This is a genomic window from Oceanirhabdus seepicola (assembly GCF_023684385.1).
GTDB lineage: Bacteria > Bacillota > Clostridia > Clostridiales > Clostridiaceae > Oceanirhabdus > Oceanirhabdus seepicola.
On the sequence record NZ_JAGSOJ010000004.1, the window covers coordinates 288,358 to 346,028 of the forward strand.

The window sequence follows — 57,671 nt, forward strand, 5'->3', positions numbered from 1 at the left end:
TATTTTACTTTGAGTTTAATTCAAATTTACCATTTAACCTTACTTAAAAAATCTATAGTTTCATCAAGGGGAATGATATTAATAACCTCATCCTGAGGAATCAACTCCCTTCTATCTCCTAAATATTCCACATAGAACATAGTAGTTTCTTGCCCAAAGTATTTGAACTCTTCTGAAAACTCAAAAGAAATATTCTCTTTTCATTCATATTCCAACACTTCCCCAATATATAATCGCACTCCTTCTATTATTTTCTGAATAACACCACTTTTCTCCTTATTTACATAGAATTTTCCTATAAAAAAATTGTTAAAAAATAAATTATTGTATTTTTTTTAAATAATAATAAACTTTAAAATGGTATCTTAAGGCTTCAAATATGCTATATGTTTTAAAATTTTATATTTTTTAAATATATTTTTAACAATTTTAATTTTATATTATCAAGTATTTTTCGTCAATTAAAGCTATATATCGTTATTACTTGCATAATCCACTTTCACACATAATAATACATTGTTAAATTTTCTACAAATTTTACCTCTTTAACACAAACTTTAATATTGTTATTTTTTTGTTTAAGTTACATAATAATAAAATTAGAATTTTCAGAAAAATTCGTTTTTGATGTAGAATAATGTTATGATATATTAAAAGATTATAAATTAATAAAGCTAGACTTTATAATATATTTTTTTATTTACTATTTCTATATCCCTGTTGACAAATTTAAGAGGGATTAGAATTGTTGGTCATTAAATAAAATTTAAAACACTTATGAAAAAGGAGGAGTTCTATGGGACTTTTAACTTTTAAGCGAGGTATTCATCCTCCACATGGTAAAAAGTTAAGTGAGGATAAGAGCATTGAAGTATTGCTTCCAAAGGGTGATTTAATTTTCCCTATGTCGCAACATATTGGTGCTCCTTGTGAACCTTTAGTAAAAAAAGGTGACAGAGTTTTAGTCGGTCAAAAGATAGGTGAATCTAAAGCATTTGTTAGTGCACCTATTCATTCAAGCGTTTCAGGTATTGTTAAAAATGTTATACCAATGCCTCATTCGAATGGAACTAAAGTAATGTCAATCATCATTGAAAATGACAATACTTATGAGGAAGTTGATACAATGCTTCCAAATGGAAATTACGAAAACATGTCTAAAGAAGAATTAGTAAACATTATTAAAGCAGCTGGTATTGTTGGTATGGGTGGTGCTTGTTTCCCTACGCATATCAAGTTAACTCCACCAGAAGATATGAAAATTGACAGCATACTTATTAACGCTGCTGAATGTGAACCTTATCTAACATGTGACTATAGAATGATGCTTGAAAAATCATCTGAAATAATCACAGGATTAAAGATTATTCTTAAAATGTTCCCAGGAGTTAAGGGATACATCGGAATTGAGGATAATAAACCAAAAGCAATACAAGCTATGAAAGATGCTGCTAAGGGTATCGATAATATTGAAATTAAAACAGTAAAAACAAAATACCCTCAAGGCGCTGAGAAACAACTAATATATGCTATAACAGGGCGTGAAGTTCCATCTGGAAAACTTCCTGCTGCTGCTGGATGTGTGGTACAAAATATCGATACAGTTTATGAGATATATAATGCAGTAGTAAACGGACGACCTTTAATGGAAAGAGTAGTTACGGTTACAGGAGAAGCTGTTAAAGATCCTAAAAACTTCAGAGTTAAGTTTGGAACTTCTATGACTGAGCTGATTGAAGCTGCTGGTGGATTCAAAGAAGATCCTGTTAAAGTTATTTCTGGAGGTCCAATGATGGGGACAACCCTGAGTTCATTAGATGTACCAGCTATCAAAGGAACATCTGGGATTTTATGTTTAACAAAGAAACAAGCTGTATTGCCAGAAGAGTCAAATTGTATTAGATGTGGTAAATGCGTTGATGCATGTCCAATGTTCTTAATACCTTCTAAACTTAATTCTTTAGTTCTTAGAAATGAATATGAAGATTTTGAAAAAAATCATGGTATGGATTGTATAGAATGCGGTTGTTGTTCATTTGCTTGTCCAGCAAAACGTCATTTAACACAAACTTGTCGTCAAGGAAAAAGAACTATTATTGATAATAGAAGAAAAAATACGGCTAAGTAAATAGAACTAAATATTTGGTATTGATTTATTAAAAATGTAGAACCGTTCATTATTTTATAAATCAATAATTTCAATGAAAGTTCTATTTACTACTAAGTAGGAGGAAAATGTATGTCAGATAGAATGTTTACAGTATCCTCATCTCCACATATTCGTTCTAATGATACTGTTCAAGGAATAATGAGAGATGTTGTAATAGCTTTACTTCCAGCTACTATAGCGGGAATATATTTCTTTAAAATGCAAGGACTTTTAGTTATACTTGCTTCAGTACTTTCTTGTGTAGGCGCAGAAGCTCTGTGGCAGAAACTTACACATAGAAAAGTAACAATATTTGATTTAAGTGCGGTTATAACAGGACTTCTACTTGCCTTCAACCTTCCAGCACATGTGCCATTATGGCTTCCTGTAGTAGGTGGTTTTATTGCAATTATCGTAGTTAAACAATTTTTTGGTGGACTTGGTCAAAATATTGTTAACCCAGCTTTAGCTGCTAGAGCAGTACTTTTAGCATCATGGCCTGTTCATATGACTAATTGGACTGTTGATGGAGTATCATCTGCAACTCCTTTAGGAGTGTTAAAAGAAGGTGGGACTGCTGTTGCTGGACTAATGGATGTTTTCATAGGAAACACAGGTGGTTGTATAGGTGAAACTTCAGCCATAGCTCTTTTAATAGGTGGAGCTTATCTATTATATAAACGAGTTATTAGCTGGCATATTCCAGTATCATATATAGGAACAGTATTAGTATTAACAACAGTAATCGGTAGAAACGGATTTATGACAGGAGATGGATTATTTGAAATCCTTGCAGGTGGTTTAATGATTGGTGCGTTCTTTATGGCAACTGATTACACAACATCACCAATGTCTAAAAAAGGACATCTTATATTCGGAATAGGTTGTGGTGTTTTAACTAGTCTAATCCGTATATTTGGAGGATATGCTGAAGGGGTTTCCTACTCAATCCTTATAATGAACTTATTTGTTCCATTAATCGATAGATATACAACTCCTAGAGTATTTGGGGAGGTAAAATAGATGAAGAATAATATAAAACTTGGAATGATTTTATTATTAATAGCTGCTCTTGCTGGATTATCTTTAGGTGCAGTTCACAGCATAACAGCTGAACCAATCGCTAAAGCAAATGCAAGTGCAAAGCAGAATGCTATGATTGAAATACTACCTAAAGCAGCTGAATTTAAAGATCAAGAGATTGAACTTAACGATAAGATTCTTGAAGTTAACGCTGGATATAAAGATGGAGAAATTATTGGATATGCAATCAAAGTCTCTCCTAAAGGTTATAGCGGCGCTGTTGAAATAATGGTAGGTGTTTACACTGATGGTACTATTGGTGGAATAAAGATTTTATCTCACTCAGAAACTCCTGGTCTTGGTGCTAATGCTCCTAAGCCAAAGTTTTCAGGACAGTTTGTAAACAAATCTACAAGTGAAGGATTAGAAGTTGTAAAAGGTTCAGCTTCAGCTGATAATCAGGTAGAAGCTATAACTGGAGCAACAATAACTTCTAGAGCAGTAGTTAATGGTGTTAACGACGCTGTAGAGTTCTATAATTCTAATTTGAAAGGAGAATAACACCATGAGCATGATATCCGATAGATTAAAAACTGGTATTATAAATGAAAATCCAATTTTTGTACAAGTTATTGGTATGTGTCCAACACTAGCTGTTACATCAAGTGCAGTAAATGGTGCTGGTATGGGACTTGCTTCTACAGCAGTATTAATAGGTTCTAACGTGGTAATATCATTACTTAGAAAAGTTATACCAAAAGAAATACGTATTCCTGCGTTCATTGTAATCATTGCAACTTTTGTTACAATACTACAATTCTTATTACAGGGTTATGCCCCTGCATTAAACGATCAACTAGGAATATTCATTCCTCTTATAGTTGTTAACTGTTTAATATTAGGAAGAGCCGAAGCTTATGCTTCAAAGAACAATGTTTTCAGTTCAATCTTTGATGCCATTGGAATGGGTCTTGGATTCACACTTTCTCTAACAGTACTTGGTGGTATAAGAGAGATCTTTGGTAACGGTACACTTTTTGATGGAAGTGCTTTAGCATTACGTGTAATGCCTGCTTCATATGACCCAGCTTTAATTATGGTTCTGGCGCCCGGTGCATTCATAACACTTGGTATTTTAATGGCAATTCTTAATCAAAGAACAATCAATAAGAGAAAAAAATCTAAACAATAATACAGACTATAAATTCCTACAGTATAAATTTATTTCTTGAAAGGTGGAGGACTATGAATCTTTTTACTATTTTCATAGCAGCAGCTCTAGTAAACAACGTTGTACTTGCTCAATTCCTAGGCATATGTCCCTTTTTAGGTGTTTCTAAAAAGGTTGATACAGCTAAAGGGATGGGAATGGCAGTAACATTTGTTATGCTGCTTGCATCAACAATATCTTATTTGGTATATAAATTTGTTTTAGTTCCTAGGGAAATTGAATATTTATATACAATCGCATTTATTTTAGTAATTGCATCTCTAGTACAATTAGTAGAGGTTATTATAAAGAAAACAAATCCAGCACTATATAAATCATTAGGAATATTCCTTCCTCTGATCACAACAAACTGTGCGGTGCTTGGTGTAGCTATTAATAATATGAATGAAGGATTTACTTTAATCCAATCACTCGTTAACTCATTAGGTTGTGCTCTAGGTTTCACATTAGCTATCGTTCTTCTTGCAAGTTTAAGAGAGAGAATGGAAGAAAATACAAATATCCCAGAGGCTTTAAAAGGTCTTCCTATTACATTAATAACATCTGGATTAATGGCAATAGCATTCCTTGGCTTCTCTGGATTAGTATAGGGAGGTACAACATATGGATTTAACAAGTTTAGTTTTTCCCGTTATAACACTTGGTATTATGGGACTTGCTTTCGGTCTAATATTAGGCTATGCTTCTAAGAAATTCGAAGTAAAGGTTGACCCAAAAATCCCATTGGTTAGAGATGCATTTCCTGGCGCAAACTGTGGTGGTTGTGGATTTGCAGGATGTGATGCTTATGCTGAAGCAATCGTAACTAATGGTGCAGTTCCAAACTTATGTGGTCCTGGTGGTGCTGCTTGCGCAGAAAAAATCGCTGACATCTTAGGTGTTGCTATTGAAGATTCTAAACCAATGGTGGCATTTGTAAAATGTAATGGAACTTGTGATAATGCTAAAGAAAAATACGAATACTATGGAATAAACGACTGTAATCAAGCAGTTATTGCACCTGGTGGTGGATCAAAAGCTTGTAGTAACGGCTGTCTTGGTCTTGGAAGCTGTGTAAAGGTTTGTAATTTTGATGCACTTAAAGTTGAAGATGGTATTGCAGTTATTGATGAAGAAAAATGTGTTGCTTGTGGTGCTTGTGTGGACGCTTGTCCTAAAGGAGTTATCGGTATACTACCAAAAGACTCCCTAGTACGTATAAATTGTAACACTCATGATAGAGGTAAAGACGTAAAATCTAGCTGTTCAGTTGGATGTATTGGATGCACACTTTGTGTCAAGGCTTGCCCTAAAGAAGCAATGGTTATGGATAACAACCTTCCAGTCATTGATTATGACAAGTGTGTGAACTGTGGAATATGTGCAAAGAAATGTCCAACAAATGCAATACTGAACTTACGTCAAAGCAAAGCTACTCCAAAGGCAGCACCTGCTGCTAAAGAAGAAGCTACTGTAACTAAATAATAAGGAGCTGAGAACTTTGGAAGAAGTGGGATTTGTAAAATCAATTATCGGTGATTTCGCATATGTTGTTTTTCCTAGAAAATCTGGATGTGGGGGTAATTGTGGAAGTTGTACTGGTGGATGTGCTTCTGATTCCATTACAATTGAAATCAAAAATACCTTGAATGTTTCAATTGGTGATAGATTAAAAGTTGGAATCAAAAAGCGTATTTTTTCTAAAATGATATTTTGGGCATATGTTTTCCCTACTATCATGTTTGCAATTGGATTAACTGCTGGATTAACCTTCTTCAAAGGTTCTGGTTATGGTAATTATGAGCTTTTAGGCGCACTCACTGGATTCATTTTATTAGGTATTTCTTACTTCTTATCAGGTAAAATTGATAAGAAAGTTCAAAAAAATAATGAATATGAATTTGAGATGATTAAGATAGTTAGATAAGAAAAGAATATTTTAAAATCCCAGTTACTTTTGATAAGTTCAGCTTATCAATGTAACTGGGATTTTTTTATTACCAAAAGTTTTACTTGATAAAACTTTATTCATGTATCTATATATATTTACAATCTTAGTTCATTTCGTAAAATATATGATATTACTATTTCTTTTTTTTGGTAACTCTTTATCACTACAACATGCTATACAAAATGAACTATAATAAAATCCTTACAAGCAATTATCTAAAAAATATATAAAAAGTAAGAATTGCGAAATTTAATTTACATATTGAATATATTTATAAAAAGTATTATAGTGTAACTGTCAAAGGCAACAACTTCATATTTACCCATAATATTATACATTAATGCGCTAAAATGAATCATTAGTTTAGTTATAGTTGAGTACAGTATATATTAGGCCTAATAATTACTTAATTAACTTTTAAAAAATATATATTTATGCATTTGCAATCTACTAAAAGTACAATGCAAAAGTATAACGTAAAAATTCACGGTATTATTTTTTTTACAAAAGATGCAAATTAAATACTGACTTATATCAATTATTTTGACTAAAATTGAAATTGGTATAATAACCAATTTCAAACGCATGGAGGAGAAAAAATATGAACGAATCAAAAAGACTTACGTTTAATGCATGGATGTTTATAATAATTTATGCTGTAGTAGGATTATTAGGAGGAGTGGCTTTAGACGTACTTCCAACATACCTTAGTGTTTCACCAGAAACAGCTAATTTAGCGAAGAGTATGTCAATATTCTTAGGCCTTGGTTTCCTTGGAGGAGCTGCACTTTTATTATTAATACCTAAAACTGGATATAAATTCATTATCGGTTTAGCTTGTATTGGATCTATGATTGGATTAGGTGCAGTTAAATACGTATCATCAGTTACAATATTGGCAATAATAACAGGGGTAATATTTGTTGGTGTATGTTTATTTGATGCCATATTACCATCCTTTTTAACTTGTTATACAACTGAAAAGAATAAAAACTTTATATTCTCAACAGCTATATGGACAAATATAGCCGGAATGACAATTGCATCTTTCTTTGGTGGTACATTAATAACTTGGCAATTTAGTAAAATACTAGGAGTAGCTTATGAAAAAGCAAAAGAGTTAACAGCGAATACAGATGCTTTTTCAGCAATTCAACATCAGGCTTATTTAGATGCACATACACAAGTTTTATTCATGTTTGTAGCAGTAGCAGTAATTGCATTCATTCCAGTATTATTCATAAAACAAAAACCAGTTGATTACCAAGTAGTTGAGAAAAAAGAAAAGCAAAAATTCGATTGGAGTATATTTGCAAATAAATATATTGTATTATTTGTAGTTTATACATTCTTAATAAGATTTGGAGCTGGATTAATTACACCACACTTCTCAGTGTTCTTAAGTGATATGGGTATTGCTAGATCAACTGTATCACAATTAGTAGCATATCAATATGCTGCAATGGTTTTATTTGTTATGATATCACCAATAGTTATTAAAAAGCTTGGAAAAGTTGTTTGTCTTGGTGGAATGGCATTATTAGCAATTCCGTTCATTATGTTAATAGCTAATGGACAAGCATTTGGATCAGCAATGGTTCCAGCTGTTGGTATAGGTCTATTCTTCAGATCTGGATTTGCAAATTTATCATCTCCAGTTCAGCAGTCATTACCAATGGAATTTGTTTCTAAAGAGTTAAGACCAGCATATAGCTCAGTTATATTTGTAATTATGGGAGCAGCACAAATATTAGCTGGAATCTTCTCAAGAAGTTTCTTACTTCAATTAGAAAATGGATATGGAATATCATATTATGTAACAGGTGGAATATATGTAGTAGCAGCAGTAATGCTACTAGTAGTATTCACTAAGAAATATAATAGATCAAGCTCAGAAGATCAAAATCAAGCTGCAGCTTAATATATAAAAGATAATTGACAATATAGAAAAATGTAGGTTCTGACTTATGTCAGAACCTACATTTTTATTGTTCTTTTGAACAAAGGGCTTTTACTCATTTTATCTACGATAAAATATTGTATTTCAAATACAATGTTTCATTTTAAATGAAACGAGCAAACTTCTATTGTCGGGAACAACAAGATTATAATTTTTCGAAGAGAAATGTCCATCATTATCAATTATCCATTTGTTTTTAGCGCACGCTTTGCTAGATTTTCTTATTTCGTCCCAATAATTATTACTTCCTTTTCATAACCAATACCAGTATTTAAAGCCCTTTTCCTTATGGCTTCACCCTTCTCTTTTAATTCTTCAAATTCTTCATGACATCTTACACTTTCAATTCTTTTATCTATTTTATTTGTAAAATTCTCAAGTCTATTTTCTGACGTATCAATTCCTTCATCAAATAAAAATTCTGATATTTCAACACCATTAAGATTTAATTTATTTGCTATATCAATTATCTCTTGCTTTTTGAATGTCTTGAAATGATTTTTTCCTAAAACGCCATCAATTTCAGCAATCCAGTGATGAAAATCAACTGTAATTTTATATGCTCCCTCATGATTATCTGAGAACATTTCTTTTATTATAAATAATCCTCCAGGTTTTAACACTCGTTTCATTTCTGATAATATCTGATAGATTTCCTCTTTGCTAGGAATATGATGTAATACTTGAGCGATGGATACTGTATCAAAACTGTTATCATCAAACTCTATATTATTTCCATCCATTTGCTCTAATCTTACTCTGAATTGAGATAGGTTATTCTTAGCTTTTTCCAACATCTTACTATTCATGTCTACTCCAAGGATTTCATCATAATCCTTGAAATTTTCTGCCATAATCCATGCAAATTGTCCTCTTCCAACCCCTACGTCTAATACCTTTCCAGCTGATATTGTTTGTAATTTTTCAATTAATTTCTTCATACATATCATCCCCTTTAAAATTATTTCTCCAATCCCCAAATTATTATTTTTTTATACTATTCCAGAATAAATCTATGTAATCTCTTATTTACTTTTCAAGTCCATCAATATCTATATTATTCATGTCCTTTAGCATAAATTCCTCATACATTTTATAAATTGAAAACATATGAATTCCTGTGAAAGCAAATATGGATCTTTCTCCTTTATAAATGTACTTGTATATTGTTTGCTTACATTGTCTATTAATAGGTTCATTACCTAAATAGTACATTCAAATTTATAACATTTCAAACATTTCATTATATTTTTTACATATTTATATATAATTATTACATTTTAGCTTAACCCTTGCACACATTCTATTTATTTGAATAAAATATATAATATAGACAAGCATATAAAACAAAAAGTAAGTCTTGTTTTATTAATGCTATTTACTGTATTTATGATAGGATGATTTTATGTGTAAAATGAATTTTGCAAAAACAGCATTATTAAAGGGATTATCTTTTGCTATGTCTCAGCCTAAAAAATGGCATGAGCCACATGGATTAGTTCTTATTGGTAATTTGAAACCTTTCATTATTAAGAATTTTGGAAAGCGTGTTTATTATTGCTACCTGTCTAAAGTTATAGAATCAATATGCATTAGCACTGATTACTTTGGTGTTGGTGTTGATGCATTATATAATCCCGAGTATCCAGAGAATCCAGTATGTCTTGGATATCCAGAAGGACATGAAACCTCGGTAGCTATAATCGGTATGAAAGAGGCTCACCTTGTTGAATTAAAAGGATATACTATTAATGAATTTACAGACTGGTTAAAATATTATCCAGATAATGATCAGTATAGTATTGGTATAAGAATCCAATCTTTACTTTACGGTGGAGTATCAGTATATGAAAAGTGGAGGACTGCAGATTGTAGATTAGTTTCAATAAAGTCATTAATGGATGATGCTATTGAAAAATGGAGAGAAGAAACACAGATTGAAGACTTATGTCCAGGAGTTGCTCCAAATGATTTATTGTTACACTTGGCGCCTTCCTTAATAGTATTAAAACAAATGTATCCAAGAGAATTTATGAAATACAAATACAAGGATGTTCTTGATCAAGTGTTTGAATTTTACGAATCAATAATGATTGATAATGAGTATTGGGGATTCAAGGGAGAAGCATTTGCTACTGGGCATATATTAGATCAATATGTTATGGATTGTCGTAGACCTAAAAGTTTGAAAAGCCTCCAATATATGATTGAGTGTCAAGCACCAAATGGTAAATTTAATATTTGTAACAATAATCACTACGGCGGACAGGTTCATGCAATGAAAGGGTTATATGCATGTATGGTAGCTTTTGGTTTTGAAGATTAAACATGCCCATATAGTTCTTTAAAAAAACTTGAGACCTATAGTTTACCACTATAGATCCCAAGTAATTACTTAACTTTAACAAAAACATTAAATCCAAATCTTCTTGATTCAATTTTTCCTGTTGAAACCTTCTTATTTCCTGATATATAGGAAAATTGAATTTTAACCTTTAATTTATCATTTTCATCTTCAATGTACATTTCATTTACAGAAAGACTTTTGTTATTCTGATTAGCACCATATTTTTCTACAAGTCCATCTGCAAAATCCCCTAATTCTCTTCTATAAACTTCTTCTCCATTTTCCTTTATACTAAGTATGCTTGATTCATCATTGAAGTTTACACTAAGAGAAATATCATTTAACTTTTGAAACCTTTCATTTCTTAAATCAAATAAATAATCATATCCTCTTATATCTATAGCTTCAGCATTATCTAATACATCAAAGTAAAAATATTCATCAGCATTGTAATAATAATCATCATTATATTTTACGCCTAAAATCATCTTCATATCTTTAAGCCTAAAGCCTTTAGGCAGCGTCTTAACCTCTTCTAAACTGTGATTCCTATCAAAGTAACTAAGGATACTACTTATCTCACTTACATCTGCCTTCGATACATCTGAACTTGCCTTAACAGCTTTATTATCTACCATCATGTTATTTTTCAAAAGTATTTTCTCAAATCTTTTATTTTGACTGTATTTTGAAATTGAAAAACTACTCAAGGGTCCAAAAAGTGATATAAAAATAATTGCTGCAAGTGATATTGGGAGTATTATATTTCTGCTCTTCCTTTTAAATGAGAAATATATCATAGTAAAAAACACCCATATTCCTAGCGCCACAACAAAATATCTATTTTCTGTTACCCCATAGGCATTAATTCTTATACCTATAGACAAGAACATCATTATTATAAGTGGAAGTATTGCCTTAGGAAAAATTTTCATATATTTTTTTATCCATGTGTTTTTGCTAAGTAATGGTGATATTGAAAATAGCACTGCTGCACTTATTGCTGAATACCAAAGCACAAGGTGAGATACAAGTCCCTGTGGCCACTGCCTTGTAATAATTATCTTTCCAAAGTATAGATAAAGAATTATTGTATACACTGAAATAAGTGGTATTATAATATATAACACAAGCACCTTAATTAACTTAGAGTAATCCTTCAAAGATAATTCTTCATTGTTTTGTGGAAGTCCTGCGAGAAAAAATGATTGTGCAAATACTCCTACAACAATAAGCCAACTGTAGTAATATATTTCTCCTTTAATATTAATCCCAAGAAGCTGATCTATTGTAACTAGAATAGCTGCCAATCCAAGGTATAAAACAACTGAATATAAAACCGTTGTAAAAAATCTTGCAAAAATCCTTATAACATAAAGCTCAAAGTTATCTTTTTGGGGAAGATACGGTATAAAAAGAAAGATTAAATAAAGCATAAAACTAATACCTATATATCTTGTTATTGAAACCATTTCAAAATCATTAAGGAATACATGATAATAAATAATTAGTAGTGTTGCTCCCCCCACATATGCTCCATAAAATATAATCTTTTTATAATCTTTTAACCTTTCAAAATAAAGCTTAATACATAATGAAAGTGGAATTCCTAGAGCAAGTACCATTGTTACTCTAGTAAGCGTTTCTGTAAGTTCATTATTAATTCCATATCCCAATTCTGAGATATAAATAAGAAGTATCACACAAGCTGTTGAAATCCCTATGGTTTCTGGAAATCTTCTTATACTATCTTTGATGCCATTTAATATATTTTTTAAAAATTGGGTTATCTTCATTTTCATCACCTCTGCTTATCGATATTATATTTCTTAAATAAAACTTCTATGTGATTGCATTGATAAAATTTCGCTCTTTAAGTCTATCATCAATTGACTTTTAAAAAATGAAAAAAAAATTACAATCTAAAAAAACATAAAAATTAAGAATTAATTAAGAACTTTGTGATAGGATTGTAACAAAAAAAAGCTATTATTTACTCAAGTACAAATTCAATAATTAAAGTTGCTAAAAACTAATATGAAGGAGTGATAAAATGAAGAAGAATTTGCTTACAGTGCTCATACTGTCAAGTGTTGTCTTTCTTTTCGGATGTAGTACGGAAAATAAAGAAACTGATTTGCCTAAAGATAAAAAAAATAGCATAGAAATAACTGATAATAGCTCATCAAATAATGAAAAAAATAATACAGAAACAAAGGATACTGGTTTGTCTATAGATAACAAAGCAGGTATTGAATTTGTTACGCTAGAGGATAGAGGAGAAACTTTTTCAATTTCTACTGCTGAAATCACAAATGACCAATATGTTAATTACTTAAACAGTGCTTATAAGGACAATAAAATCGTTTATAACCGCGAGAAAGGTGAAGTAGAAACTACAGATGGCTACTCTATGATTCAATTAAGTGGAAGCAGAGTAGTAAAAGACCACAATAAAGATGGAGTTTTTGAACTTGATGAGATGGAAAATCCTCTTAACAGATGTTATATAGAATATGATAAAGAATCTGATTCTTTTATACTTGTTGACCCTACAAAAGTTGACTGGAATCAGTATTTTGATTCATCAAAATATCCTAATGTAGTAGACAGTATTACAGACTGGGCTGAACTTAATAATGGAGAAGGACAGTTCTACGGTAATGGCGATACTGACAAGTTACTTCCTACGCTAGAGGAAATTAAGAAGTGGCCAGTAACTTTTATCAGATATTACGGAGCTAGAGAATTCGCTGATTATTATGGATATGATTTACCTACAAGAGAAGAATGGATATTTGCAGCAAAAGGTGGTCAAGACTTTGGTTATGCTACCAATGATGGAAACGCCACAGATTCTTCTGCTTGGTACAATTCACAAGCTCCTCAACAAATTCATAAAGGACATGCTCAGGCTTATGACTCAATAGAACCTAACCCATATGGTATTTACAACTTAGGTGGAAATGTGTGGGAATGGACAAAGGAATGGGCAGAATGGACTCCAAATGAGAGACTTGGTACTGTTGACAGATTTTTTATAGATGATGAGAAACGTAATCCAATTATTGATGAAAGCATTGAATTTAGTACACAAAATCAATACAAGAAATCTTTAATTGGTGGATCTTTTAATTATTTTGATAAAACTATGTCCATTGATTGGACTCATGCAGCATATATACATGCTGGAAATGACCATTTTGGCTTTAGAGTAGTAAAATAATGTTCGAAGAATACCTAACCACACTCTAAAAAAAACCGTACCTATTTATGGTACGGTTCACCTAAATTCATCCTAAATCCTAATATTTATGACCAACATTCTTAAATGAAATAGACTTTCCTTTTATCGTTAGCTTCTCTAGTGCTTTCATTACTATATCGCCTTTACCTTCAAATATTTCAATATAAGTACAAGTTTTTTGAATATCAATAATACCAATATCATCGTTAGTAATTCCATTGATAGAACATAAAGCTCCTATGATATCCACAGCTCTAAGCTTTTTATTTTTACCAGCATTTAATCTTATTCTACTTATCTTCTTATTTAATTTTTCAGCTCTATCTTTCTTTACTTTAGGTTTTGATTTGTACATATTAGGAAATGCTTCTTTGCTTGCTCTCACATCTGACTCTGTTGGAATTTCAGCTTTTTCAATAGATACACCAGCAAATTCTTCTATTTTTTCAAGCATACGCTCCTGTCTCTCAGTTACAAAAGTTATAGCTCTTCCACCTTTTCCTGCTCTACCAGTTCTCCCTATACGATGTACATAACTTTCAATCTCTACTGGAATATCATAATTAATTACAAGTGAAATATCATCTATATGGATACCACGTGCTGCTACATCTGTAGCTACAAGAAAATGAAATCTACCTCTTTTAAAATCATTAATTGTTTGTAATCTAATATCCTGCTCCATCCCACCATGAAGACCTTCTGCAAAGTATTTATTTTTATTTAAGAAACGCTGTACTTTCCTTACTGTTTCTCTTGTGTTACAGAATACAATACAACTTTCAGGTCTTTGTGTAATAATTAATCTATTTAATAAATCAAATTTATTATTTTCTTCGATTTCATAATATACCTGATTAATCTTTTCTAATGTTGATTCTTCAGCTTCTATTTCAATTTTTATTGGATCGCACATATATGACTTGCATATTTCTTGAATTCGCTCTGGCATTGTTGCAGAAAACAATAATGTAACTCGTTCTTTCGGCAATTTATTAATTATATTCACCATCTGATCTATAAATCCCATATTAAGCATCTCATCAGCTTCATCTATTATAAGATATTTAATTTTTTGCGGGTCTATAGTACCATTTTCTATATGTGCATTAACCCTACCAGGAGTTCCTGAAATCATATGAACTCTTTGTCTTAATTCCCCAACTTCAATACGCATAGGATGTTTTCCATATACAGCTGCACATCTAATTTTCATATACCTACCAATATTCCCAATATCGGTTTTCACCTGAACGGCAAGTTCTCTCGTTGGTGTTAAAATAAGCACCTGGGGATCTTTTAAATTTCTATCCACATTTTCACATAATGGTATTCCAAATGCTCCAGTTTTACCACTTCCAGTTTGTGCTCTTACTATCAAATCTTTATCTTTTAGTATATATGGTATTACTTTTTCTTGAACTTCTGTAGCATATTTAAAATCTAAGTCTTTTAATGATCTTAAGATATCATTATGTAGCCCCAAGTCAGTAAATTTCTTTTTATTCATCTAATTACCTCACATTTATATTATATATTAATTTTACATTGTTTTTTTACTATTATTTGCTCTTTATATTTTGGCATACATCAGAGTATATCATACTTTCACTCTCACTACATCTTTACTTACAAATAAAATCTAAATAATATATATAATAAGCAATTAATAGAGAACAAATAATGATATCTTTCCAAATTTATATTTGAGTTATGCAAACATCACTGTGGTATTTTATTACATTAAATACTATAATATGTAATGAGAGGTGATTATAATTATGATGAAATTTATTAAAACTGTGAACTTAGTATTTTATTTTATAATAGCATTATTCTTTATGGAAACCATATTAAGATTATGTACAACAGGAGAATTTTTTTCCTCTGGATTTATATTTTCTTTTTTATTTTCCATTTCATTAGCAATTATTTTTTATATTATCTGTAGCTTTTTTGAAGATAAAATCTGTTACATCTTGGGATCTATTTTCCTTGGATTATCAGCATTGATTTTTTCTTCCCAACTGATTTACTTCAAATTTTTTAGGACATTCTACAGCTTATATTCTGCTGGAAACTCCTCTCAGGTTTTTGAATTTTGGAAAGATATCATAACACTCCTAGCTAAAAATTTCATATGGATTATATTGATTTTTTTACCTTTCATACTGATTCTCATTTTTGGAAAGAAAATATTATCCTTTAAAAAAATAAAATGGTCTTATAGAGTAGTACTAGTTAGCTGCATTTTTTTATCACATGTTATAGGTCTTGCTAATGTTTATATTGGTGAAAGAACATTAAATTCACCCTATGACCTATATTTTAAAACCGATAATCCCATCCTTTCCGTTGAGAAGCTAGGATTAATTACAACTATGAGAATTGATTTACAAAGAATAATTTCAGGCTGGTCACCTGTCTTCGACTCATCATCCCTAGATTTACTTTCCTCTCCTCCAGTAAAAACTAAAGTAAACACTCATGTAAAGGTAATGGAACCATTAGACTCAAGTAACTTAGCGTGTGTTTCTAGTAATACTATTAAAAAAGAAAAACTAGAGTATAATACATTGAATATAGATTTTGAAAATCTCATTTCCAATGAAAAAGATGAAGTTATAAAAGACATGCATAAATATTTCAACATAGTACAACCCACAACAAAAAACGAGTACACTGGAAAATATAAGGGGTATAATCTTATACTCATTACCGCTGAAAGCTTTTCTCCTTATGCTGTACGTGAGGATCTTACTCCAACACTATACAAAATGATTCATGACGGTTATAATTTTACAGACTTTTATAACCCTATATGGGGCGTAAGCACCTCTGATGGCGAATATGTAGCATGTACAAGCCTTGTTCCTAAGAGTGGCGTTTGGAGCTTTTATAAATCTGGAAACAACTATATGCCTTTTGTAATGGGAAATCAGTTTAAAAATATAGGCTATAAGACAATGGCTTATCATAATCATAGCTATACCTATTACAAACGTAATATTTCTCATCCTAATATGGGATATGAATATAAAGGCCTTGGAAATGGTCTTAATGTAAAAAAGACTTGGCCTGAATCAGACCTTGAGATGATGGAAAAAACAGTGTCAGACTATATTAATAATCAACCTTTTCACGCATATTACATGACTGTAAGTGGTCATATGCAATACTCCTTTAATGGAAACTCAATGTCATTGAAAAATAGAGATACAGTTAAGGATCTACCATATTCAGAGCAAGCCAAGGCATATATATCCTGCAATTTAGAACTTGAAAAAGCTATGTCATATTTATTAAATGCCCTTGAAGAAGCGGGAATTGCAGATAAAACACTTATAGCTCTTAGTGCAGATCATTACCCTTATGGCCTTGAAGATAAAACATTCGAAGAACTTGCTGGTCACCCTGTAGAAAAGAACTTTGAACTCTTCAAGAGTCCCTTTATATTGTATACAAAGGGAATGGAGCCTACTACTATAGATAAACCTTGTTCAAGCCTTGATATCATTCCAACGCTTTCCAACATCCTTGGTCTAGAATATGATTCAAGGCTCCTTATGGGACGAGATATATTTTCGGATTCCGAACCATTAGTTCTATTTCTAAACAAAAGTTTCATAACTGATAAAGGCCGCTATAATTCGAAAACAGGAGAATTTATTTCAAAAGAAGGCGCCACATTTGATGAAGACTATATTAAGAGAATTTCTACAATAGTAAACAGTAAATTTCATTATTCTGCTAAGATACTTGAAACCGACTACTATAATAAAATATTAAAAGAAATGGAGAATTGAAAATGGATAATGGAGAACAATTCTACATTATCCATTATCCATTATTTTTTATTTCACTACTCTATCATCAAAATATCTGATTAGTGAATAACATACAGGTTCAAAATGCTTTAGCCAAAATCTACGAGCACTCATATTCATGGACTCAAAATCAACAGATATTCTCTCATATCCATTAGTAATAGTCCACTCATTAACCTTATTAAGCAAATGTTTTCCTATACCTAACCCTCTAGCTTTATCAGTAATATGGGCTATGTGAATACTCACAGTCATCATATCTTGTACGATGGTACATGCATTATCTCCATTAATGACAGTTTTCATAATACCCACTATTTCTCCATGATATTCTGCTACCCAGAGAGTGATTTCATCATCAACTAACCAATCCTTAATGTTACCTGAAGTTTCACCACCATTAATATTCAAACAAATTGGAGCTTTAGCCATGTATTCTTTGTGTTCTTTAATTAAATACTCAATTTCTTTTATGTCTTTATGAGTGGCTTGCCTAATTATTGCATTTACTGAACAGTTTTCAATACACCTAGGCTCTCTAACAGCATCTATAACTAACATTCCATAACCATTCATGAACAAGCCATCTATAACTTCTCTATCATGCTCAAGGCATGTTATGCAGCTAGAAACACATCCCTCTTCCTGCCATTTTAAAGAAATACTTTCGTACATCATTTGATAGATTTCCTGTCTATTTTCTTTAATAGCTGCGTGTCCCCATTCAGGTATGAATGTTCCCTTATTAGAACTTTTAAATTTAGAAAACTCAAAACATGATATAAAACCTACAATTGATTCTTCTATAATTGCAACAATACCATAACCCTTTTCAATTATATGTTTTAATAACCCAATTACATTTTCCTTTTCAGTATATTTCGCCGGTACAATAGAACTCTTTATACGCATTTCCTTATAGTTTTCAATAAATAAATCCGTAATATTATCTAAATGTCTTTCCTCAAGTGCTTCTATTCTAATATTTTTAGCATTATATTTCATATTAAGTAACCTCCATATTATCTTTTTATATGATAAATATTATTTTCTAAAAATTTATAGTGATTACTTAATTCTTAAATGCGGTTTTCTTAATTGTTGTTCTTGTTAAATTTAGAGTTTTTTTAATTACAACAACACTCCTTTCTTATATATAATTCATTATCTTTATATTGAAATTATACCACATTTAAACTATTATTCATCCTTCAATGCTTAATACTATACAATAACATCTTCATTTTCAATATTTCTAAATGTCATATAAACTACAAAAATACCAATGAACATCATTATTATAGGTATTATGATAATTGATGATAATGTAAATCCACCATTGTTAGAATATAAGAAACATGCTATTAAAAATGCTGATACAATTGTTGCTACAGTTGATTTTTTTCTCATACCAAAGTATATAGGTATCATAGATATACATGAATTTGTTAATGCCGAAATCAAGATGACTATTATTTGTTTAGTTATTATACTAGATGTAACTTTAAAAGTAATCGTTTTAGTGATTACTAAGATTATATACATGCTAGTACATAAAAAGATTGATGAAAGTATAATACTTATAAATGTAAAAACACCTATAATAATTAATTTTGAAATTAATAATTTCTTCCTATTTATTGGATAAGTAAATAATAAAGTTATTGTTTTATTCTTATATTCTGATATTATAAGTTTAGCTATAAGAACACTTGCGTAAATCAAAAAAGTAACGTTTATAATAGACATAATAATAGTGACTATCAGATTATAATTTTCAAATGCTGTTTTCCCTTCCGCTTTCTCTGCGAAAAATATCAAACATAATAATGCGAATATACATAAATTACAGATTGCCGCTACCATTATTTTATTTTTCATATTAAATCTTTTAAGTTCCAGTCTTATCAAATTAAACATTCACCAAACCTCCTTCTTTTGTTAACTTTAAGAAATATTCCTCTAAAGAACTTTCTTTTTTTGTAATAGATTCTATTGATACCCCATTTAAAATTAATGTTTCCGAAATTTTATTTGGTGTAATATTTGAATTATAAATTCTTATTAAATTATCATTCATTACTTTAAAGTTAGATATATTAAGTTTATTATTCAATATATAAGTTGCCCTTGATGTATCCTCAACTGCCATCTCAATAAATTCAAAATTGCTTTTTCGGATATTTTCCATAGAAACCTCTTTTACTAGTTTTCCATCATTAATAACCCCTATTGTGTCAGCAATTTGTTCTATCTCACTTAATATATGGCTTGAGATTAATATGGTTATACCATATTCAGTACTAAGCATTTTAAATAAATCTCTTAATTCTTTTATTCCCATTGGATCAAGTCCATTAATAGGCTCGTCTAATATTAACAATTCAGGTTTTGTAATTATTGCTCTAGCTATCCCCAGTCTCTGCTTCATACCAAGAGAGAAAGCTTTAACAGGTTTTTGATCAACGCCTCTCAAATTCACCATTTTTAATACTTCATCAATAGTTTTTTTATTATGATATCCCATATAATCACAATGCATCTCCAAATTTTCTCTTCCAGTTAATTTTTCATAAAAAACTGGTGTTTCAATGATTGTACCCATTCTTTTCAATGCTTCATAGGAGGTATTAGTTAGTCTTTCATCAAAGATCTCTATCTCTCCTACAGTTGGCTTAAGAAGATTAGTTATAAGTTTCATTACTGTTGTCTTCCCCGCTCCATTAGGTCCTAAAAAACCATATATTTCACCTTTTTTAATATTCATATTTACATTTGAAACTACTTCTTTCCCATCAAAAACTTTAGTTAAGTTATATGTTTTTAATATATATTCCATTTAAATTCTCCTTTCAACTACCCTATGTATTTATTGTACATTTTGAATTTATCTTATTTATTAAGCAAATCTAACAAATTTCTAAAGTTATAACTTTATATAGGGTTATTAGCTTTACAATTAATATAAAATCCTCTTTACGATTTCATTTTCTTTGTTAAGAATATGACTTAATTTTTCAAAAGGAATTGTAATATACATATGCCAGTCGCCACAGCTTTTGCCATATGCTTCTTTGGTGATAGTAATCCCTTCCTCAGAAAACTCAAAACATAGTCTTTCAACGTTAATCTCACGTTTATCACTATTGGAATTTCCACTCTCCTTTAATTCATTCCTTATTATTTTTTCTAATTCTTCTTCAGATACTTCTGGCTCTTTCTTAATTTCTTCAATTATATTTTTCTCAATAAATTCATTCAATTTTTTATCCTGATCAGATAACAATTCTTGCCTAACTATTGTCTTTAAAGAATTAACTCTATTTATACTTTTATAATAAGGTTCTTTAATATCCTCATACTCTCTCTCATCTTCCTTTATCTTTTTAATGTTGTCTTCCCAAAGGATATTTCCATCCAAATTAAGATATATATTCGTTGTAATATCCCAACAACTGGTTTTATTTTCTCCAATTAATATATCTCCTTTTTTATAGTATTTTTCGTAGAAACTCATCTTTTTCTCTTCTTGTATGTTCAGGTTGTTGTCCATAATATGAATACCATCACTTAGCACTCCAAGAATTCTATTTTCATCAATTCTGAGAACATTATGATATATTTCTTCTGTTTTTTTACCAGTTTTTAAATCATGAATAACATAAAATTTCACTCTAGCCTGTCCCTGCCACAAGTAATCTTCAATATACCAAACAATTCCTTTCCCAAGGTATGTAACTTCATTATCCTTATGATTATTACGAACTTTGTTTTCAGCTCCATCCTTTTTCACATTAACGATAATTTCATTATTCTCATATTTATATCCATCTTTTTCAACTTCAAGTTTCATCTGGTAATCCTCTGCCCTCCAAACAAAACCATAGTACCAACTATCCACTTCACCCACAAAAGTACCATCAACCATATATACTTCACTTTTGTTTATTTGTGCTCCACTATGCCTCTCTACAAAAACTCCATCTCCAATTAGCTCATATACAGTATCTTCTTCCTTACCTCTACATATTTCATTTCCCCACTTATTTATAACAATCTTTTCTTTATTTTTTAAGCATGCAATTAGAATTTTATCTTTTACATCAACATATTCAATATTATTAATTTTCTTATTGTGACCACTCTTTACATCTACAACACTTAAAACTTTATTTCCATTTTTATCCTCACTTAAACCAATCTCAACATCCTCATCTGCAAAATAAAGTTCTTTGTAACCAGTGTTTCCTACAACTTTATTTCTTAAATCAAAAGAATAATATAAATCATTCATTAACACCTTTGAAAAAAAATTATTCTTAACTTGAAAAGTCTCATCATATTGTGCTGGAACCACTATCTCTCCTATATGATTTTTATATCCAAATTTAATTTCTACTCCTATTATTTCAGAGAAAGGATATATATTTACACCTTCTGTCTCCATTTGCTCTTTTGATTTTTTATCTTTAATAACTTTTTTCCACACTTCTATAAAGGAATCATCATCGTAAACTTTTGCTTGTCTAGTTTTTGATTTTACATCCTCTTTTGCGTTTTCTTCTTTTGTTTTTTCTTCTTTAAAATCCTCTTTCGTTACTTTTTTAGCTTTTATTTCTACTTTAGGCTTTTCTATTTCTACTTTCTGTTTTTCCCCACCTTGTAATCCTTTAGTAATAATGATTGCTGTTACACATATAACCATTACCATCACTAATATACTTTTCCCTTTCATATCATCCTCACCTTTCATCAATAGCTAATCCTTTTTAATTTTAAAGAAAAAGTAGTTTTCTCATAGGGAATGCTACTTAAAGTTATTTCTCCATTCATCTTTTCAACAAGTCTTTTGGTTATGGTTAACCCTAAACCACTTCCCTGAAACTCTTTATTTCTAGAATCTTCAAGAGTATATAACCTTTCAAAAATTCTGTCTTTATGTATCTCATCAATTCCTCTTCCTCTATCCCAAATATCAATATATACCGCCTCTTCACCACAACTTAAATCTATTCCTAAGCATTTTCCTTCATATCCATATTTAATAACATTAGATAATAAATTATTTAGTATCCTATCCATAGCTTCTTCATTGGCTAAAGCATAAATATTTTCAGAAGGAATATTGATGTTAACCTCAAATCCTTTATTTGTTAGAATATCGTAAAATGATAGAATATTTTTTCTACAGATTTCATTTATATTAATTCTTGTAATAGGAATATCCTTATCTCCTGATTCTATCTTTGATAGTGTGAAAAATTGATTAATTAACTGCAATAATTCTGAGGCTTTGTTTTGTACATTTGCTAAAAATATATCTTTTTCCTCATCACTTAAATTATCATTTACCCTTAATGTTTCTATATACCCTATAATAACTGTAAGAGGAGTTTTAAGATCGTGAGAAATATTTGAAAGCATTTTTCTCATTGATTCCTGGGTTCTTTTATGATTAACAATAATTTTTTGATTATATTCCAAAATATTATTAATCTGAAATAAAATTGTGGTCAAATACTCATCCTCAGTAACAACCAATAATTTTTCTGAGGTGTTATTTAGTATAATACTCTCAAGCTTCTTTTCAATATAAGATAAATTTTTATTTCGTTCCTTTATAGAAAAATACTGGAGACAAATTACACCTATTAATATAACAATAATCACCAATAGAATAATAATCATTTTAAACCTCTCCTAACTTGTATCCAATTCCCCAAAGGGTTTTTATATATTTAGGGCTAGAAGGATAATCCTCAATTTTTTTTCTTAATCTTTGTATATGCACATTGATAACGCTTTCCTCCCCAAAATAACTTTCATTCCAAGCAAGATTATAAATCTGTTCCTTGGTAAACACCCTCTTTGGATTAGTTATAAATAATTTAAGTATTTCAAACTCTTTAGACGTAAGTTTCAGCACCTCTCCTTTTTTAGTTACCGAAAAATTGTCTAAATCTACTTTCAAATCTCCTACATCAATAATATTTTTTCTCTGATTATTTTCAGGTTTAGAATAAATATTAGCGCGTCTTATTGAGGCTTTTATTCTTGCTAAAAGTTCAATCAATGAAAATGGCTTAGAAATATAGTCGTCTGCACCCATTCCAAGAGCAATAGCTTTATCAACATCGCTATCTTTAGCTGACATGATTATAATAGGAATCAGACTTTTTTCTCTAATTAATCTCATGAATTCCATTCCATTAAGTTTAGGAAGCATTAAATCAAGTACAATTAGATCAAAAGATTCTTTTAAAAATTTATTAACAGCTTCTTGTCCATCAAATGCAACTTGAACCAGAAAGCCTTCTTTTTCTAAGTGATTTTTCACCATCTCACTAATAGATCTATCATCCTCAACAAGAAGTATTTTATTTTCCATAGCATGTCCACCTCTTTTAATTTGTATAAAATCACATCTTTTAACATAGTTCACTTCAATTGTATCTTTTTTCCTTACGAAAATATATATGTAATATAAAAAAGCTGAAGATAAATTATTTATCTTCAGCATAAGAATATTTAATGTAATGATTTTGTATAATCCTCAGATACTTTTTTAGTTTTTTTCTTTGCTCCAGGACAAGTACAAGTTTCTGGAGTACATACACACTCGCCTTCGCCACAATTCACTATAGCATAATTCTCCTGCATAGCAGAAGTCATATCGTCTATAGCTCGTATACTTGAAGTGATTTCTCCTTTTGTAGGATGATATTTATTTCCATTATTATTTGTATTATAATTTTTTTTCATTTGTATCACCTCACATTATTTTAATATAATTAGTTTGTCTCATTATATTAAAACAATGCTACTAAAAAATTTCCTAGTCTGCATTTCAATTCATTATCTACATATTAGTCCATAATAATAGTATCACTTTTTTTGTTTTTAAAACTTTATAAACTCCTTGATATTATTCTAATACCGTATCCTTTTATATCTATTGGCCCCGTTACTTTTTCCTTACTTTCCATATCAACAAATGTCATATCCTTTATATCTACTGTTTCTTTCTCTTTAGTAAAGTTCATTAAAAATACAAACTCATTTTCATCATCTTTACGCACCTGTGCATTAATACCAACTGGTAATTCTATGTTTATTGCTCTATTTAAATTAATTTTTTTAGCTAAATTTTTATAAAAATCTCTTAAAAATTCATCATTATTTCTAAAGGCTATATAATAGGCTCCACCTTTCCCAAATTCATTATATGTTAATGCAGGCATTCCTTTATAGAAATCTGATTTATATGTGGCAAGAACCTCTGCCCCCTCTGAATGTATTAAATCACAGAATATCCTTGCTTCATATTCTCCTTTCATGAAAAGATGGTTGCTTTGCTCTATAATTACATGGTTAACATCATCATCATATAGTGCATCTAACTCCTCTGACCATATACCTGTAACTTTTTTAAGAGGTCCTGGAAAACCACCTAAGAAACATAAATCATTATCATCAACTATACCACTCCAGTAAGTAGTTACAAGCGTTCCTCCATTTTTAACAAATTCCTCAATTCTCTCTCCAACACCCTCTCTTACCATATAGAGCATAGGAGCTACTAAAACCTTGTATTTTGAAAAATCACAGTCCATATTAATAACATCTACTGGAATTGACATGTCCCAAAATGCTTTATAGTGTTTCTGACAAGTTTCAAAATAATCTTTCTTTTCAATTCTTGGACCTTGTGCATCATCTATTGCCCAGTAATTTTCCCAATCGTAAATAACTGCTACCTCTGGTTCAATTGAAGTTCCAACTACATCTTCAAGTTTTGATAAGATTTCTCCGACCTTTGATACTTCTTTAAATACCCTTGTGTTTTCATGTCCACAATGATCCACTACAGCACCATGGAATTTTTCTGATGACCCCCTACTCTTTCTCCATTGAAAATACTGAACAGTATCTGATCCATGTGCTATTGCTTGAATTGATGCTAAAGCATGTACCCCAGGACGTCTTAGTTTAGCTACAGGTTGCCAATTTGTAGCACTTGGTGAACTTTCCATCATCATAAATGGTTTTCCACCCTTTAATGCTCTATTTATATCATGAATAAATGCTCTTCTACTAGCTTCATGAGAATCTGTTCTCTCTCCATGCCAATAAGGATAGTTGTCCCAAGAAACAACATCTAGGTAAGGCGCAAATTTCCAATAATCAATTCCCCTGCTAAGCTCAACATAATCGTGAAAATTAGTTGTTATAGGTATATCAGGAGCTATTTCTTTTAAAGTAATACTTTCATGCTTAAAAAAGTCTAAAGTTTGGTGCGTTATGTACCTATTCCAATCTAAATTTAAACCATGTAATGCTGGTTCTCCATGAGGTGCTGGAGATTCTATTTGACTCCAATCATTATATGTATGACTCCAGAACTTACTCCACCAAGCATTATTTAATTCATCTAAATTATTATTATATTTTTCCTTAAGCCACTGTCTAAACGCTTCTTGACACAACTCACAATGACATTGTCCCTCAAACTCATTTGAAACGTGCCACATAAGAAGAGCTGGATGCTCTTTATATCTTTCTGCTAATAATTTATTTATATGTGAAACCTTTTCTCTATAGATAGGCGAAGTATAACAATGATTATGTCTCTCTCCATATAAGTTTCTAACTCTATTACTTCCAACTCTTAATACCTCAGGATATTTTTGAGCCATCCAAACAGGTTTTGCTCCACTAGGTGTTGCAAGTATTACATAATTCCCATTTTCATGCATGCTGTCCATTAACTCATCAAGCCATTTGAAGTTAAATTCCCCTTCCTCAGATTCTAATGAGCTCCATGAAAACATTCCTACTGCTATTACATTACAATTAGCTAATTTCATTAATCTTATATCTTCCTCTAAAATCCCTGGAACATCTACCCACTGTTCTGGATTATAATCAGCTCCATGTAGAATAGTTTTGCATTTATCACTTATTGGACCATAATTTTGCATACCGCCTCTCCTTTCTAAATTCTATAATGATATAATATTTTCAATACTGAAAACATTATATCATTTATTTTACTATATGATATTCGTAAAAATTATAAAATTTATTATTATAATTTTTATAATTTACAACTTAAGAGAAATGAATAATTTAATATTAGCTACGTTGATATTTTCAAGAAAATATAAATAACTGCTATGAAATGGTATGATATTTATATTACTTATATAGCAATACTTAAATATTATGAGGTGAATAACTGTGAAAATACTAATAGGACAACCAAAAAAGGAACATGAAATTGAACAACTTAAAAATGAAATAAAAATCAATAAGGGAATTGATATTGTTTTATATCCTGAAGGGTACTTAACAAATGAAAAAACTTTAGAATATGCTTGTGACCTAGCAAAAAAGTATAGTAAAACAATTATTACAGGTTATTTAGATACTATTACTCCTAACCCAAATAGTAGTGTTACCAATAGAGCCGTAATAATAAACCAATTCGGCGAAAAGATTTTGGATAGAGCCAAAACGCCTATAAATGAAAATCTATATAGCCCTTCTGTAATTGATTACAACGGAATAAAGATAGGGTATTTACTTTGCAGAGAAATTCTAAAAGGTTTAGATGGGTTTAAAAATCTAAACACTTGTCTTAACTTCATTTCACACCCAATTGGAGTAGGTATGTTTAGTGATGATCAATTTGAACAATGGATAAATGAAGCAAAAACCATTGCAAAAACATATAAAACAATGATAATTGGGACAAGTCATGCAGATGGCTCTTATAGGAATTGTGGAGTATCCCTTCCTATTTCATATTGTATTGATAGTAATGGAGAATCTATATTTATTTCAAAGTCAGATGTAAGAAGTCGAATTGTAGATTTAAACACAAAAGAGGTTGTGTTTGCATAAAGCCTATCAAATTTATATACATGTTATCCATATGATATATAAACAAGAGAAGGAATATATTATTCATATATAACATATTCCTTCTCTTGTTTTAAATCTAACTTTACTTTTCTTAATGTGTTACTTGCTGCTCCTTTTGTTGTTCATTTTCTGGATTTTTACTATTACTATTTGATTATTGATTATGTAAATTTTGTTGTGATGAATTCATTTCATTAGTAAATTCATCTTCTGGTATTTGATACCCTTCATATTCTTGATATTCTTGATGTCCTTCATGTCTATGATGTCCATGATGACATTTATGTCCAAGATGTCTTTTACCCGTCATCTTTAACATCCTTTTACTTTTACCTTTGCCGTTACCATTACTATCATTACAACTCAATTTTTCAAGATATCCATTGTTTTTGCACATACAGTATCCCATACACCCAAGAGCTGTCATAGTTGCACCTAGCATAAAATATAGTCCATTATCACAATTGTTATTTCGCATATACATTTTTTTCACCTCATATTTAAAGCATATTCAAATAAATAACTAGTCATAGGTTTATGGTGTATATCTGTGACTTGTTATTTATTTTCATACGCCTAATTTATTTATCCTTGAATAGTATTTGTAAATCGTCAATACTATACACTGGTAATATTTTATATAAGAGGCTTATTAAACATATAAATTTGTTGTTTACTCTCTATATTCTTTTAATATTTCTTGAAGTGATACTTTATTTATTTTTCTCTTAGCACCTAATGTTCCTATAAAGAATATACACCCTATAATTACACTTCCAACAAATAGTTGCCATAATTCAAACTCAAGTGGCATTACCATATTAAAATTCACTATTAAATATTTTACCATAACATTTACTGAAGCTACTGCTATAGGGACACTTATTAAAAATGATAGTATAGAATATATGAAATAACTATTTAGTATCATAGAATTAACTTCTTTATCGTTATAACCCATTACCTTAAGTAAGGATATATCATAGTATTTGTCTTCAACTGTTAATGTTGTTAGAATATACAATACTATTACAGCTATAGCCATGGAGGATCCCATCATCATATATAAAGCATACTTTATAAATTTCTGCATAAGTTGTGATTGTTCTAATATAACAGATTTACTTATTACAGTTAAATACTTATCTTCATCTAAACTGTTTTTAGAATAAACTCCATTAAAAAGTTCATCAGATTTTTTATCTGTTACCATTTCACTTAGCTCACTTAAATTCATATAAATCTTAAAATCATTAAATTCATTAGAAATGTCAACAACGCTCAGATTATATTCTCTATCACTAATTTTTACCTTTATAGAGTCACCTATTTCTTTATCGTACTTCATATTAAAGCTCTTATTTATGATAACTCCTTCTTTTAGCTTACCTGTAATTTCTTTACCTTTATGATTATACAATTTATGAAGTTTGTTATCATATTCAATACCTTTTAGTGTTATGGAATCATTTTCATACTTCCCATCAGGATATATCAAGAATTTCTCTTTTCCATTTTCTAATGTTGGTAATTGTTTAGTCATATCAATATAAGCTTCATATTTATAGTCTACACCGTTATAATAATCAGTTGTCATCTTGTCAAATAAACCATTACACATAAGTGTAAACATTATAAGTATAGAAACAAAAACTATTCCAACGAAAAACACAAAAAACTTACCTAAATTATTAAATATAAATGAGTATTTAAACTTAGTAGTAGCCTTACGGTTTTTAAGTATTTTTGAAACCAATTTATTTAACTTACTTACCTTTTCTACATCTCCTGCTCTTAATAAATCTAAAGGATTCTTAGATAACATCTTTCTTATAATAACCATTGATAGACTAACAACGAATATTAATGGTACTAATATAGCTGTTATAAGCACTAATATATTACTCTCTATACTTGTAGATGGTAAAAGATAAAATTCTAAATATAGATCTCTCATAAATACTGAAGAAAACTTACCTACTCCATATCCTAATGCAAGCATAGGAAGTGATATAGCTAGTATTAAAATTGTATATGGGATGGCTATTTCAGTATTTGAATAACCTAAAGCTTTTAGAAGACCTATTTGCCCCTTTTCGCTTCTTATGATTTTGTATATGATTATTGCAACTATCATAATTCCTATAGCTGAGATCATAAAGCTAAGGCCAAGACTCATAGCCTTTCCACCTCTTATCTCCTCATATACAGCCCCACTTCTCATTTGATTTTTAGTGCTTGTTATATTTGTTATATAGTTTAATTCTTCTTGTTCTTTAATATTGTTTACTACATTTTTTTGAAAAGTATTTTCCTTAAACTCCCCTTTAGCAACACCTGCAAAGTGGAACCCTTCTTCACCTTTTAAATTTTCATATTCTTCATCTGTAACTAACCCTATTGTCTGCATACTATTATCTATTATTAGATCTTGTCCAAACAGCGGTAAGTTATAATCTGGGAACAATACATTTGCAACTACTTTGTACGATTTTCCATTAATTTTTAATACATCGTTTAATTTTATATTATTCTTTTTTGCATAAATTTTAGTTACAGCTATTTCATCATTTGCAGAAGGCATTTCCCCCGCTTCAATCATCGGTATATTTATATCTTGAGATTTTTTTATAACTTTTATTTTGTGATTACTATCATCAAAACTTATATCTTTGTACTCTCTTAATTCAAGGTTGCACAATTTATATTTTTCTTCAAATGCATTTTCTCTTTTATTTAGTATTTCGTAATATAAATCTTTATTTTCTTTTTTTATATTAGCTAGAGTATACACTCCTGGTGCTAAATCATAATTTGAAATAGCATATTCAAGTTCACTTTGTATTAAGACATTTATCATGTCTATAGAAAAGTCTTCTTGATTATTATCTATAAAAAACTTTTCCGCTGGTTCTTGTATAGAATTTATACCATAAAACATTGAGGTAAATATAAAGGAACTTAGAAAAATTACAATCCCTACGGCAGATAGTTGTACTATTTTCTTTTTAAATGTTCTTAATACATTTTTTAATAACATATATCTAACCCCAATTTATCTCAAATGCATTTTTCTTGCATTGATTTTTTACTATTTCCTCTATTTTACCTGAGTTCATTTTTATTACTCTATCTGCCATAAAAGCAATATTGGGATTGTGGGTTATAACTACTGTGGTAGTTTTAAATTCCTCATTCATTTTTTGAATTATGTCTAATACTTGCTTACCTGTTTCTTCATCTAACGCCCCTGTTGGCTCATCACAAAACATTATATTAGGATTTTTAGCAACACTCCTAGCGATAGATACTCTTTGTTGCTGTCCTCCAGATAACTGAGATGGATAGGAATCTTTCTTATCCTCTAAGCCTACTTTTTCTATTATTTCATCAATATTAAATGGGTTCTTTCCTATAGATGCACCTATCTCAACATTTTCTTTTACAGTTAAATTTTGAAGGAGATTATATTGTTGAAAGATAAAAGCTAGATTATCTCTTCTAAACTTAGTTAATTCCTTTGAGCTATGATTACTTATTATTTCATCATTGAATATTATTTCTCCTGATGATGGATTATCAAGTCCACTTGTTACATTTAAAAGGGTACTCTTTCCACTTCCACTAGCCCCTAGTATAACTATGAATTCTCCATCTTTTATTTCTAGTGATACGTTTTTAAGTGCATAAGTTTCCACGTTCCCTGTTTTGTATATTTTGTTTACATTTTTAAGTTTTATAGACAAGTTACTCACCCTTTCTCTATTATCTTTTACAGCTTTTGAGGATTTTATCTAATTGTATTTTTATAATAATTTCTAGCAAATCACCTCCATTTACCAATATACAACTTCTTTCTTGCAAAATATTGGCATTCTTAAATGTTCACTTTAATTATTAAATATTATGTAGATTTTTTGTACTATTTTCGTTTATGTAGTACATTATAGTACACGTAATTGACTAAGTCAAATTATATGTACTATAATAGTATATATAGTATAAAAAGATTGAGGTGATTATATGAATGGTCATCATAAACGGGCTAAATATAAAATAGAAAGCATCAAACATGCCGCTATTGAGCTCTTTAATCAATATGGTACCAAGAAAGTAAGCATGGATGAGATAGCCGCAAAGGCATGTGTATCAAAAATGACAATATACAAGTACTACCATAGCAAAGACGTTTTGATAAGAGAGGTAATGTTGTACATTTATGAAAAGAAATTTGTATCAGCTGAAACACTCCTTAAAGAAAATATACCCTTCATCGAAAAACTTCGTGGAATTCTGTCCATCAAGTTTGAATCAGGTGATTATTTAAAAGGTGATTTAAACAGTACTTTTCTTGATAAGGATTTGGAGATACGTAAATTTTTTGAAGAAAGCTTCCAGGACAGAGCAAAAAAACTATTGTCGCTACTCCTTAGTGAGGGTAAGCAAGAAGGATATATTAATGATAATGTTTCAAGTGAAATTTTTTATCTTTACTTAGAAATCCTCAATACTGGTATGAAAGCAAAATCAGAAGAGCTTCATTCAGTGATTTCTAATCGTGATGAACTTGATAAACTCTTGGATTTATATTTCTTTGGAATAATCAACAAATCAAAGTAAAGTTAGATTTCATCTAAATAATTAACTCACAGAAAAAACACTTATAATTTGAGTGTTTTTCTGTGAGTTAATTGTTATACCTTTATTCATATTTTCAACTATTTTAGTAATCCAAAATAAGATTGCTTTAAACATTAAGAAGTTCTATATTGTTTCTGCTTCCCATTGCTAGATTATATATCTAGTGAATATAATGTTTGTATGTGCTATCAAAGTGTTGTTATTAGTGAAATTTGATAGCTTTGGGATTGCAATAAAATCATTACTTATAGAACATATCCATTAGCTGAATATAAAAGTTTCTACGAAGTAAAAAATAGTAAAATAAAAACAAAAATCTTAATTTTCCGAAAAATTTAAAAATTAAAATATATTATACTTAGAACATAAACAAAAATATTTAATTGTATATTTTAAAGGAGGAACTAAATATGGAAAAAGATAACATGTCATTTAGAAAGGCTTTTCTATTGATGATACCTGTTATAGCATTCTTAGCATTGTACACAGCTATTAACTTAATGCTTGGACTTAAAGAAGTATGGATAGGATTTCTTTTATTATGGTACTGGGGAGAAAAAAATGCTAGTTTAGAAGCATTGTTAAAGACGATTTTTCCAGGTGCAGTAATTGGTGTTGCAGTAGCCTATATTCTACATACACTTCCAGATTTGATAGGAACATCAGGGTTGATAATTTCTCTTATTATTGTTTTGTTTATTGTAATGTGTACATTTGCAGGGCGGTTTAAGATGTATGTAAATGGTGCAACTTTTCTTTATTTAACGGTTATAAGTATTCCAATGATTGCAGAAAAGGCTAACTATTTTGAATATCTTATGGTCATAGTTGTTGGATGTGTTTATCTAGGCCTTAGCTCTTGGTTAATGAAACTAATTTCAAAACCTAAAAATGATAAAATAGAATCTTTGGATTCATAATTTTTTTTAGATTTAATATCATGTAGTAAAAGCAATAAAAACTTAATCAACAGATTTAAACTCACCTCATTGTACTTAAGAATAAGGGTGAGTTTTTACTTATAAATTTTAATAATATATAACTCAATTTTCGCACTACAAAAGCTAGCTTTTCATATAATGCACATTTAAACATCTAATGCTTTTTTATTATATAACACTTTTTTTACAACATAATGGGATATACATGCCGAGATTAAATATGATACAACAATAGATCCAAAAATCCCTATTATTCCAAATAAATGTGACCCTAATAAAGCAAGTGGTACATATAAACCAAACATCTGAATAATTGTAAGAATTGAAGCATGTATAGGTTTATTCAATGCATTTAATGCTGATGTTGAAATTAATAATATTCCTTGTACTCCATAACCAATAGGCACAATCCATAAATACTTAGCTACAACACTTATAACTGAACTGTCATTGCTAAATAACCCTGCTATTGGTTTTGCAAATATAGCTAAAATTAAAAATATTACTCCACTTGATATAAGAGAAAACTTTTCGCTGAGAGAAATACTTAATTTCACCCTGTCCATTCTTCCTGCTCCATAGTTTTGACCTATAAATGGAGCCATTATGGTTGACAGAGCACCTACTAATAATAGAGCAAATCTTTCTAATCTAGTTGCAACCCCATAACCTGCTACAACTTCTATACCATGAGAAGCCACTAAGCTTGTAATTATCCCCATTGCTATGGGATTAATCATTTTTGTAAGTGCATTAGGTAACCCAATGTATAATATTTTTTTCCATGAACTGATTACCTCTTCTATTTTTGCAGATTGTACTATCACAATTTTTTCTCTTATGATTAAAATGTAGAGTGCAACTATAAAAGTCACTGCCCTTGCTATTACAGTTGCAATAGCGGCTCCAGCTACACCTAGTCTTGGAAATGGCCCAACTCCAAAAATTAATAATGGGTCAAGTATCACATTTATAGTTGCTGAAACCATCATAACAATTCCAGGTGTTTTTGTATCTCCTAATGCACGTATAGCATTATTACCTACCATTGGAACAACCACAAACACTACTCCTATATACCAAATACTCATATATTCTTTTACATATGGCATTATATCAGCATTAACCCCTAATAATTCAAATATAGGTTCAATTGTTGAAAGCCCAATAATCACAAAAATAATAACTAAAATAATTGATAAACTCAAGCTATCAGTTGCTAATCTCTGTACTTTATGGTGATCCCCTTCTCCAATAGCTCTTGAAATAACAGATGAAGCACCCATTCCTAACCCCTGTGCAAGGCTATTAATTATTAATACTACAGGAAAAGTAAATGTAAGTGCGGCTAATTGATTAGTTCCTAATTTTCCTACAAAATAGGTGTCTACTAAATTAAAAATTATCATTCCTAACATTCCAAATATCATTGGAATAGTTAACTCTATTAAAATACTCTTTACATTACCACTAGTCAATATCGCTCTATTTTTTTTCTCCATAAGGTTCATCCTTTCATTATATATATTACTATACCCTTTAGTAATATATATGGTTATTGCAACTATTATTCCTTTTAAAAGCACCCACTTATTCTTGGATGCATATTTTATTACTCTTCTTTCTTTCTTAAATCATCTACAGATTTACACACATTTTCTAACATTAACTTTAAGGACTCTATTGTCAGGTCATGCTGTTTATCACTCATTCCTGAGCTAAGTGTCTCTGTATTACTTCTCAAAATCTTTTTTAAAGTTGGTATGAAATCTTTTCCTTTTTGTGTTAAATATAATTTATGATATCTTTTATCTTCTTCATCTTGTTCTCTGTAAATATATCCTTCATCTTCTAATTTTTTTACTGCTTTAGCTGTTGTTGTTTTATCTATAGTAATAAGATTACTTAACTCTTTCTGAGACATCCCCTCGTGTTTATGAATGTTTATAAGAAAAATATATTGACCACTTCCTATACCATAAGGATTTAATTGATTATTAATCACTATTTGCTGATGTCTATATATTGCAGATATATATTTACCAAATGATTCATATTGCATATTTCCTTCTCCTTTAATTAATAATACTATTAAATATCATTTTCATTACAATAGAATGTCATTGCAACTATTTATAGTATATAATATATGGGGTGTTATTGCAACTATTTTTAATTGTATAATGATTTTCCTATCATTATGCTGTTATAAACTTTTCTTAGCATACAATAATAAAAAAATCCAAATATTCTTAAATTTATTAAAGATACTTGGATTTTCTTTGTTTTAATTTATACTAGCTTTTCTCTCTTCAAGTTCCTTTACAATATCATCATATAGTTTTTCATCTAAGGAATAAAATTTCATTAAAACAATTCCTATCAATGCAACTACAATTGGTATACCAGCAATACAAATAAGTATACCATTTAATGCCGCTTGTGATTGTGCTACCTTTGGAACATAGCCTGTAGTAGATAGTATAAATCCTAACAGTGCCCCTCCAACTGCTGTTGCTAATTTAGTAGCAAATGTAAGAGTTGAAAATACTAGACCTTCTGAACGTATTCCCGTTTTCCACTCTCCATATTCTACAGTGTCTATAACCATTATAAAAGGTAATGCTAATCCAAAACCTGACACAAAACTATTAACAACAAATTGCACTAATATCATAGGTACATTATCATATTTTATAAAAAACAACGCAAGGGAAGATACCGCAATTCCTATTAACCCATAAACAATTGTTTTCTTTTTTCCTAACCTTTTAACAAAAAACGGAATACACATAGTTCCTACTATAGTAGCTAATAGAGATATTCCTGATGCAATTCCAATTAATTCTGGCTTTCCAACATTATATGAGAAATAAAAAGCTGTGGCAGCACTTTTAATTGTAGTTGCAAGTTGATTAACCATAAAAACTGATGAAATAATTAACAAAGGTGTATTTACTTTTAATACATTTATCATAACCTTAAAAGAATATTTTTCTTTATTATGAGATTTTACTCTCTCTTTTGCTGTAACTCCGGATAATATTATTGTAACAGCACCTGTTACTCCAAGAATAATAGTTGTTAACATATAACCCTTTGATTCATTTCCTTGCCCCAATAAACTGACTAATGGAACAACAGCACCTGCCCCTATTAAAATACCCACATTACAAAATACTCTTCTTATAGTTGAAATAGTTGTTCTCTCTTTAGAATTCTGTGTCATAGTTGATATCATTGCATTTCCTGGAATATCCACCATTGTATACATCATCCCAAAGAATATATATGCACAATATGCATATATAAGTTTCCCTGTACTACCTAGATTGGTAGGACCTGAAAATAGCATAACGAAACTAATAAATAGGAAAATAGGTCCAAATATCATATATGGTCTGCATTTTCCCCATCTAGTTTTAGTTCGATCTACTAATACCCCCATCAATGGGTCATTTACAGCATCCCACATTCTTGAAACTAAAAGAAGTATCCCAACTGCTGCTGCAGAAATTCCAAATACATCTGTAAAGTAAATTACTAAATACATCATTGGCATTCCAAAGAATATATTGATACCTACACCTGAAAATCCATATGTCCATTTCTCTATAGCTTTCACTTTTGTTGAATATTCACTCTTCATATAAAGTCCCCCATATCTTAAGTTTTTCTCAGCTACAGCAAATATTTATGTTATATATCTCCATTAAATTCTCTATCCTTAACAATGCTCCAGATTTCAGTGTGTTCAATTGATTCATTAGGTTCTATATCTATTATTGGAGACAGTGTTTCAAGTTCAAGTATATGTTTGTTAGTATATACCTCAAAGGAACATCCATTATCGGGATATATTTTACCTAGTTCATGTTCAAATCTTTTAATAAAAACTTCTTCTCCTAATTTATAACCTGCCCATCCCTCTTCATTATTTGTACCCAGCTTAAATGGTTCTTCAATATCATCTCTTTGTTCTAAATAAATAAAATCCTTTTCTAAATTAAGTCTTTTATCATTTAAATCTGTATATGGCCAAACTTCTAAATGCCTTGTACTTAAAAACTTCTCCTGTCGTTTTGATAAAGGAATAAGAGCTTCTCCTCCTTTTCTCATTACAGTCAATGCCCAAGCAGCAGTTCTTATTTTCCACACATTTTTATTACTAATGATATTCTTTATTTCAACTTCTCTTCCATCATTTATAAACCGTATTAATATTCTTTTTTGGATATTTGTGTGTAACTCAACATCTTGAATAATTTCAACACAATCATCTAATATATTAAAGTTTACAGGTTTGTTGTCAGGTATATAAGTTCTTGGATAAGCTTCTGGAGCGTGCCACAATCTATGCCCTCCATACATTCTCCATTTATCATCATATACATCCATTTCTATAGGAATATCTTCCCCTAAAAAATTTTCTCCATGATTCGTTTGAAAACTTAGAATTCTTATACCAAAGTCTAAGGCTACATATAATTTATAAAATTGATTTTTAATTTCAATACTTCTGATTTTCTCCTTATACATTACTTCTTTCCATTGAAAGTTCAAAAAACCACATCCCTTTAATTACTTTTAATAGAATATTGTGAAATTTGTGAAGTAAAAAAAAATTTAGATTCTAAACTAGTCAGTTGAAATATCTAAAAAGTTTTCTTTAAGAGAAGTATATAACCTCTTAAACTTTGGATATGTTTGTTCATATTTCTTTACATCTTCTGTATTAGGAGTCACTTCTTCTTTCACTTTTATTAATGTGTTACATGCCTCATCTACAGTGTCAAATAATCCTGTACCAACTGAAGCGAGTATTGCTGCTCCATATGCAGACCCTTCATTAGATTGAATAGTTTCAACCTTTGCATTAAAAACATCTGCTATGATTTGTCTCCAAAGTCTACTTTTAGTTCCCCCACCGCTCACTCTTACTCTATTAACCTTAACTCCAATTTCCCTTAGAAGTTCAAGACTATCCTTTAATCCATATGCAACCCCTTCAAGAACTGCTCTTGTCATATGAGCTTTTTTATGAGTGATGTTTAATCCAATAAAGCACCCCTTAGCGTAAATATCATTATGTGGTGTCCTTTCTCCCATTAAATATGGAAGATAGTATAACTTCTCACTTCCAACAGGAATCTTTTCTGCTTCTTCCAAGTAACTTTGATAAAATTGAGTTTCATTAACACTTTCTATCCACCATTTAAGTGATGCACCTGCTGAAAGCATTACACCCATTTGATGCCACTTGCCGTTTGCATGCGCAAAGGAATGCAAGCTATTTTTCTCATCAACATGATAATTTTCAGTACTTGAGAATACAACTCCAGATGTTCCTAGTGCTACTAAAGCAATCCCCTCTCTTACTGCTCCAATTCCAATTGCGCCCGCTGCTTGGTCTCCAGCACCTGCAACAACTACAACATTATTGGGAATTCCAAATACCTCTGCTACCTCATGAGTAATCTCTCCCACAGCTTCATAAGATTCATATACCCTTGGAAGCCATTCTTTCTTTATACCTAAAACATCTATCATCTCTTGAGACCATTCTCTATTCTCTACATCAAAGAATACAGTTCCTGAAGCATCTGATACATCAGTTGAAAACTTTCCACTTAACTTATATACAATGTAATCCTTTGGAAGCATTATCTTTCTTATCTTGTCAAAATTTTCCGGTTCATTATTCTTAACCCATAATACCTTTGGTGCTGTAAATCCTGTTAGCACTATATTACCAGTCCATTTAGAAAGTTTATCCTTTCCTATTTCATTGTTTAAATAATTACATTCTTCTTCTGTTCTTTGGTCACACCATAAAATTGCAGGTCTTATAACCTCATCATTTTCATCTAGCATAACTAGTCCGTGCATCTGTCCACTTAAACTAATTCCCTTTAAACTAGAGCTATCTATATCTGAAAAGATAGTTTTTATTCCTTCGCTTACAGCATTCCACCAGTCATTAGGATTTTGCTCTGCCCATATCTGATTTAAATAATGTACTGAATAGGATTTTGAAACTGTTTTTAGTACTTCTCCTTTTTCATCCATTAAAAGTAGCTTCACCGCTGAAGTTCCTAAATCAAGTCCTAAATACAACATTTTAACCTCCTAAAATATAATTATTTTATCTGCACATTAGGTAGTTGTTCTAGCCTAATGTGCAGTTTTGATTAGTTGAAAATGTATTTGTTTAATATAGTTTCTAACAGCTCTTGTCTTCCTGATTTTATATTACGAACTCCATTTTCTTTTGCATATACTTCTAGTTCCTTTAATCCTACCTTGTTCTCCATTATTTCCTTTCCAATTCCTTCTCTATAGCTAGAATATCTTTCTTCAATTACACCTTCAAATACCTTATCTTCAATAAGTTTAGCAGCAACCTTTAACCCCTTAGCAAAAGTATCCATTCCTGCAATGTATCCATAGAATAAATCAACTTCTTCAAATGAACCTCTTCTTAACTTTGCATCGAAGTTTAGTCCACCAGTTGTAAACCCTCCATCCATTAATACTTCATACATAGCTAATGTAGCATCATAAATATTTGTTGGGAATTGATCAGTATCCCAGCCAAGCATTAAATCTCCTTGGTTAGCATCAATACTTCCTAATACACCATTTATTCTAGCTACTGCAAGCTCGTGCTGGAATGTATGTCCCGCAAGTGTAGCATGGTTTGCCTCTATATTCATTTTAAATTTATCTTCTAATCCATACTTTCTTAAAAATCCAAGTACTGTTGCTGTATCGAAATCATATTGATGCTTAGTTGGCTCCTTTGGTTTAGGCTCAATATAGAATTGACCTGTGAATCCAATCTCTTCAGCATAATCAACTGCCATGTTTAATAATCTTCCTAGGTTATCTAACTCAATATTCATATCAGTGTTTAGTAGAGTTTCATATCCTTCTCTACCTCCCCAAAATACGTAACCTTCTCCATTTAATCTCTTTGTGATTTCTAAAGCCTTTTTAACCTGAGCAGCAGCATATGCAAACACATCCGCATTAGAACTTGTTGCCGCACCATGAACATATCTTGCATTACTAAAGCAGTTAGCTGTTCCCCAAAGAAGCTTTATTCCTGTTCTTTTCATTTCCTTTTCAATTTCATCTACTATTTCATCAAGGATTCTATTTGTTTCTTCAAGGTCCTTTCCTTCTGGAGCAATATCTCTATCATGGAAACAGAAATATTCCATTCCTAGCTTCTCCATAAACTCAAAACCAGCTCTTACTCTATATTTTGCCTTTTCAACAGGATCAGTTATTTCATTCCAACTACGTACCATAGTTCCTTGTCCAAACGGATCAGTTCCTTCTCCGGTAAGTGTATGCCAATATGACATTGCAAATCTTAAGTGATCCTTCATCTTCTTACCCATTATTACTTCTTCTGGATTATAGTATCTAAATGATAATAAATCTGTTGATTCTGGTCCTTTATACTCTATCTTTTTAACTTGATTGAAAATTTCTCTCATAATTCTTCCTCCTTATAGTTACACAAATTTATTTTATAAATACTGAACCTTTGCTCTAGAGAAAAATGCTTTATCATTAGTTAAATCTCTTTTTTCTCCTATAATCTCAAATTCACCTTTTAACCTAATATCCTCTGATGAAGTACCTATCATCACATCCATATTTCCAGGCTCTACTACAAACTCCTTATTTCTATCATAAAAACCTAGAATATTCATAGGCACTGTAAATGTGATTTTTGCTACTTCCCCTGGCTCAAGAGAAAGTCGTTTAAACCCATATAATTCTTTAACAGCTCTTGTTATAGTTGATTCACGATCATGTAGGTATAATTGAACAACTTCATCTCCTGAATATTCCCCTATATTTTTAATATCCAATGAAATTTCAACTTCATCCTTAACATCAACCTTAGCTTTATTTATAAATAAATTACTATATTCAAATGTTGTATAACTTAAACCATAACCAAATGGATATAATGGTTTTGTACTAATATTCACATAATTACCAGACCAGTGTGAACGTCCACCTGATGGCTTGTGGTTATAATAAACAGGTACCTGGCCTACACTTCTAGGGAATGATATAGGCAATTTACCACCTGGGTTATAGTCTCCAAACAATACGTCTGCAACTGCTCCTGCTCCCTCTTCACCTGGAACCCACGCTTCTAAAATCGCTGGAATATTTTCTGATTCCCAAGTAATAGATAACGGACGTCCATTAACAAGAACTAAAACAACTGGTGTTCCTGTTTCTTTAATTTTCTTTAATAACTCCATTTGTACACCACTTAGATTTATATCTGCACGGTCTCTAGATTCGCCAGATGTTGAATCTAACGTTAGACCTGATTTTCCTCCCATAATTACTACTGCAACTTCTGATTTTCTTGCTGCTTCTACAGCTTGTTCAAAGCCCTCAATATTTTCTTCCATTATGTCACAGCCTCTAGCGTAGTGAATTTCTGTATTCTCGGAAACCTTATCCTTGATGCCAGCAAGTATACTTTTTATATTACAAGACTTATATGTGTATTCATCTTTGTCTTTTGCTTCAAATACTGCCTTAAATGCTTCCTTTGCCTTTTCCTGTGATTCTCTCTGTTTTTCATTTAATTCAAGATCTGTTGAGTTATTATTAATAGACTTCATAATTTCTACAGTACCTTCCATCTGCCCAACATAAGAGTAATCTCCCAATAGATTTCTTACTGTATCTGCATTTGGTCCTATAACTGCAATCGATTTTGTATCTTTTTTAAGTGGTAATAAATCATCTTGATTTTTTAACAGTACCATTGATTCACAAGCTAGCTTTCTAGCAACTTTCTTATTCTTAGGTTTGTTAAATACTTCTGTGATTTTTTCACTATCTCCATAAGGATTTTCAAATAAACCTAGTTCGAATTTTTTAGCTAATACACGTCTAACAGACCTATCTATTACTTCCTCCGATACAAGCCCTTTTCTTACTGCATCAATTAAGTTTTCTCCATAACCAGCAGTTTGTGAGAGTTCTACATCAAGACCTGCTTCAATAGCTTGTACGCCAGCTCCTTGTAGATCCTCTGAAATATGATGATAATTATGAGCTGTTTCGATAGTCCCATAATCCGATACAACCATTCCCTTAAAGCCTAATCTATCTCTAAGCAAATCCGTTAAAATTTCCTTTGACACTCCACATGGAATTCCATCTATTTCAGAATATGAGTTCATAACTGAGGCAAGATTAGCTTCATGTATTGCCGCTTCAAAAGGTTTTGCATAAACTCCCCATAATTCTCTATCTGCTAAATGTACTGGTGACCAGTTCATTCCACCCTCAGATAATCCATATCCTAAAAAGTGCTTTGCAGTTGCAATTACACCGTTCTTTAAGCCATCTCCTTGTAATCCCTTTATATATGATGTTCCAATTCTAGAAACTAGATATGGATCTTCACCGTATGTTTCCTCTACTCTTCCCCATCTTGCATCTCTAGCTATATCAAGTACAGGTGATAACCCTTGTCTTGCACCAACACAAAGCATTTGTTCACGAATTATATCAGACATTTCTTCAACAACTTCTGGATCCCAAGTTGAAGCTACTCCTATACTCTGTGTAAATGCAGTTGCATGTTTTGCTTGATAACCACATAAGCATTCCTCATGAACAATTGCAGGTATTCCTAATCTCGTATTTTCCACCAAAAATTTTTGTACCCCATTAACTAGTTTTGCACATATTTTAGGATCCATATCTAGCACACCTGCTGCACGTGATATCTGTCCCCATCCATGTTTAAATTCTGCATTCAACTTTTCAGTATCAAATCCATCTAATCCAACTGCAACGAAAAGGTATTCAGATCCAAGCTGTGCAACCTTTTCTTCAAGTATCATTCTTTCAATTAAGTCATTTACCCTTTCTTCTACTGTCCTATTTGAATCCTTGTAAAGTATATAGTTTTCACTCATAGTCTTCCTCCTTTAATCTAATAACTTCAAACCCGAACTAAATATTCTGAATTTTTTAAGTAGTTAAACTCTTTAAAATAATTATATGTAAATCGGGAAAATGTTTTTGTCATATATTTAATATTTTTTTAGTTTTCTTAATATATGTTATAATTATTCCTGGAGGTGGAAGAATGATTTTCAATAATGACGGGGTTATGAATATAGATGAACTTACAGAGATTATGCGCATTTTTTACTTTTCAAGTTTTATCCCCATAAAATCCCTTGATAATAACCTTAAAGTTCAAGGTTGTTTTCCAAGTATAGATACTCAAAACTATCCTTTTTCAATTGATTTTGACAAGGAATATAAAAAAATTCATGATGTCTTATTGCAATTTCCAGAATCAAACAAAGGTTTTCTTTATACAAATAATTATGAAGTTTCCTATATAGCAATAGGCTTATGGGAAAATAATACCTTTAAAGGCAGCTTAATTGTAGGCCCTTTTATTCTCTTTTCTCCTGACTCCCTTAATATTGACAAATTAGTTGAAATCAATAAAATGCCATTTAGCATTAAAGGAGATTTAAAAAAATTCTATCAACAACTAAGTATTGTTAATCATCCTAGAGAGCTTTACTTAACAAAATTTCTTTTTTCTTTAATTCACAATAATGTTGATTTATCTAGAATTTCTTTCATAAACAATAAGAAAATACAAACTGAAGAATTCGTTTCAGATGTAATTATAAGAAATAGAGAAATAGAATATAAAATGACTCCTGACAATTTAACGCAAGATTTATATAATTACGTACGTCTAGGTGATTTAGAAAATGCAAAAAAGACCAAAGATAAGATAAATGAATATGAAATGCTAGAATTACCTGGTATTGAAGGTATTAGAAATGGTAAAAATCTATTAATTATTTATTCTTATTCTTTATCAAGAGCAACCATTCAAGGCGGGGTTGATATTGATTATTCATCAAATCTTTGCAATGGGTTTATTAGGTCCGTTGAAAATTGCAGTAGTATGAATGATTTGATAGCTCTATCTGATAAGATGCTTAAAGAATATGTTAAAAGTGTAAGAAAATACGGTATAACCAAGCTACACCCAGCTATTCAAAAGGCTTTAAAAATCATTAATAAAAACCTAAATGAAAATTTAAATCTAAATGAGATATCTAGTAAAGTTCATTTGCACCCTAATTACTTTTCGTCCCTATTTAAAAAAGAAATGGGCATAACATTTCAAAAATATATTTTAAAATTAAGAATTCAAGAAGCAAAACGACTTCTTGATTACTCTGACTATTCTATACTAGATATTGCCCTATACTTAGGTTTTAAAAATCAAAGTCATTTCACAAGTATTTTTAAGACTTATGAAGGATGTACCCCAAAAGCGTATAAAAAAAAGAAAAAAATATAAGTGATTAAAAACAAACCCGCTTTGACAAATCTGTAAAAGCGGGTTGATTACATCTTTCTTTTACTAACTTACATAAGCCATAGAATTAGGTATTTTTTACTTACATTAATTACCACACTATATAACCTTCCCATTCCCTCTTCAAAATGTTATTATTATTTATACAATAAAATAAGACAGTTCGTAACCATCCTGTCTATAAGCAAAACTAGGACTAAATTACCATTTTAGGTAGTTTTTTGTTTATGGGCTTATTGCGCCCTTTTTTTGTGTCCTTTTTTAAAATTTAGTCGTATGAAAATAAATAACAAGTCAAAGATGCGACGGATATTTCGGGGCATGGGTCGAGTTGGCTGATAGTTGCTCTATCAGTGGGTTCCAAGGATGAAGTAGGCCACAAAATAGACTAGCATACTGACTAGTTATTTATTTGAATATGCCTTATGGAGGATTAACTAATGAGAAAAATAGGTTTAACAACCACAGTTCCTGTAGAAGTACTTCTAGCAGCGGGATATAAACCAATAGATTTAAATAATCTATTTATAACTTCTAAAGACTATTCGAGTTATATTGATATAGCTGAAAGAGACGGTTTTCCTAAAAGCATGTGTACTTGGATAAAAGGAATTTACGGAGCTTGTATAGAGAATGATATTCAAGAAATAGTTGGAGTTATGGAAGGTGATTGTTCTAATACAAGAGCTCTTATAGAAGTATTAGAATTAAGAGGAATTAAAGTTTATCCATTTTCTTTTCCACATAGTCATAAGAAAGAAGATATAAAAAAAGAACTAGATAAGTTTATGGATATTTTTAGAGTAAGTATAGAAGAAGTTGAAAAAGTGAGAATTAGATTAAATAAAGTAAGAGACTTAGCTAAGGAAATTGATAAGTTAACATATATAAACAATAAAGCAAATGGTTTTGAAAATCATTTGTATCAGGTAAGTTTAAGTGATTTAAATGGTGATATTGATACTTTTAAATCTGAACTAAAAAGTGTTATTTCAAATATTAAAGAAAGACAAACTATAGATAAAAAACTAAGATTAGGTTATATTGGGGTTCCGCCTATGACTGGTGATATATATGAATTTGTTCAGGACTTTGATGCTCATTTTGTATTTAACGAAGTTCAAAGAGAATTTGCTTTCCCTAGAGCAGATAAAGCTGAAAATATATATGAACAGTATTATGATTACACATATCCATATGATACTGAATTTAGAATTATAGAGTTAAAAAAGCAGATCAGTGAGAGAAAATTAGATGGAATAATTCATTACACTCAAGCTTTTTGTTATAGAGCTGTTGAAGATATTGTTTTAAAAGAAAAATTAGACATTCCTATTCTGAATATTGAAGGGGATAAGTTAAATACTCTAGATGCAAGAACTAAACTTAGACTTGAAGCTTTTCTTGATATGTTATCAGATTTCAAGGAGGAAAGATAAATGAGAATATTAGGTGTAGATCTTGGAAGTAGAGAAGTTAAGCTTGTAGTAATGGAAGACAATAAAATTATAAAAAAGCTAAAAGTTAGTACAATGTCTTTTTATAGAGACTATTGCACCTACGATGGTAAAGTTACAGTAGATTTAAATAAATTAAATATAGATGATATTGATATAGGTGTATCTACAGGATACGGTAGAAACAATACTGACTTAAACAAGTTTACCCCTATAAACGAGATTAAAGCCCATGTTTATGGTGGATTTTATCAAACATGGTTAAGGGATTTTATACTTTTAGACGTAGGTGGACAAGATGTTAAGGTAGTTAAAGTTGAAAAAGGAATTACAACTGATTTAGAACTTAATGAAAAATGTGCTGCTTCCTGTGGTAGATATTTAGAAAATATGGCAAATGTACTTGAAACATCTCTTGATGATATGAGTAATCACTATGAAAATCCAGTAGAGCTAAATTCAACATGTGCAGTATTTTCTGAATCAGAGTTAATAGGAAAAATAGCTGAGGGTGCTAATATAGAAAGTTTATGTGCAGGAGTTAATTATTCCTTATATAAAAGATTGAATCCACTTTTAACAAAGTTTAAAGGAAGAAAATTAGTCTTAACAGGTGGAGTTGCTAATAACTTCGCTATAAAGGAATATTTGAAGAATGATTATGAGGAAATTATCTCAGTTGAAGAACCTCAATTTAATGGAGCAATAGGATGCTGTTATTATGGCAGTAAGTTTTTAAAGTAAATTTAGGGGGATTAAATTAATGTATATACTAAAAGCTGAACATAGCTTTGATAGTGCTCATTTTCTTGCAAATTATGAAGGGAAATGTAGCAATATTCACGGTCATAGATGGAGAGTAGAAATAGAAGTACAATCACAATCATTAATTAATGGTGGACAATTAGATGGTATGGTAATAGATTTTGGTGATTTAAAAAAAGATGTTAAAGAAGTTGTAGATTCTTATGACCATGCCTTAATCATACAAGAAGGTACTATGAGAAAAGAAACTTTACAATGTTTAATACAAGATAACTTCAAAATAATAGAGGTACAATTTAGACCAACAGCAGAAAATTTTTCAGCCTTTTTCTTTAACTACATGGAGGAAAAAGGATATAACGTAAAAAGAGCTACTGTTTATGAAACACCTACTAATAGTGCCACATATGAAAAATGTGAGGTGAATTAGTATGAATTTTAAAGTAGTTGAAAAGTTCGTAAGTGTAAATGGAGAAGGTCGTTTATCTGGTCAATTAGCCATATTCATAAGATTTGCTGGATGTAATCTGGATTGTAGTTATTGTGATACAAGATGGGCTAATGAGAAGAATGTTGAATACACTTTAATGAATGCGGAAGAAATCTATGAATATATAAAATCCACAGGAGTTAAAAATATTACATTAACAGGTGGAGAGCCTTTACTCCAAAATGGTCTTGTAGAATTGTTAAATGTATTATCAAAAGATAAAGAGCTTTTAGTTGAAATAGAAACAAATGGTAGTGTTTCTTTAAATGAGTTTGTAGAGATACAGAATCCCCCTAGATTTGTAATGGATTATAAACTTCCTTCAAGTGATATGGAACAAAGGATGTTAGTCCATAATTTCAAATATTTAACTAAAAAGGATACAGTTAAGTTTGTTTCAGGTAGTATTGAAGATTTAGAAAGAGCTAAGCATATAATTGATCAATACAATCTAATAAATAAAACCAATGTTTATATAAGCCCAATCTTTGGTAAGATTCAAATGTCTAAGATTGTTGATTTTATGCAACAATTTAATATGAATGGAGTTACCCTGCAAGTACAACTTCACAAGATAATATGGGATCCTGAGGAAAGAGGTGTTTAAATACAATGGCTATCAATTTAAAAGAAATTGAAAAACACATAAGAGGAATTTTAATAGCTTTAGGGGACAATCCAGATAGAGAAGGACTAAAGGATACTCCTAAACGTGTTGCTAAAATGTACGAAGAGATATTCGAGGGACAGTGTTATACAAATGCTGAAATTGCTGAGATGTTTAATAAAACATTTGAAGAGGATTTAAGTATAAATGAAAATAATAAAGATATGGTTTTTATGAAGGATATTGAAATTTTTAGCCATTGTGAACACCATTTAGCTTTAATGTACAATATGAAAGTATCTGTTGCATATATTCCAAACAATAAAATCATTGGTTTAAGTAAAATTGCTAGAATCGCAGATCTTGTTGGACGTAGATTACAACTTCAAGAAAGAATAGGAACAGATATAGCAGAAATCATGCAGTTAATAACTGATTCTGATGATGTTGCTGTTATCATTGAAGGGGAACATGGATGTATGACTACTAGAGGTATCAAGAAAACCAATGCAAAAACCATAACAACAACATTAAGAGGACGATTTGAGACGGACTTAGGTTTACAAAACAATCTAATGATCATGTATAAATAATATATTTTAAATAGATATTAATGAAAGGTTCGGTGTACTAAATGAATATAGAAGTAAATAAAGAAAAAGCTGTAGTAGTATTTAGTGGCGGTCAAGACAGTACAACTTGTTTGTTCTGGGCAAAGAAGAGATTTAAAGAGGTTATTGCAGTATCATTTGATTATGGTCAAAAGCATAAGTTCGAATTAGAATGTGCTAAGGCTATCTGTAAAAAACATAATGTTGAATATCATTCTTTAGATTTAACTTTATTAAATCAATTAGCGCCAAATTCATTAACAAGACAAGACATAGAAGTAGATAAAGATGCCCCTACTGAAGGTACTCCTAATTCATTTGTAGACGGTAGAAACTTATTATTTATGTCTTTTGTTGCGGTATTTGCAAAGCAAAAAGGAGCAAATCATATTATAACAGGTGTGTCACAAAGTGACTTTAGTGGATATCCTGACTGTAGAGATGTATTCATAAAATCATTAAATGTTACATTGAATTTAGCTATGGATTTTCCATTTGTAATTCATACACCTTTAATGTGGATTGATAAAGCTGAAACTTGGAAAATGGCAGATGATTTAGGTGTACTTGATATAGTTAAAAATGAAACATTAACTTGCTATAATGGAATTATAGGAAATGGTTGTGGAGATTGTCCTTCATGTAAATTAAGAAAAAATGGATACTTGGAGTTTAAACGATTATATAAGAAATAAGACAATAAAAAAAAGCAAGCTCTGCTTGCACATAAAGAATAAACAACCTTTGAAAAGAAGTGGACAGTTGACAGTGGACAATGGACAACGATGGATGGTTCTGACTTAGGTCAGAACCTACATTTTATTTTATTGGTCTTTAGGACAAGGTGGGTTTACTTATTTTATCCTTGGATAAAATAGTGTATTTAAAATACAATGTTTCATTTGTAATGAAACGAGTAAACCTATTATTGTCCAAGGAACAATAAGATTAAAATTTCACTGAGTGAAATGTCATACGTTGTCAACTGTCAATTGTCCACTGTCAACTTCTTTTTAGTGCTTCCCTTCATTTTAAAAATCACGCTATTATTTCCCCTTTTCTTTTAAGAGTTTAACTCCTCGCCTTAAACACTTTAAAACATTAGCTACCCCTATATCATTTACTATTCCTTGGTGAGTAACCAGAGACATAGTAGTAACAATAATTATATCTTTCTTGTATTGATTAATTGAGTGTTCATATAACTTCCATCCCAATTTTTCAACTTTAGGTGCTATAAAATATTTTTCAAGGGTAACTTTTAAGAATGCAAAGAAAAAGACAAACAATCCACTTAGAACTTCAGATGATAGATATAACTCTCCTTTATGGCTGATTTCTGAAATTACCAAAACTAATATTATTGATATGATAACATCTATTAAAGATATTAAAGAGTTCATAAAAGAAAATAATTTAGATTTTCTTTTTAACCCGTTTTCAATTCTCTTTCGAACTTTTAAAATTACTGAATATTCTTCAATTATCTTCCTATCTAAATTATCTTGTTTTTTTCTTTCCAATTTTTTTTCTAATATCTCTTTTGACAACTGATTAAATTTACTTTGTGAATTTTTATAAGCCCAATTTAAATTATACTTATGTTCATTTTCAGCAATTTCAGATAATTCATTAAATAACTGATTAAATTTTTCTAAGTCTTCAGAAATATTCTCAATTAGCTTCTCATAATTCCTTTCAGGACATATTTCAAGAAGAAGTAAATTAACCGTAGTCTTCACATCATTATTATAAAAGTTTTTTATCATCTGTACACTCCTAATTTCTTTTGATTATGGATTATATAATATATCTTAATAACTAACAATAAAATCTTAATCCATGTCCATTTACCATCAAATTGTATCTGTTATCAATTCTATTTTTCTAATATTACACATACCTTACTTTACCTCTTTTACATTAGCTATAAATTTAAAAATTTTCTAAGATAATCAATCTTTCGTCATGTACAAGTTTATTATACTATATATAAATCATTTAGGAAGTACTCACTTTTTAGATACTAGTTACTAAAAAGTACATACTTTCACCTTAAAATATATAATGCTATACTGAGGTTACAAAATTTAAAGGATAAATTTTTAATTTAATTGACGAAGGAGAATGCAAATGGATAAAAAAGTAATTATTGAAGTTTTTGGTGTAAAAGAGACTGTCCCTCAATCATCAGGATGTGGTTGTGGACCAAAACAAACTATGGGCGAGATGTATGATGAGTTTGAGGCATTAATACAAAAAAGTGATATATCATCCGAAGTAGAAGTTAAGTTTATTGATGTAGAAAAAGATGATATAGATACTTATGATTATATTAAAGTTGCACTTGAAAGCGGTTATTCACTTCCACTAACAGCTGTAAATCAAAAAGTAAGATTTCAAGGTAAAGTACCATACATGCAAATTTATAGATTAATAAAAAGATCTTTATAATTCATTTCTTTTCAATATGATAAGAATATAACACAAGGACTATGATAAGAATATAATAGTTGTCTATATTAAATAGATTGGAGGGATACAGATGGAATATTACAACAAACAAGAAGTAACAAAAAACGTAAAAGAAATGCTTTCAGCTTTCAGATTACTTGGAGTATCTTCAAGAGAAAGATTTGAAAATGAAGAAATATCTACACTTAAAGATAAACATCCGAAAAAAATATTAGAAAACTTCCAGTCAGTTATAGTATTTGGTGATGGAACACACAAAAAGGATAAAAACACTCATGAACCATTATCATTTAATGATCATGTAGAATTACTAACTTCCCCTACTGGGGTTGTTAAATATTTAAATTCTCTTGGATATAAATCTCATATAATTCACAAAAGTAATATAGATGTATCTTTAGTTGACATGGCAGTTAAAGCAGGTGTAGGTGAATTAAGTCCAGTTAATTCATTAGTAGTTAGAGGGTATGGATTAACTCCTGTTATACAAGCAATTGTGACTGAAGCTCCACTTGTTCAAGATGATTTACCAGAACCTAAAACACACTGTATCAAGTGTAATTTATGCTTAAAAGCTTGTCCAATTAGGGATAAGGCATATGTATCTGGTGATATGAGTAAATGTGCATGTAATAAATGTGTTAAAGTATGTCCAGTTTAAAACATATTAAGAAAGGAGAGTTAACCATATGTCAAAAAAGAAAATACAATTTTTTACAGCAACAGTAATAACTTGTGCTAAATATGCTTTAGAAGAATTAAATAACGACTTATCAAATTTAGGTAGTGGCGGCTGTGGCGGCAGCGGCGGTGGTTGTGGCTGCGGTGGTGGTAGTAGTAATTCTTTAATGACAATTGACTCTTTATTTGATATTTTTTCAGATATGGATGATTTTGAAGCAGAACTTTATAACCATGATACAGATAAAGAACAGTATTACTCAAATTTAAATGCTGTTTTTAACACTATGGGCATAGAAGCAATAGCACAAGATTCTACAATCGAATATCTTAAAAGTGCATACTCTCCTATCATAGCTGTTGATGGAAAAATAATAGCTATGGGAAGAGTTCCTGAAGATTTCGAAATTCTTGATGCTATCGATGAAAATACACAAATTCCTGTGGGAGCACCTACAGGCTTCTAATAGATTGTACTTCAATTAATCTCCTCATAACTCTTGTTTTGTAAAAAAATTTCCTCTTTAACTAAAGAGGGAATTTTTTATATTTTTTATTAAACTCATATTTTAAAATTATTTTCATTAATTATTTCATAAGATTGTTTGTTTTAAATTGATTATAGAAACTATAAGATATATTTTGAGTACTAACTTATAAACTCTTAGTTACTTTTTCATATACACACTATAAACGTTATAAAGGGAGGTCTTTGAATGAATAACAAGCAAAAAAGTATTGAAAATTTAACAAGCTCAGAATGTGGAGTAGAGTTTACATTATCTGTTATAGGAGGGAAATGGAAACCACTTATATTATGGCTGTTAGCAAAAAAAGGAACAAAGAGATATGGTGAAATCAAAAGATTTATTCCTAGTTAAAATAAAATATATTCATTTCTGAAATTTAATGAGCTTTACACAAAACTATTACCTGACTCCAGTATCATTTAACCTTTTCTCTTAAAATTTTAACTCCTCGTCTTAAACTCTTTAAAACATTCTCTACTCCTATGTCATTTACTATTCCTTCATGAGTCACAAGTGTCATTGCATTAACAATAACTATATCTTTCTTGTATTGATAAATTGAACGCTCATATAACTTCCACCCAAATCTTTCAACTTTAGGTGCAATTAAATATTTTTCAAGAGTAACCTTTAAAAATGCAAAGAAAAAAACAAACAATCCACTAAGAACTTCAGATGATAGATATAACTCACCTTTATGGCTTATTTCTGAAATTACTAGAACTAATATTATTGATAATATTACATCTATTACAGATATTAATGAATTCATAAAAGAAAATAATTTAAATTTCCTTTTTAACCTCTTTTCAATTAACTTTCTCTGTTTTAGAATTACTGAATATTCCTCGATTATCTTACTATCTAAATTACATTGTTTTTTTCTCTCCAACTTTTTTTCTAATATTTCTTTTGATAACTGATTGAATTTACTCTGTGAATTTTTATAAGCCCAGTTTAAATTATACTTATGTTCATTTTCAGCAATTTCAAAGAACTCATTAAATAACTCATTAAGTTTATCTAACTCTTCAGAAATATTCTCTATTAATTTCTCATAATTTCTTTCTGGACATATTTCAAGAAGAAGTGCGTTAACTGTACTCTTTATATCATTATTGTAAAAGTCTTTTATCATATGTACACTCCTAGTTTCTTTTAATTATGGATTGTATCATATATTTTAGTAACTTACAAGAAATATGATCACCGTGATTTATTATAATTTAATAGCTTTTGTTGCAATAAAAGTATTTATGTATTCATCCAGAGGTGAATCCCCACTTTTATCTTCATAAAAACCAGCAATAACAAATCCAGCTTTTATTTGCCCCTGTATTTGATCTTCTAATGAATGTCCAAAACAAGCAGGTTCATTTTGATCAGTAATCAATTCTTTAAATTCATCCTCTGAAAGGTCTTTGATATCCGAGTATGGTATTTTATGCTTTACAACTAATTCCCCATTATTCATTGATTTTAAATCAAATATATATTCTATTGAATTACTAAACCCAGCTAAAAGAACACCATTCTTCTTCAATACTCGATAAGCTTCTTTCCATACAGGTAAAACATTATCAACAAAGCAATTTGATACTGGATGTATAATTAAGTCAAAAGTCTCATCATCGAATCTAGATAAATCTCTCATATCCCCTAGTTCAGTATGTATAGTTAGTCCTTCTCTTTCTGCTACTAATATATCTTGACTAAGTTGCTTTGGCGAATTATCAAACACTGTAACCTCTGCACCTAAAGCCGCCATAATTGGTCCTTGTTGACCTCCACCCGAAGCAAGACATAATACTTTTTTATTATCTAAGGGTAATGGAAACCACTCTTTTGGAACTGTTTTAAATGATGTTAATACTATGTCCCATTCTCCTTTTTTAGCATTTCTAATATCCTCTTCACTAACAGGTTGAGTCCAAACATTATTGTTTTCAACCTCAATATCCCATACTTTTCTATTATAATCAATAAAATCCATAATAATCCCCCAATATTGTTTACATTATTTTTCTGTGTTACTATTTAACTATAATAACATAAATTTTACCAATAACCAAAAACTCTATTTTTATGATAGTATTAGCCTACACCTTACCTAAGTTAACTTTATATAATCCTATCTCCTACACCATCTCTACAATGACTATTATCGTTAATATACAATTCTTTTACTTTAGTAAATTGTTCTGACCAAACTAATATTTCACTATTAGTTATCCACTGATCACATGAACCATCTATGTTAAGTTCCTTTAATTCACTTGTAATAGTTTCTTCTAAAGCTTTGCATACATTTATAGTCGATATATTAACCAGCTCTCTTGTCCATTTATTATTTCTAACCTCTACATATGGTGTAACCCCTAATCTATTATGCTCTTCAAGTATTTCTAAAAACACATTCTCCATAATATTGATTATTTTTGTTATATCTTCTTCATTAAGACATTTCTCTAATTTAGTACTTATGCTTGCAGCTAACTTAGGCAATTTAGAAAATTCATATGAAAACCACTTCATATATCCTGGATAATACTTTTTATTGTATAAATACACCAATCTTATTGTATTTTCTATAATCCTAGTTAGAATAATTTTTCCAGATATTATTTGATTACGTTTAAAACAGAGCGGTACTGTTGCAAGATCATCTAGTTCTCTCCAACAATACAACACTTTATATTTCCATACATCATCATTATAATATGAAAAGGTCTTCCTAACCTTTGTTATCTCTCCAATAGAGTCTTCGAATATTTTTCCTCTAGTTAATTCTAAAAGCTTTTGCTCAGGTATGCAGAGCCATTCTATATTATTTAGATAGTATTCATTTTTCTTATTATCTTTATTAACTATACCGTACTGAATTCTTAAATATCTTTCTACTGTAGTAATTGCTACATGATGTATGGAATTGTGTTTATCATCAGTAGTTATAAGAACTTCAAACTCTTCATTAAATACAAATCTAGTTTTATAACCTAGATATTCAAGTGGCAATTCTGACTTAAGCATCATATCAATTTCACCAGCATATTTATTATAATCATCTTCCATTAACCAAATATGACATCTAGGCCCCCACTCATGATCCCTTGATAATTCATCGTCATTTCCTAAAACATCTGATCCATATCCAATAAGACCTGCTGCATATTTATTTTTTAACATAGGAAAATTCTTGTCTATTAATATCTTTACTACGTCAAAATAAAACGATTCACATAACTCTAACCCCTTCATTTTTCCACTCCCCTTAATTAATCTTTTGGAATATATCCATTAATTAAATTTTACCAAAAATAAAACAATTTACTAGACTTATATTTTCCATTGTGTTATCCTATAGCTAGAAGTTTTTATACAAGTAAATATTACAAATCATGCGACTGGCGGAAATGGAGTTCACCATGGGGAGCATGATTGATGATGATTATCGACCGTCTGGGTAAATATTTATTTATCCAGGCTTTTTTGCGTTCAATTTTATTAAGGAGGTTTCACTTTATGAAAGATTTCGAATTTGTACTTAAGTATGGTTGCAATCCACATCAAAAACCCGCAAGAATTTTTACTAATAATAACTCATTACCATTTAAAATTTTAAATGGTAATCCAGGTTATATAAACTTTATGGATGCATTTAATTCATGGCAATTAGTAAAAGAACTCAAACAAATAACTGGACAACCAGCAGCTGCTTCATTTAAACATGTAAGTCCAGCTGGAGCTGCAGTTGGAATTCCTCTAAGTGATTCATTAAAAAAATCTTATTTTGTTGAAAATATGGATTTATCCCCTGTTGCTACTGCTTATGTGAGAGCCAGAGGTGGTGATAGAATGTCTTCCTTTGGTGATTGGGCTGCCATAAGTGATATTGTTGATTTAGCTACTGCAAAAATTTTAAGTAGCTCTGTTTCAGATGGAGTAATCGCTCCTGGTTATACTGATGAAGCCCTTAACATATTAAAGAAAAAGAAAAAGGGCAATTATTGTGTTATAGAAATGGATTGTACTTATGAGCCTGATAATATTGAAAGAAGAGAAATCTTTGGAATTACATTTGAACAAAAGAGAAATGATGTTTTAACTAATGAAGATATGCTTCTTAATGTTGTAACTGATAATAAGGCCATCTCTGCAGATGCAAAACGTGACTTACTCATTTCAATGGTTACCCTAAAATATACTCAATCTAATTCAGTTTGTTTTGTATTAGATGGTCAAGTTATTGGAGTTGGTGCAGGTCAACAATCTCGTATACATTGTACAAGATTAGCCGCATCTAAGGCTGATATATGGTTTTTAAGACAGCATCCTACTGTGATTAACCTACCTTTCAAGGATGGTATTCCAAAATTTCATAGAGATAATCTTATTGATCAATTTTTAAGTGATGACATTACTCCAATGGAAATGAAAGAATGGAATAATATTCTCAATTATATACCAAATAGATTAACCAAAACGGAAAAAGCTGAGTGGCTATCTAATCTAACAGGAGTTGCTTTAGGTTCCGATGGATTCTTACCTTTTACAGACAACATACACAGAGCTGCTCAAAGTGGTGTAAAATATATAGTTCAACCAGGAGGTTCATTACGTGATGATATTGTAATCGAAGCATGTAACAAATACAATATCGCTATGACCTTCTCAGACATAAGATTATTCCATCATTAAAATAAAGAGCTATAAAAGTTATGCTTTTATAGCTCTATGTTATAAAAATGTATTTCGTTATTAAGCTTTATCATTATCTAATATATCTTTATAGAAATTCTCATCATAAAAATTATTCTGGTTTTTATCATGGTTACTATACCATACTTGTGCAATAAAATGATTTTCCTTTGCAATTTCATCGTAATTCCAAGGAGAAGGCGCACATTCTGGACACCAATGCCCACCTAACAAAACTAGTGTAGGACTTGCTTTAAATTCATGTCCAAATGCACACTTCCATTTAAGTTTTGTTTTCAAGTCACCTTTAATCATTGATTCTGATAAACACTCTCCTCCACGAAAAATAGCAGCTTCTTTCATATCTTCAATATCAAGCTCTGATTTTTCCTTGCACTCATTATACCCATGCTCTAGAATTATTTTTTCTTCACAAACATCGAAGCAAAACTCATCCCATTGCGGTATCTTATCCCACGCTTCTTTAGATCCCCAAAATGCTTTAATTGGGCCTTCCAGGTTATTTTGTATCCAATAAAGTGTTCCATTTTCACATAAGGTTGATGGCTTTATTATCTTTTCCTTTATTATCTTAGAGGGAATCAACCTAAGCAATTTATATGAAAATTTCATTTCTTTCTTGATTTCTTCTAAAAAGTTGTCAAACCCTTCAGATCTAAAGTTAAAATAACTTTCTAACTTATCTGAGTCTAAA

53 protein-coding genes and 1 riboswitch (1 of these 54 running past the window's edge) are annotated in these 57,671 nt (G+C 30.2%); of the genes, 26 read left to right on the forward strand and 27 right to left on the reverse strand.

Translation table 11 applies throughout. The annotated features are described in order from the left end of the window. Nucleotides 1-796: 796 nt before the first annotated feature. The 8 genes from rsxC to KDK92_RS18385 all read left to right on the forward strand — a co-directional run bounded on the left by rsxC (nucleotide 797) and on the right by KDK92_RS18385 (nucleotide 8,254). On the forward strand, nucleotides 797-2,128 hold the full coding sequence (gene rsxC / locus KDK92_RS18350) for an electron transport complex subunit RsxC (RefSeq protein ID WP_250860846.1): 1,332 nt from the start codon (nucleotides 797-799) through the stop codon (nucleotides 2,126-2,128). Nucleotides 2,129-2,239: 111 nt separating this feature from the next. Then, the gene (locus KDK92_RS18355) at nucleotides 2,240-3,172 is read left to right on the forward strand and encodes an RnfABCDGE type electron transport complex subunit D (protein WP_250860847.1); all 933 of its coding nucleotides are present in this window, start codon (nucleotides 2,240-2,242) and stop codon (nucleotides 3,170-3,172) included. Further along, on the forward strand, nucleotides 3,173-3,733 hold the full coding sequence (locus tag KDK92_RS18360; RefSeq protein WP_250860848.1) for an RnfABCDGE type electron transport complex subunit G: 561 nt from the start codon (nucleotides 3,173-3,175) through the stop codon (nucleotides 3,731-3,733). Between the two features lie 4 nt (nucleotides 3,734-3,737). Next, entirely contained in the window at nucleotides 3,738-4,364 is a 627-nt protein-coding gene (rsxE, locus tag KDK92_RS18365) for an electron transport complex subunit RsxE (protein WP_250860849.1), read from the forward strand. Nucleotides 4,365-4,417: 53 nt separating this feature from the next. Continuing rightward, entirely contained in the window at nucleotides 4,418-4,993 is a 576-nt protein-coding gene (gene rsxA / locus KDK92_RS18370) for an electron transport complex subunit RsxA (RefSeq protein ID WP_250860850.1), read from the forward strand. 13 nt (nucleotides 4,994-5,006) lie between these two features. Next, complete coding sequence (locus tag KDK92_RS18375; RefSeq protein ID WP_250860851.1) at nucleotides 5,007-5,867, forward strand: RnfABCDGE type electron transport complex subunit B; 861 nt, start codon at nucleotides 5,007-5,009, stop codon at nucleotides 5,865-5,867. 25 nt (nucleotides 5,868-5,892) lie between these two features. After that, nucleotides 5,893-6,309 carry a SoxR reducing system RseC family protein gene (locus KDK92_RS18380; RefSeq protein WP_250861168.1) on the forward strand — a complete coding sequence of 139 codons (417 nt, stop codon included), beginning with the start codon at nucleotides 5,893-5,895 and terminating at the stop codon, nucleotides 6,307-6,309. 625 nt (nucleotides 6,310-6,934) lie between these two features. After that, a complete protein-coding gene (locus KDK92_RS18385) occupies nucleotides 6,935-8,254 on the forward strand; it encodes an MFS transporter (protein WP_250860852.1) in 1,320 nt (439 codons plus the stop codon). Nucleotides 8,255-8,514: 260 nt separating this feature from the next. Here KDK92_RS18385 and KDK92_RS18390 read toward each other — a convergent pair whose 3' ends face one another. Next, nucleotides 8,515-9,234 (reverse strand): class I SAM-dependent methyltransferase, encoded by a 720-nt coding sequence (locus KDK92_RS18390; RefSeq protein WP_250860853.1) that lies wholly within the window; start codon nucleotides 9,232-9,234, stop codon nucleotides 8,515-8,517. An 88-nt stretch (nucleotides 9,235-9,322) separates the two neighbouring features. Further along, complete coding sequence (locus tag KDK92_RS18395; protein ID WP_250860854.1) at nucleotides 9,323-9,508, reverse strand: hypothetical protein; 186 nt, start codon at nucleotides 9,506-9,508, stop codon at nucleotides 9,323-9,325. A 199-nt stretch (nucleotides 9,509-9,707) separates the two neighbouring features. Here KDK92_RS18395 and KDK92_RS18400 point away from each other — a divergent pair, with 199 nt between their 5' ends. Beyond that, nucleotides 9,708-10,619 (forward strand): hypothetical protein, encoded by a 912-nt coding sequence (locus KDK92_RS18400; protein WP_250860855.1) that lies wholly within the window; start codon nucleotides 9,708-9,710, stop codon nucleotides 10,617-10,619. Nucleotides 10,620-10,684: 65 nt separating this feature from the next. Here KDK92_RS18400 and KDK92_RS18405 read toward each other — a convergent pair whose 3' ends face one another. Continuing rightward, nucleotides 10,685-12,436 carry a DUF4153 domain-containing protein gene (locus KDK92_RS18405; RefSeq protein ID WP_250860856.1) on the reverse strand — a complete coding sequence of 584 codons (1,752 nt, stop codon included), beginning with the start codon at nucleotides 12,434-12,436 and terminating at the stop codon, nucleotides 10,685-10,687. Nucleotides 12,437-12,693: 257 nt separating this feature from the next. Between KDK92_RS18405 and KDK92_RS18410 the strand changes: the two genes are divergently transcribed. Continuing rightward, nucleotides 12,694-13,866 (forward strand): formylglycine-generating enzyme family protein, encoded by a 1,173-nt coding sequence (locus KDK92_RS18410; RefSeq protein ID WP_250860857.1) that lies wholly within the window; start codon nucleotides 12,694-12,696, stop codon nucleotides 13,864-13,866. Between the two features lie 79 nt (nucleotides 13,867-13,945). Here KDK92_RS18410 and KDK92_RS18415 read toward each other — a convergent pair whose 3' ends face one another. After that, on the reverse strand, nucleotides 13,946-15,397 hold the full coding sequence (locus tag KDK92_RS18415) for a DEAD/DEAH box helicase (protein WP_250860858.1): 1,452 nt from the start codon (nucleotides 15,395-15,397) through the stop codon (nucleotides 13,946-13,948). Between the two features lie 274 nt (nucleotides 15,398-15,671). On the opposite strand from KDK92_RS18415, the gene KDK92_RS18420 reads away from it, so the two are divergent. After that, nucleotides 15,672-17,693 carry an LTA synthase family protein gene (locus KDK92_RS18420; protein ID WP_250860859.1) on the forward strand — a complete coding sequence of 674 codons (2,022 nt, stop codon included), beginning with the start codon at nucleotides 15,672-15,674 and terminating at the stop codon, nucleotides 17,691-17,693. 48 nt (nucleotides 17,694-17,741) lie between these two features. On the opposite strand, the gene KDK92_RS18425 is transcribed toward KDK92_RS18420, so the two are convergent. The 8 genes from KDK92_RS18425 to KDK92_RS18460 all read right to left on the reverse strand — a co-directional run bounded on the left by KDK92_RS18425 (nucleotide 17,742) and on the right by KDK92_RS18460 (nucleotide 26,695). Continuing rightward, complete coding sequence (locus tag KDK92_RS18425) at nucleotides 17,742-18,719, reverse strand: GNAT family N-acetyltransferase (RefSeq protein WP_250860860.1); 978 nt, start codon at nucleotides 18,717-18,719, stop codon at nucleotides 17,742-17,744. Nucleotides 18,720-18,938: 219 nt separating this feature from the next. Beyond that, nucleotides 18,939-19,634 (reverse strand): ABC transporter permease, encoded by a 696-nt coding sequence (locus KDK92_RS18430; RefSeq protein ID WP_250860861.1) that lies wholly within the window; start codon nucleotides 19,632-19,634, stop codon nucleotides 18,939-18,941. After that, complete coding sequence (locus KDK92_RS18435; RefSeq protein WP_250860862.1) at nucleotides 19,627-20,553, reverse strand: ABC transporter ATP-binding protein; 927 nt, start codon at nucleotides 20,551-20,553, stop codon at nucleotides 19,627-19,629. Before KDK92_RS18435 ends, KDK92_RS18430 begins: the two co-directional genes overlap by 8 nt. A 120-nt stretch (nucleotides 20,554-20,673) precedes the next feature. Beyond that, a complete protein-coding gene (locus tag KDK92_RS18440; protein WP_250860863.1) occupies nucleotides 20,674-22,449 on the reverse strand; it encodes a hypothetical protein in 1,776 nt (591 codons plus the stop codon). 17 nt (nucleotides 22,450-22,466) lie between these two features. Continuing rightward, nucleotides 22,467-23,402: a sensor histidine kinase gene (locus KDK92_RS18445; RefSeq protein WP_250860864.1), complete on the reverse strand. Its 936-nt coding sequence runs from the start codon at nucleotides 23,400-23,402 to the stop codon at nucleotides 22,467-22,469. A gap of 1 nt (nucleotide 23,403) precedes the next feature. Beyond that, nucleotides 23,404-24,102 carry a response regulator transcription factor gene (locus KDK92_RS18450; RefSeq protein ID WP_250860865.1) on the reverse strand — a complete coding sequence of 233 codons (699 nt, stop codon included), beginning with the start codon at nucleotides 24,100-24,102 and terminating at the stop codon, nucleotides 23,404-23,406. 140 nt (nucleotides 24,103-24,242) lie between these two features. Next, nucleotides 24,243-24,476: a hypothetical protein gene (locus KDK92_RS18455; protein ID WP_250860866.1), complete on the reverse strand. Its 234-nt coding sequence runs from the start codon at nucleotides 24,474-24,476 to the stop codon at nucleotides 24,243-24,245. A 146-nt stretch (nucleotides 24,477-24,622) separates the two neighbouring features. Continuing rightward, complete coding sequence (locus tag KDK92_RS18460; RefSeq protein ID WP_250860867.1) at nucleotides 24,623-26,695, reverse strand: beta-galactosidase; 2,073 nt, start codon at nucleotides 26,693-26,695, stop codon at nucleotides 24,623-24,625. A 259-nt stretch (nucleotides 26,696-26,954) separates the two neighbouring features. Between KDK92_RS18460 and KDK92_RS18465 the strand changes: the two genes are divergently transcribed. Beyond that, complete coding sequence (locus tag KDK92_RS18465; protein WP_250860868.1) at nucleotides 26,955-27,620, forward strand: hypothetical protein; 666 nt, start codon at nucleotides 26,955-26,957, stop codon at nucleotides 27,618-27,620. Between the two features lie 175 nt (nucleotides 27,621-27,795). Here KDK92_RS18465 and KDK92_RS18470 read toward each other — a convergent pair whose 3' ends face one another. The 3 genes from KDK92_RS18470 to KDK92_RS18480 all read right to left on the reverse strand — a co-directional run bounded on the left by KDK92_RS18470 (nucleotide 27,796) and on the right by KDK92_RS18480 (nucleotide 31,387). Then, the gene (locus KDK92_RS18470) at nucleotides 27,796-28,125 is read right to left on the reverse strand and encodes a hypothetical protein (RefSeq protein WP_250860869.1); all 330 of its coding nucleotides are present in this window, start codon (nucleotides 28,123-28,125) and stop codon (nucleotides 27,796-27,798) included. A gap of 189 nt (nucleotides 28,126-28,314) precedes the next feature. Then, nucleotides 28,315-30,681 (reverse strand): ABC transporter permease, encoded by a 2,367-nt coding sequence (locus KDK92_RS18475; protein ID WP_250860870.1) that lies wholly within the window; start codon nucleotides 30,679-30,681, stop codon nucleotides 28,315-28,317. Between the two features lie 4 nt (nucleotides 30,682-30,685). After that, nucleotides 30,686-31,387, reverse strand: a complete 702-nt coding sequence (locus KDK92_RS18480) for an ABC transporter ATP-binding protein (protein ID WP_276576042.1) — start codon at nucleotides 31,385-31,387, stop codon at nucleotides 30,686-30,688. Nucleotides 31,388-31,664: 277 nt separating this feature from the next. Between KDK92_RS18480 and KDK92_RS18485 the strand changes: the two genes are divergently transcribed. Then, nucleotides 31,665-32,261: a TetR/AcrR family transcriptional regulator gene (locus tag KDK92_RS18485; RefSeq protein ID WP_250860872.1), complete on the forward strand. Its 597-nt coding sequence runs from the start codon at nucleotides 31,665-31,667 to the stop codon at nucleotides 32,259-32,261. 431 nt (nucleotides 32,262-32,692) lie between these two features. Beyond that, a complete protein-coding gene (locus KDK92_RS18490) occupies nucleotides 32,693-33,202 on the forward strand; it encodes a hypothetical protein (RefSeq protein ID WP_250860873.1) in 510 nt (169 codons plus the stop codon). A 167-nt stretch (nucleotides 33,203-33,369) separates the two neighbouring features. Here the strand turns inward: KDK92_RS18490 and KDK92_RS18495 are convergent, their stop codons facing one another. From KDK92_RS18495 to KDK92_RS18525, 7 genes are all read right to left on the reverse strand, one after another. Continuing rightward, nucleotides 33,370-34,725 (reverse strand): MATE family efflux transporter, encoded by a 1,356-nt coding sequence (locus KDK92_RS18495; RefSeq protein WP_250860874.1) that lies wholly within the window; start codon nucleotides 34,723-34,725, stop codon nucleotides 33,370-33,372. 110 nt (nucleotides 34,726-34,835) lie between these two features. Continuing rightward, entirely contained in the window at nucleotides 34,836-35,285 is a 450-nt protein-coding gene (locus tag KDK92_RS18500; RefSeq protein WP_250860875.1) for a MarR family winged helix-turn-helix transcriptional regulator, read from the reverse strand. A 225-nt stretch (nucleotides 35,286-35,510) separates the two neighbouring features. Next, nucleotides 35,511-36,872, reverse strand: coding sequence for an MFS transporter (locus KDK92_RS18505; protein ID WP_250860876.1), 1,362 nt, complete (start codon nucleotides 36,870-36,872; stop codon nucleotides 35,511-35,513). A 50-nt stretch (nucleotides 36,873-36,922) separates the two neighbouring features. Further along, nucleotides 36,923-37,786 (reverse strand): hypothetical protein, encoded by an 864-nt coding sequence (locus tag KDK92_RS18510; protein ID WP_250860877.1) that lies wholly within the window; start codon nucleotides 37,784-37,786, stop codon nucleotides 36,923-36,925. A gap of 75 nt (nucleotides 37,787-37,861) precedes the next feature. Then, nucleotides 37,862-39,343 carry a xylulokinase gene (xylB, locus tag KDK92_RS18515; RefSeq protein WP_250860878.1) on the reverse strand — a complete coding sequence of 494 codons (1,482 nt, stop codon included), beginning with the start codon at nucleotides 39,341-39,343 and terminating at the stop codon, nucleotides 37,862-37,864. 71 nt (nucleotides 39,344-39,414) lie between these two features. Beyond that, a complete protein-coding gene (gene xylA, locus KDK92_RS18520; RefSeq protein WP_250860879.1) occupies nucleotides 39,415-40,731 on the reverse strand; it encodes a xylose isomerase in 1,317 nt (438 codons plus the stop codon). Nucleotides 40,732-40,764: 33 nt separating this feature from the next. Beyond that, nucleotides 40,765-43,200: a glycoside hydrolase family 3 N-terminal domain-containing protein gene (locus KDK92_RS18525; RefSeq protein ID WP_250860880.1), complete on the reverse strand. Its 2,436-nt coding sequence runs from the start codon at nucleotides 43,198-43,200 to the stop codon at nucleotides 40,765-40,767. Between the two features lie 197 nt (nucleotides 43,201-43,397). Here KDK92_RS18525 and KDK92_RS18530 point away from each other — a divergent pair, with 197 nt between their 5' ends. The 7 genes from KDK92_RS18530 to queC all read left to right on the forward strand — a co-directional run bounded on the left by KDK92_RS18530 (nucleotide 43,398) and on the right by queC (nucleotide 49,267). Next, nucleotides 43,398-44,624 (forward strand): helix-turn-helix domain-containing protein, encoded by a 1,227-nt coding sequence (locus tag KDK92_RS18530; RefSeq protein WP_250860881.1) that lies wholly within the window; start codon nucleotides 43,398-43,400, stop codon nucleotides 44,622-44,624. Between the two features lie 458 nt (nucleotides 44,625-45,082). Continuing rightward, nucleotides 45,083-46,081: a 2-hydroxyacyl-CoA dehydratase family protein gene (locus KDK92_RS18535; RefSeq protein ID WP_250860882.1), complete on the forward strand. Its 999-nt coding sequence runs from the start codon at nucleotides 45,083-45,085 to the stop codon at nucleotides 46,079-46,081. Next, nucleotides 46,082-46,843: an acyl-CoA dehydratase activase gene (locus KDK92_RS18540; protein ID WP_250860883.1), complete on the forward strand. Its 762-nt coding sequence runs from the start codon at nucleotides 46,082-46,084 to the stop codon at nucleotides 46,841-46,843. It abuts the gene before it with no gap. A gap of 19 nt (nucleotides 46,844-46,862) precedes the next feature. Continuing rightward, nucleotides 46,863-47,294 (forward strand): 6-carboxytetrahydropterin synthase QueD, encoded by a 432-nt coding sequence (queD, locus tag KDK92_RS18545; protein ID WP_250860884.1) that lies wholly within the window; start codon nucleotides 46,863-46,865, stop codon nucleotides 47,292-47,294. A gap of 1 nt (nucleotide 47,295) precedes the next feature. Next, on the forward strand, nucleotides 47,296-47,961 hold the full coding sequence (gene queE, locus KDK92_RS18550; RefSeq protein ID WP_250860885.1) for a putative 7-carboxy-7-deazaguanine synthase QueE: 666 nt from the start codon (nucleotides 47,296-47,298) through the stop codon (nucleotides 47,959-47,961). 5 nt (nucleotides 47,962-47,966) lie between these two features. Next, a complete protein-coding gene (folE, locus tag KDK92_RS18555) occupies nucleotides 47,967-48,554 on the forward strand; it encodes a GTP cyclohydrolase I FolE (RefSeq protein ID WP_250860886.1) in 588 nt (195 codons plus the stop codon). Nucleotides 48,555-48,595: 41 nt separating this feature from the next. Next, nucleotides 48,596-49,267 carry a 7-cyano-7-deazaguanine synthase QueC gene (gene queC, locus KDK92_RS18560; RefSeq protein ID WP_250860887.1) on the forward strand — a complete coding sequence of 224 codons (672 nt, stop codon included), beginning with the start codon at nucleotides 48,596-48,598 and terminating at the stop codon, nucleotides 49,265-49,267. 351 nt (nucleotides 49,268-49,618) lie between these two features. On the opposite strand, the gene KDK92_RS18565 is transcribed toward queC, so the two are convergent. After that, nucleotides 49,619-50,341, reverse strand: coding sequence for a hypothetical protein (locus tag KDK92_RS18565; RefSeq protein ID WP_250860888.1), 723 nt, complete (start codon nucleotides 50,339-50,341; stop codon nucleotides 49,619-49,621). Nucleotides 50,342-50,705: 364 nt separating this feature from the next. Here KDK92_RS18565 and KDK92_RS18570 point away from each other — a divergent pair, with 364 nt between their 5' ends. From KDK92_RS18570 to KDK92_RS18585, 4 genes are all read left to right on the forward strand, one after another. Next, entirely contained in the window at nucleotides 50,706-51,026 is a 321-nt protein-coding gene (locus KDK92_RS18570; protein ID WP_250860889.1) for a hypothetical protein, read from the forward strand. A 91-nt stretch (nucleotides 51,027-51,117) separates the two neighbouring features. Next, a complete protein-coding gene (locus tag KDK92_RS18575; protein WP_250860890.1) occupies nucleotides 51,118-51,708 on the forward strand; it encodes a hypothetical protein in 591 nt (196 codons plus the stop codon). A gap of 28 nt (nucleotides 51,709-51,736) precedes the next feature. Continuing rightward, a complete protein-coding gene (locus tag KDK92_RS18580) occupies nucleotides 51,737-52,195 on the forward strand; it encodes a hypothetical protein (RefSeq protein ID WP_250860891.1) in 459 nt (152 codons plus the stop codon). 249 nt (nucleotides 52,196-52,444) lie between these two features. Continuing rightward, complete coding sequence (locus KDK92_RS18585; protein ID WP_276576043.1) at nucleotides 52,445-52,609, forward strand: winged helix-turn-helix transcriptional regulator; 165 nt, start codon at nucleotides 52,445-52,447, stop codon at nucleotides 52,607-52,609. 64 nt (nucleotides 52,610-52,673) lie between these two features. Here the strand turns inward: KDK92_RS18585 and KDK92_RS18590 are convergent, their stop codons facing one another. The 3 genes from KDK92_RS18590 to KDK92_RS18600 form a co-directional block, all read right to left on the reverse strand. Then, entirely contained in the window at nucleotides 52,674-53,396 is a 723-nt protein-coding gene (locus KDK92_RS18590; protein ID WP_250860892.1) for a hypothetical protein, read from the reverse strand. Between the two features lie 81 nt (nucleotides 53,397-53,477). Beyond that, nucleotides 53,478-54,251 carry a class I SAM-dependent methyltransferase gene (locus KDK92_RS18595; RefSeq protein ID WP_250860893.1) on the reverse strand — a complete coding sequence of 258 codons (774 nt, stop codon included), beginning with the start codon at nucleotides 54,249-54,251 and terminating at the stop codon, nucleotides 53,478-53,480. A gap of 128 nt (nucleotides 54,252-54,379) precedes the next feature. Continuing rightward, nucleotides 54,380-55,516, reverse strand: a complete 1,137-nt coding sequence (locus KDK92_RS18600; RefSeq protein WP_250860894.1) for a DUF4037 domain-containing protein — start codon at nucleotides 55,514-55,516, stop codon at nucleotides 54,380-54,382. 132 nt (nucleotides 55,517-55,648) lie between these two features. Beyond that, nucleotides 55,649-55,730, forward strand: a riboswitch (ZMP/ZTP riboswitch). A gap of 50 nt (nucleotides 55,731-55,780) precedes the next feature. Between KDK92_RS18600 and KDK92_RS18605 the strand changes: the two genes are divergently transcribed. Continuing rightward, nucleotides 55,781-56,956: a phosphoribosylaminoimidazolecarboxamide formyltransferase gene (locus KDK92_RS18605; RefSeq protein WP_250860895.1), complete on the forward strand. Its 1,176-nt coding sequence runs from the start codon at nucleotides 55,781-55,783 to the stop codon at nucleotides 56,954-56,956. A 60-nt stretch (nucleotides 56,957-57,016) separates the two neighbouring features. Here the strand turns inward: KDK92_RS18605 and KDK92_RS18610 are convergent, their stop codons facing one another. Next, nucleotides 57,017-57,671: the 3' portion of an NAD-dependent epimerase/dehydratase family protein gene (locus tag KDK92_RS18610; protein WP_250860896.1), read on the reverse strand. The gene runs 845 nt beyond the window's last position; only the last 655 of its 1,500 coding nucleotides appear in the window; its start codon lies off the right edge, out of view — the gene reads right to left on this strand; its stop codon occupies nucleotides 57,017-57,019.

Bases quoted from the DNA above. Each gene is read 5' to 3' on its own strand.
- rsxC (WP_250860846.1), top strand. From the start codon at position 797: ATGGGACTTTTAACTTTTAAGCGAGGTATTCATCCTCCACATGGTAAA.
- KDK92_RS18355 (WP_250860847.1), top strand. From the start codon at position 2,240: ATGTCAGATAGAATGTTTACAGTATCCTCATCTCCACATATTCGTTCT.
- KDK92_RS18360 (WP_250860848.1), top strand. From the start codon at position 3,173: ATGAAGAATAATATAAAACTTGGAATGATTTTATTATTAATAGCTGCT.
- rsxE (WP_250860849.1), top strand. From the start codon at position 3,738: ATGAGCATGATATCCGATAGATTAAAAACTGGTATTATAAATGAAAAT.
- rsxA (WP_250860850.1), top strand. From the start codon at position 4,418: ATGAATCTTTTTACTATTTTCATAGCAGCAGCTCTAGTAAACAACGTT.
- KDK92_RS18375 (WP_250860851.1), top strand. From the start codon at position 5,007: ATGGATTTAACAAGTTTAGTTTTTCCCGTTATAACACTTGGTATTATG.
- KDK92_RS18385 (WP_250860852.1), top strand. From the start codon at position 6,935: ATGAACGAATCAAAAAGACTTACGTTTAATGCATGGATGTTTATAATA.
- KDK92_RS18390 (WP_250860853.1), bottom strand. From the start codon at position 9,234: ATGAAGAAATTAATTGAAAAATTACAAACAATATCAGCTGGAAAGGTA.
- KDK92_RS18395 (WP_250860854.1), bottom strand. From the start codon at position 9,508: ATGTACTATTTAGGTAATGAACCTATTAATAGACAATGTAAGCAAACA.
- KDK92_RS18400 (WP_250860855.1), top strand. From the start codon at position 9,708: ATGAATTTTGCAAAAACAGCATTATTAAAGGGATTATCTTTTGCTATG.
- KDK92_RS18405 (WP_250860856.1), bottom strand. From the start codon at position 12,436: ATGAAGATAACCCAATTTTTAAAAAATATATTAAATGGCATCAAAGAT.
- KDK92_RS18410 (WP_250860857.1), top strand. From the start codon at position 12,694: ATGAAGAAGAATTTGCTTACAGTGCTCATACTGTCAAGTGTTGTCTTT.
- KDK92_RS18415 (WP_250860858.1), bottom strand. From the start codon at position 15,397: ATGAATAAAAAGAAATTTACTGACTTGGGGCTACATAATGATATCTTA.
- KDK92_RS18420 (WP_250860859.1), top strand. From the start codon at position 15,672: ATGAAATTTATTAAAACTGTGAACTTAGTATTTTATTTTATAATAGCA.
- KDK92_RS18425 (WP_250860860.1), bottom strand. From the start codon at position 18,719: ATGAAATATAATGCTAAAAATATTAGAATAGAAGCACTTGAGGAAAGA.
- KDK92_RS18430 (WP_250860861.1), bottom strand. From the start codon at position 19,634: ATGTTTAATTTGATAAGACTGGAACTTAAAAGATTTAATATGAAAAAT.
- KDK92_RS18435 (WP_250860862.1), bottom strand. From the start codon at position 20,553: ATGGAATATATATTAAAAACATATAACTTAACTAAAGTTTTTGATGGG.
- KDK92_RS18440 (WP_250860863.1), bottom strand. From the start codon at position 22,449: ATGAAAGGGAAAAGTATATTAGTGATGGTAATGGTTATATGTGTAACA.
- KDK92_RS18445 (WP_250860864.1), bottom strand. From the start codon at position 23,402: ATGATTATTATTCTATTGGTGATTATTGTTATATTAATAGGTGTAATT.
- KDK92_RS18450 (WP_250860865.1), bottom strand. From the start codon at position 24,102: ATGGAAAATAAAATACTTCTTGTTGAGGATGATAGATCTATTAGTGAG.
- KDK92_RS18455 (WP_250860866.1), bottom strand. From the start codon at position 24,476: ATGAAAAAAAATTATAATACAAATAATAATGGAAATAAATATCATCCT.
- KDK92_RS18460 (WP_250860867.1), bottom strand. From the start codon at position 26,695: ATGCAAAATTATGGTCCAATAAGTGATAAATGCAAAACTATTCTACAT.
- KDK92_RS18470 (WP_250860869.1), bottom strand. From the start codon at position 28,125: ATGTATATGCGAAATAACAATTGTGATAATGGACTATATTTTATGCTA.
- KDK92_RS18475 (WP_250860870.1), bottom strand. From the start codon at position 30,681: ATGTTATTAAAAAATGTATTAAGAACATTTAAAAAGAAAATAGTACAA.
- KDK92_RS18485 (WP_250860872.1), top strand. From the start codon at position 31,665: ATGAATGGTCATCATAAACGGGCTAAATATAAAATAGAAAGCATCAAA.
- KDK92_RS18490 (WP_250860873.1), top strand. From the start codon at position 32,693: ATGGAAAAAGATAACATGTCATTTAGAAAGGCTTTTCTATTGATGATA.
- KDK92_RS18495 (WP_250860874.1), bottom strand. From the start codon at position 34,725: ATGGAGAAAAAAAATAGAGCGATATTGACTAGTGGTAATGTAAAGAGT.
- KDK92_RS18500 (WP_250860875.1), bottom strand. From the start codon at position 35,285: ATGCAATATGAATCATTTGGTAAATATATATCTGCAATATATAGACAT.
- KDK92_RS18505 (WP_250860876.1), bottom strand. From the start codon at position 36,872: ATGAAGAGTGAATATTCAACAAAAGTGAAAGCTATAGAGAAATGGACA.
- xylB (WP_250860878.1), bottom strand. From the start codon at position 39,343: ATGTTGTATTTAGGACTTGATTTAGGAACTTCAGCGGTGAAGCTACTT.
- xylA (WP_250860879.1), bottom strand. From the start codon at position 40,731: ATGAGAGAAATTTTCAATCAAGTTAAAAAGATAGAGTATAAAGGACCA.
- KDK92_RS18525 (WP_250860880.1), bottom strand. From the start codon at position 43,200: ATGAGTGAAAACTATATACTTTACAAGGATTCAAATAGGACAGTAGAA.
- KDK92_RS18530 (WP_250860881.1), top strand. From the start codon at position 43,398: ATGAATATAGATGAACTTACAGAGATTATGCGCATTTTTTACTTTTCA.
- KDK92_RS18535 (WP_250860882.1), top strand. From the start codon at position 45,083: ATGAGAAAAATAGGTTTAACAACCACAGTTCCTGTAGAAGTACTTCTA.
- KDK92_RS18540 (WP_250860883.1), top strand. From the start codon at position 46,082: ATGAGAATATTAGGTGTAGATCTTGGAAGTAGAGAAGTTAAGCTTGTA.
- queD (WP_250860884.1), top strand. From the start codon at position 46,863: ATGTATATACTAAAAGCTGAACATAGCTTTGATAGTGCTCATTTTCTT.
- queE (WP_250860885.1), top strand. From the start codon at position 47,296: ATGAATTTTAAAGTAGTTGAAAAGTTCGTAAGTGTAAATGGAGAAGGT.
- folE (WP_250860886.1), top strand. From the start codon at position 47,967: ATGGCTATCAATTTAAAAGAAATTGAAAAACACATAAGAGGAATTTTA.
- queC (WP_250860887.1), top strand. From the start codon at position 48,596: ATGAATATAGAAGTAAATAAAGAAAAAGCTGTAGTAGTATTTAGTGGC.
- KDK92_RS18565 (WP_250860888.1), bottom strand. From the start codon at position 50,341: ATGATAAAAAACTTTTATAATAATGATGTGAAGACTACGGTTAATTTA.
- KDK92_RS18570 (WP_250860889.1), top strand. From the start codon at position 50,706: ATGGATAAAAAAGTAATTATTGAAGTTTTTGGTGTAAAAGAGACTGTC.
- KDK92_RS18575 (WP_250860890.1), top strand. From the start codon at position 51,118: ATGGAATATTACAACAAACAAGAAGTAACAAAAAACGTAAAAGAAATG.
- KDK92_RS18580 (WP_250860891.1), top strand. From the start codon at position 51,737: ATGTCAAAAAAGAAAATACAATTTTTTACAGCAACAGTAATAACTTGT.
- KDK92_RS18585 (WP_276576043.1), top strand. From the start codon at position 52,445: ATGAATAACAAGCAAAAAAGTATTGAAAATTTAACAAGCTCAGAATGT.
- KDK92_RS18590 (WP_250860892.1), bottom strand. From the start codon at position 53,396: ATGATAAAAGACTTTTACAATAATGATATAAAGAGTACAGTTAACGCA.
- KDK92_RS18595 (WP_250860893.1), bottom strand. From the start codon at position 54,251: ATGGATTTTATTGATTATAATAGAAAAGTATGGGATATTGAGGTTGAA.
- KDK92_RS18600 (WP_250860894.1), bottom strand. From the start codon at position 55,516: ATGAAGGGGTTAGAGTTATGTGAATCGTTTTATTTTGACGTAGTAAAG.
- KDK92_RS18605 (WP_250860895.1), top strand. From the start codon at position 55,781: ATGAAAGATTTCGAATTTGTACTTAAGTATGGTTGCAATCCACATCAA.